This window comes from Citrobacter sp. Cu233 (genome assembly GCF_030332225.1).
Classification (GTDB): domain Bacteria; phylum Pseudomonadota; class Gammaproteobacteria; order Enterobacterales; family Enterobacteriaceae; genus Citrobacter.
The window spans coordinates 260,862-318,532 of the sequence record NZ_JAOWIF010000042.1 but is presented as its reverse complement, the minus strand read 5'-3'; the positions used below and the strand labels follow the sequence as shown (position 1 = coordinate 318,532).

The 57,671-nt window shown below is 51.5% G+C and carries 49 protein-coding genes, 2 pseudogenes and 1 other annotated feature (2 of these 52 cut by a window edge); of the genes and pseudogenes, 17 read left to right on the top strand and 34 right to left on the bottom strand.

The window, feature by feature from the left end; all coding sequences use genetic code 11:
* Together OGX95_RS20050 and OGX95_RS20045 are read right to left on the bottom strand one after the other, a co-directional pair.
* Positions 1–417, bottom strand: the 5' portion of a protein-coding gene (locus OGX95_RS20050; RefSeq protein ID WP_286630720.1) for an electron transfer flavoprotein subunit alpha/FixB family protein. 525 nt of this gene lie to the left of the window's left edge; the window shows 417 of its 942 coding nt (coding positions 1–417); its start codon is at positions 415–417; its stop codon lies beyond the left edge, outside the window.
* A gap of 15 nt (positions 418–432) precedes the next feature.
* Positions 433–1,203, bottom strand: a complete 771-nt coding sequence (locus OGX95_RS20045) for an electron transfer flavoprotein FixA (RefSeq protein WP_286630719.1) — start codon at positions 1,201–1,203, stop codon at positions 433–435.
* A 481-nt stretch (positions 1,204–1,684) separates the two neighbouring features.
* Between OGX95_RS20045 and caiT the strand changes: the two genes are divergently transcribed.
* From caiT to caiE, 6 genes and pseudogenes are all read left to right on the top strand, one after another.
* Positions 1,685–3,202, top strand: coding sequence for an L-carnitine/gamma-butyrobetaine antiporter (gene caiT / locus OGX95_RS20040; protein ID WP_286630718.1), 1,518 nt, complete (start codon positions 1,685–1,687; stop codon positions 3,200–3,202).
* Positions 3,203–3,236: 34 nt separating this feature from the next.
* Entirely contained in the window at positions 3,237–4,379 is a 1,143-nt protein-coding gene (gene caiA / locus OGX95_RS20035) for a crotonobetainyl-CoA dehydrogenase (RefSeq protein WP_137383761.1), read from the top strand.
* Positions 4,380–4,439: 60 nt separating this feature from the next.
* Positions 4,440–5,657, top strand: coding sequence for an L-carnitine CoA-transferase (caiB, locus tag OGX95_RS20030; protein WP_286630717.1), 1,218 nt, complete (start codon positions 4,440–4,442; stop codon positions 5,655–5,657).
* Between the two features lie 63 nt (positions 5,658–5,720).
* A pseudogene (gene caiC, locus OGX95_RS20025) lies at positions 5,721–7,273 on the top strand (crotonobetaine/carnitine-CoA ligase).
* 54 nt (positions 7,274–7,327) lie between these two features.
* Positions 7,328–8,113, top strand: a complete 786-nt coding sequence (gene caiD / locus OGX95_RS20020) for a crotonobetainyl-CoA hydratase (RefSeq protein ID WP_286630716.1) — start codon at positions 7,328–7,330, stop codon at positions 8,111–8,113.
* Positions 8,114–8,119: 6 nt separating this feature from the next.
* Positions 8,120–8,713: a carnitine operon protein CaiE gene (caiE, locus tag OGX95_RS20015; RefSeq protein WP_286630715.1), complete on the top strand. Its 594-nt coding sequence runs from the start codon at positions 8,120–8,122 to the stop codon at positions 8,711–8,713.
* Positions 8,714–8,792: 79 nt separating this feature from the next.
* Here the strand turns inward: caiE and caiF are convergent, their stop codons facing one another.
* The 11 genes and pseudogenes from caiF to OGX95_RS19960 all read right to left on the bottom strand — a co-directional run bounded on the left by caiF (position 8,793) and on the right by OGX95_RS19960 (position 22,283).
* Complete coding sequence (caiF, locus tag OGX95_RS20010) at positions 8,793–9,185, bottom strand: carnitine metabolism transcriptional regulator CaiF (RefSeq protein ID WP_286630714.1); 393 nt, start codon at positions 9,183–9,185, stop codon at positions 8,793–8,795.
* Positions 9,186–9,459: 274 nt separating this feature from the next.
* On the bottom strand, positions 9,460–12,687 hold the full coding sequence (gene carB, locus OGX95_RS20005; RefSeq protein WP_286630713.1) for a carbamoyl-phosphate synthase large subunit: 3,228 nt from the start codon (positions 12,685–12,687) through the stop codon (positions 9,460–9,462).
* Between the two features lie 17 nt (positions 12,688–12,704).
* Positions 12,705–13,853 carry a glutamine-hydrolyzing carbamoyl-phosphate synthase small subunit gene (carA, locus tag OGX95_RS20000; RefSeq protein ID WP_286630712.1) on the bottom strand — a complete coding sequence of 383 codons (1,149 nt, stop codon included), beginning with the start codon at positions 13,851–13,853 and terminating at the stop codon, positions 12,705–12,707.
* Between the two features lie 454 nt (positions 13,854–14,307).
* On the bottom strand, positions 14,308–15,129 hold the full coding sequence (dapB, locus tag OGX95_RS19995) for a 4-hydroxy-tetrahydrodipicolinate reductase (RefSeq protein WP_286630711.1): 822 nt from the start codon (positions 15,127–15,129) through the stop codon (positions 14,308–14,310).
* A gap of 173 nt (positions 15,130–15,302) precedes the next feature.
* Positions 15,303–16,217, bottom strand: coding sequence for a ribonucleoside hydrolase RihC (rihC, locus tag OGX95_RS19990; protein WP_286630710.1), 915 nt, complete (start codon positions 16,215–16,217; stop codon positions 15,303–15,305).
* Between the two features lie 64 nt (positions 16,218–16,281).
* Complete coding sequence (gene ispH / locus OGX95_RS19985) at positions 16,282–17,232, bottom strand: 4-hydroxy-3-methylbut-2-enyl diphosphate reductase (RefSeq protein WP_286630709.1); 951 nt, start codon at positions 17,230–17,232, stop codon at positions 16,282–16,284.
* Position 17,233: 1 nt separating this feature from the next.
* Complete coding sequence (gene fkpB / locus OGX95_RS19980; protein ID WP_003018929.1) at positions 17,234–17,683, bottom strand: FKBP-type peptidyl-prolyl cis-trans isomerase; 450 nt, start codon at positions 17,681–17,683, stop codon at positions 17,234–17,236.
* A gap of 87 nt (positions 17,684–17,770) precedes the next feature.
* Positions 17,771–18,268 (bottom strand): signal peptidase II, encoded by a 498-nt coding sequence (gene lspA, locus OGX95_RS19975; protein ID WP_045439619.1) that lies wholly within the window; start codon positions 18,266–18,268, stop codon positions 17,771–17,773.
* On the bottom strand, positions 18,268–21,084 hold the full coding sequence (ileS, locus tag OGX95_RS19970; RefSeq protein WP_286630708.1) for an isoleucine--tRNA ligase: 2,817 nt from the start codon (positions 21,082–21,084) through the stop codon (positions 18,268–18,270). Before ileS ends, lspA begins: the two co-directional genes overlap by 1 nt.
* 37 nt (positions 21,085–21,121) lie before the next feature.
* Positions 21,122–22,060 carry a bifunctional riboflavin kinase/FAD synthetase gene (gene ribF, locus OGX95_RS19965; protein WP_286630707.1) on the bottom strand — a complete coding sequence of 313 codons (939 nt, stop codon included), beginning with the start codon at positions 22,058–22,060 and terminating at the stop codon, positions 21,122–21,124.
* 7 nt (positions 22,061–22,067) lie between these two features.
* Positions 22,068–22,283: pseudogene (locus OGX95_RS19960) on the bottom strand (DUF2575 domain-containing protein).
* A gap of 105 nt (positions 22,284–22,388) precedes the next feature.
* On the opposite strand from OGX95_RS19960, the gene rpsT reads away from it, so the two are divergent.
* Entirely contained in the window at positions 22,389–22,652 is a 264-nt protein-coding gene (gene rpsT / locus OGX95_RS19955; RefSeq protein WP_003018940.1) for a 30S ribosomal protein S20, read from the top strand.
* A gap of 59 nt (positions 22,653–22,711) precedes the next feature.
* On the opposite strand, the gene nhaR is transcribed toward rpsT, so the two are convergent.
* Together nhaR and nhaA are read right to left on the bottom strand one after the other, a co-directional pair.
* Positions 22,712–23,611, bottom strand: coding sequence for a transcriptional activator NhaR (gene nhaR / locus OGX95_RS19950; RefSeq protein ID WP_137383775.1), 900 nt, complete (start codon positions 23,609–23,611; stop codon positions 22,712–22,714).
* A 38-nt stretch (positions 23,612–23,649) separates the two neighbouring features.
* Positions 23,650–24,816 (bottom strand): Na+/H+ antiporter NhaA, encoded by a 1,167-nt coding sequence (gene nhaA / locus OGX95_RS19945; RefSeq protein ID WP_286630706.1) that lies wholly within the window; start codon positions 24,814–24,816, stop codon positions 23,650–23,652.
* A gap of 249 nt (positions 24,817–25,065) precedes the next feature.
* Between nhaA and OGX95_RS19940 the strand changes: the two genes are divergently transcribed.
* Entirely contained in the window at positions 25,066–28,395 is a 3,330-nt protein-coding gene (locus OGX95_RS19940; protein ID WP_286630705.1) for a DEAD/DEAH box helicase, read from the top strand.
* Between the two features lie 68 nt (positions 28,396–28,463).
* On the opposite strand, the gene dnaJ is transcribed toward OGX95_RS19940, so the two are convergent.
* Both dnaJ and dnaK read right to left on the bottom strand, forming a co-directional pair.
* The gene (gene dnaJ, locus OGX95_RS19935) at positions 28,464–29,597 is read right to left on the bottom strand and encodes a molecular chaperone DnaJ (RefSeq protein WP_271457035.1); all 1,134 of its coding nucleotides are present in this window, start codon (positions 29,595–29,597) and stop codon (positions 28,464–28,466) included.
* 85 nt (positions 29,598–29,682) lie between these two features.
* Entirely contained in the window at positions 29,683–31,605 is a 1,923-nt protein-coding gene (gene dnaK / locus OGX95_RS19930; protein WP_286630704.1) for a molecular chaperone DnaK, read from the bottom strand.
* A gap of 383 nt (positions 31,606–31,988) precedes the next feature.
* Between dnaK and OGX95_RS19925 the strand changes: the two genes are divergently transcribed.
* The 3 genes from OGX95_RS19925 to satP all read left to right on the top strand — a co-directional run bounded on the left by OGX95_RS19925 (position 31,989) and on the right by satP (position 33,849).
* Positions 31,989–32,393 (top strand): DUF2541 family protein, encoded by a 405-nt coding sequence (locus OGX95_RS19925; protein ID WP_286630703.1) that lies wholly within the window; start codon positions 31,989–31,991, stop codon positions 32,391–32,393.
* A 26-nt stretch (positions 32,394–32,419) separates the two neighbouring features.
* Positions 32,420–33,133: an acidic protein MsyB gene (gene msyB, locus OGX95_RS19920; RefSeq protein WP_286630702.1), complete on the top strand. Its 714-nt coding sequence runs from the start codon at positions 32,420–32,422 to the stop codon at positions 33,131–33,133.
* 149 nt (positions 33,134–33,282) lie between these two features.
* Entirely contained in the window at positions 33,283–33,849 is a 567-nt protein-coding gene (satP, locus tag OGX95_RS19915) for an acetate uptake transporter (protein WP_286630701.1), read from the top strand.
* 33 nt (positions 33,850–33,882) lie between these two features.
* Here the strand turns inward: satP and OGX95_RS19910 are convergent, their stop codons facing one another.
* The 3 genes from OGX95_RS19910 to tal form a co-directional block, all read right to left on the bottom strand.
* A complete protein-coding gene (locus OGX95_RS19910) occupies positions 33,883–35,190 on the bottom strand; it encodes an MFS transporter (protein ID WP_286630700.1) in 1,308 nt (435 codons plus the stop codon).
* Positions 35,191–35,313: 123 nt separating this feature from the next.
* Entirely contained in the window at positions 35,314–35,901 is a 588-nt protein-coding gene (mog, locus tag OGX95_RS19905; RefSeq protein WP_286630699.1) for a molybdopterin adenylyltransferase, read from the bottom strand.
* A 110-nt stretch (positions 35,902–36,011) separates the two neighbouring features.
* The gene (gene tal / locus OGX95_RS19900; RefSeq protein ID WP_137383782.1) at positions 36,012–36,965 is read right to left on the bottom strand and encodes a transaldolase; all 954 of its coding nucleotides are present in this window, start codon (positions 36,963–36,965) and stop codon (positions 36,012–36,014) included.
* A 274-nt stretch (positions 36,966–37,239) separates the two neighbouring features.
* On the opposite strand from tal, the gene OGX95_RS19895 reads away from it, so the two are divergent.
* Positions 37,240–38,670 carry an alanine/glycine:cation symporter family protein gene (locus OGX95_RS19895; RefSeq protein WP_286630698.1) on the top strand — a complete coding sequence of 477 codons (1,431 nt, stop codon included), beginning with the start codon at positions 37,240–37,242 and terminating at the stop codon, positions 38,668–38,670.
* 77 nt (positions 38,671–38,747) lie between these two features.
* The gene (yaaA, locus tag OGX95_RS19890; protein WP_286630697.1) at positions 38,748–39,521 is read left to right on the top strand and encodes a peroxide stress protein YaaA; all 774 of its coding nucleotides are present in this window, start codon (positions 38,748–38,750) and stop codon (positions 39,519–39,521) included.
* 46 nt (positions 39,522–39,567) lie between these two features.
* Here the strand turns inward: yaaA and OGX95_RS19885 are convergent, their stop codons facing one another.
* From OGX95_RS19885 to yjjY, 7 genes are all read right to left on the bottom strand, one after another.
* Positions 39,568–39,885 carry a DUF2502 domain-containing protein gene (locus tag OGX95_RS19885; protein WP_286630696.1) on the bottom strand — a complete coding sequence of 106 codons (318 nt, stop codon included), beginning with the start codon at positions 39,883–39,885 and terminating at the stop codon, positions 39,568–39,570.
* Between the two features lie 267 nt (positions 39,886–40,152).
* Positions 40,153–41,439: a threonine synthase gene (thrC, locus tag OGX95_RS19880; RefSeq protein ID WP_286630695.1), complete on the bottom strand. Its 1,287-nt coding sequence runs from the start codon at positions 41,437–41,439 to the stop codon at positions 40,153–40,155.
* Between the two features lie 3 nt (positions 41,440–41,442).
* Complete coding sequence (thrB, locus tag OGX95_RS19875; protein WP_286630694.1) at positions 41,443–42,372, bottom strand: homoserine kinase; 930 nt, start codon at positions 42,370–42,372, stop codon at positions 41,443–41,445.
* Between the two features lies 1 nt (position 42,373).
* Complete coding sequence (gene thrA / locus OGX95_RS19870; RefSeq protein ID WP_286630693.1) at positions 42,374–44,836, bottom strand: bifunctional aspartate kinase/homoserine dehydrogenase I; 2,463 nt, start codon at positions 44,834–44,836, stop codon at positions 42,374–42,376.
* Positions 44,837–44,859: 23 nt separating this feature from the next.
* Positions 44,860–44,986, bottom strand: a sequence feature (Thr leader region).
* Positions 44,916–44,981 carry a thr operon leader peptide gene (gene thrL / locus OGX95_RS19865; protein WP_032337689.1) on the bottom strand — a complete coding sequence of 22 codons (66 nt, stop codon included), beginning with the start codon at positions 44,979–44,981 and terminating at the stop codon, positions 44,916–44,918. Its footprint overlaps the feature before it by 66 nt.
* A 277-nt stretch (positions 44,987–45,263) precedes the next feature.
* Positions 45,264–45,950: a tRNA/rRNA methyltransferase gene (locus OGX95_RS19860; RefSeq protein ID WP_286630691.1), complete on the bottom strand. Its 687-nt coding sequence runs from the start codon at positions 45,948–45,950 to the stop codon at positions 45,264–45,266.
* 399 nt (positions 45,951–46,349) lie between these two features.
* Complete coding sequence (yjjY, locus tag OGX95_RS19855) at positions 46,350–46,490, bottom strand: YjjY family protein (protein WP_001541509.1); 141 nt, start codon at positions 46,488–46,490, stop codon at positions 46,350–46,352.
* A 95-nt stretch (positions 46,491–46,585) separates the two neighbouring features.
* On the opposite strand from yjjY, the gene arcA reads away from it, so the two are divergent.
* Positions 46,586–47,302, top strand: a complete 717-nt coding sequence (gene arcA / locus OGX95_RS19850; protein ID WP_286630690.1) for a two-component system response regulator ArcA — start codon at positions 46,586–46,588, stop codon at positions 47,300–47,302.
* 60 nt (positions 47,303–47,362) lie between these two features.
* Here the strand turns inward: arcA and creD are convergent, their stop codons facing one another.
* The 4 genes from creD to creA are packed head-to-tail and all read right to left on the bottom strand — an operon-like array spanning position 47,363 to position 51,366.
* Positions 47,363–48,709: a cell envelope integrity protein CreD gene (gene creD / locus OGX95_RS19845; RefSeq protein ID WP_286630689.1), complete on the bottom strand. Its 1,347-nt coding sequence runs from the start codon at positions 48,707–48,709 to the stop codon at positions 47,363–47,365.
* Between the two features lie 57 nt (positions 48,710–48,766).
* Positions 48,767–50,191, bottom strand: a complete 1,425-nt coding sequence (creC, locus tag OGX95_RS19840; protein ID WP_286630688.1) for a two-component system sensor histidine kinase CreC — start codon at positions 50,189–50,191, stop codon at positions 48,767–48,769.
* The gene (gene creB / locus OGX95_RS19835; protein WP_286630687.1) at positions 50,191–50,880 is read right to left on the bottom strand and encodes a two-component system response regulator CreB; all 690 of its coding nucleotides are present in this window, start codon (positions 50,878–50,880) and stop codon (positions 50,191–50,193) included. Before creB ends, creC begins: the two co-directional genes overlap by 1 nt.
* A gap of 12 nt (positions 50,881–50,892) precedes the next feature.
* A complete protein-coding gene (gene creA / locus OGX95_RS19830; protein WP_137383793.1) occupies positions 50,893–51,366 on the bottom strand; it encodes a protein CreA in 474 nt (157 codons plus the stop codon).
* A 211-nt stretch (positions 51,367–51,577) separates the two neighbouring features.
* On the opposite strand from creA, the gene robA reads away from it, so the two are divergent.
* Positions 51,578–52,447, top strand: coding sequence for an MDR efflux pump AcrAB transcriptional activator RobA (gene robA / locus OGX95_RS19825; RefSeq protein WP_286630686.1), 870 nt, complete (start codon positions 51,578–51,580; stop codon positions 52,445–52,447).
* Here robA and gpmB read toward each other — a convergent pair.
* A complete protein-coding gene (gpmB, locus tag OGX95_RS19820; RefSeq protein ID WP_286630685.1) occupies positions 52,444–53,091 on the bottom strand; it encodes a 2,3-diphosphoglycerate-dependent phosphoglycerate mutase GpmB in 648 nt (215 codons plus the stop codon). The genes robA and gpmB overlap by 4 nt on opposite strands.
* Before the next feature lie 71 nt (positions 53,092–53,162).
* On the opposite strand from gpmB, the gene yjjX reads away from it, so the two are divergent.
* Positions 53,163–53,678 carry an inosine/xanthosine triphosphatase gene (gene yjjX, locus OGX95_RS19815; protein ID WP_271441701.1) on the top strand — a complete coding sequence of 172 codons (516 nt, stop codon included), beginning with the start codon at positions 53,163–53,165 and terminating at the stop codon, positions 53,676–53,678.
* Between the two features lie 100 nt (positions 53,679–53,778).
* Here yjjX and trpR read toward each other — a convergent pair whose 3' ends face one another.
* The gene (gene trpR, locus OGX95_RS19810) at positions 53,779–54,105 is read right to left on the bottom strand and encodes a trp operon repressor (protein WP_286630684.1); all 327 of its coding nucleotides are present in this window, start codon (positions 54,103–54,105) and stop codon (positions 53,779–53,781) included.
* A gap of 90 nt (positions 54,106–54,195) precedes the next feature.
* The gene (gene sltY, locus OGX95_RS19805) at positions 54,196–56,133 is read right to left on the bottom strand and encodes a murein transglycosylase (RefSeq protein WP_286630683.1); all 1,938 of its coding nucleotides are present in this window, start codon (positions 56,131–56,133) and stop codon (positions 54,196–54,198) included.
* Positions 56,134–56,341: 208 nt separating this feature from the next.
* On the opposite strand from sltY, the gene ettA reads away from it, so the two are divergent.
* Positions 56,342–57,671 carry the 5' portion of an energy-dependent translational throttle protein EttA gene (ettA, locus tag OGX95_RS19800; RefSeq protein ID WP_202039571.1) on the top strand. It continues 338 nt past the right edge of the window, so only the first 1,330 of its 1,668 coding nucleotides appear in the window; the start codon lies at positions 56,342–56,344; its stop codon lies off the right edge, out of view.

Below are 57,671 nucleotides of genomic sequence, written 5' to 3'. Positions count from 1 at the left end.
CGCGATGGTTTCCGCTCCCATTGCCAGGCCACCGTAGACCATATGTTTGACCGCTGCTTTCCCGTCCTGCAATGTCACTGCACTGGCATCGTTGGAAACTGCCGCTGACAACCGAAAACCCAGTTTTGCCGCTAACAGCTTGCCGCGACGCGTATTCGGCAGCAGTACCGCCCCCCCTTCGCTGTGCTGACGAATAGTCTCAGCCATTACCCCGGCGTAATCCTCCATCAGGCGATCTTCTGGCTTACCGCTGAGCAACCAGGCATGATCCGCACCCAGCTGGAATGCCATCGCGCTATCAGCGTCATTCAGTACGAATGTGTTAACTTTTTCACCTAAAGCCTGCGCACCACTCATCAGTTCCGGCAGACGAGAAGGGGTATCGCTGAATACCCAGACACTGGAAAACTTGTTCATAACATCCCCTGATAATTAAATGATTTTGCGAAGATTCTCGACAAATGCGGCAATCTGTTCTTCACCGTCGCCTTCAATCACAACGCGTTGACGCTCGCGTTGTTTCGGTGCGGCAACCTGTTGTACGGAATACGCCTGTGCGCCAGTAAACCCAATGTCCGCTGGCGACCAGACCTGAACCGGCTTTTTCGCTGCGCCGAGAATGGCTTTCATAGAAGGGATTTGTGGCGTGTTGATGTCAGTTGAGACTGCAATCACCGCCGGCAGCGGTATGCTCAGGGTCTCAATTTCATCTTCCAGCTCGCGTTCTACCGTAAGGATATTATCCGTTAGGGACAGGATCTTGCTTACACCGTTAATCGCCGGGATATTCAGCGCTTCACCCACCAGCAGACCAACCTGTTGTGCGTACAAATCGGAAGAACCATCACCACAGATAATCAGATCAAAGCCTGATTTTTGTGCGGCAGCGGCCAGCGCGCTCGCGGTATGTTGTGGCAGCGCCTGTTCAAACTGATCGTCAATCACCACGATCAGTTCATCAGGGCCACGGGAGAGCACATCTTTACGCCCTTTGGCGTTGGTCAGTGCTTTCCCCCCCACACTTATGGCGACAACCTGTGTCTCTCCTTGCTGCTGTTTTAACTGACAAGCAGCTTCAATTGCATTCAGATCATATTGGCTGATTTTGCCATCCGCTTTGCTGAAATCCAGTGAACCGTCAGCATTATTAATTGCAATATCCTGTTCATCAGGTACGCATTTGTAGCAAGTAATTATCTTCATTGCATCTCCAGAAATCATGAAGGAAACGTTATTTATATCGGCGGTGTTAAATACAAATATCACGCTCTTTAATTCGGAAATAAAACATTAATCACCAATATTGAAAATGTCACACATTGATATTCATAACTTTCAATAGTGTTATGCATCTCACCAATATTGAAAGAAGCGTGTCAAACAGGAAAATTTTCAATATTGTTTGCTGGTTCAAAAATATTGAAAGACAAACACTTAAAAAAGTTAAAAAACCAACACTAAGCAATTGAATAAAAAGAATTAATGTTGATATTTAAGTCAAAATTACCAGCATGAAAAAGTATGACACCCATCACAGAACCACCTGTTGCGAATACCCATTATGAGTTACTCACTGAGGCGCCCCAGAGGTTAAATAGTTATCAACAAATCATTAATAATAAATAAACAAAAGATTACAAACGGGAACGCTAAATAAATTTCGTTTTCACACTGGAATTCACTTATGAAAAATGAAAAGAGAAAGTCGGGAATTGAACCTAAGGTTTTCTTTCCGCCATTAATAATTGTCGGAATACTTTGTTGGCTAACAGTAAGAGATCTTGATGCCGCGAATGTGGTTATTAATGCGGTATTTAGTTATGTCACCAATGTCTGGGGTTGGGCATTTGAATGGTATATGGTCATCATGCTCTTCGGCTGGTTCTGGCTAGTTTTTGGTCCGTACGCCAAAAAGAAATTAGGCGATGAAAAACCAGAATTTAGCACCGCCAGCTGGATTTTTATGATGTTCGCTTCCTGTACATCCGCTGCCGTACTGTTCTGGGGCTCGATAGAGATCTACTACTATATCTCTACGCCCCCCTTTGCTCTCGCCCCTAACTCTACCGGAGCGAAAGAGATAGGCCTGGCATACAGCCTGTTCCACTGGGGGCCGCTGCCGTGGGCAACCTATAGCTTCCTCTCCGTTGCCTTCGCCTACTTCTTTTTTGTGCGCAAAATGGACGTCATCCGCCCCAGCTCTACGCTGGTGCCGCTAGTTGGCGAAAAGCATGCAAAGGGCTTGTTCGGAACGATCGTCGATAACTTCTATCTGGTGGCGCTGATCTTTGCGATGGGTACCAGTCTCGGTCTGGCGACACCGCTGGTAACCGAGTGTATGCAGTACCTGTTCGGCATTCCGCATACGCTGCAATTAGATGCCATCATCATTACCTGCTGGATCATCCTGAACGCTATTTGCGTAGCCTGTGGCCTGCAAAAAGGGGTCAAGATCGCCAGTGATGTGCGTAGCTACCTGAGTTTCCTGATGCTCGGTTGGGTGTTTATCGTCAGCGGTGCCAGCTTCATCATGAACTACTTCACCGACTCAGTCGGGATGCTGCTGATGTATTTGCCGCGCATGTTGTTCTATACCGATGCTATCGGCAAAGGCGGCTTCCCGCAGGGCTGGACCGTCTTCTACTGGGCATGGTGGGTCATTTACGCCATCCAGATGAGTATCTTCCTTGCACGTATTTCTCGTGGTCGTACCGTACGTGAACTGTGTTTCGGGATGGTTCTGGGCCTGACCGCTTCGACCTGGATCCTGTGGACTGTCCTTGGTAGTAACACACTGCTGCTGATGGATAAAAACATCCTCAATATCCCGCAGTTGATTGAACAACACGGTGTGGCGCGCGCCATTATCGAAACCTGGGCCGCCTTACCCTTTAGCACCGCCACGATGTGGGGATTCTTTATCCTCTGCTTCATTGCCACTGTCACTCTGATTAACGCCTGTTCCTATACCCTGGCGATGTCGACCTGTCGCGAAGTTCGCGACGGTGAAGAACCCCCGCTGCTGGTCCGTATCGGGTGGTCGGTACTGGTCGGTGTCATCGGTATTGTTCTGCTGGCACTGGGCGGATTGAAGCCCATCCAGACAGCGATTATTGCCGGAGGATGTCCGCTGTTCTTCGTCAACATCATGGTAACGCTGTCCTTTATTAAAGACGCCAAAGTGCACTGGAAAGACAAGTAATTCTCATTAACCCAATTGATCAAGAGGCTGAAAGATGGATTTCAACTTAAATGACGAACAGGAACTGTTTGTCGCCGGTATTCGTGAACTGATGGCCAGTGAGAACTGGGAAGCTTATTTTGCCGAGTGCGATCGCGACAGCGTCTATCCAGAGCGTTTTGTAAAAGCACTGGCGGATATGGGCATCGATAGCCTGCTGATCCCGGAAGAACACGGTGGTCTGGAAGCGGGTTTCGTCACCGTTGCCGCCGTCTGGATGGAACTGGGTCGTCTTGGCGCACCGACTTACGTGTTGTACCAATTGCCTGGAGGTTTTAACACTTTTCTGCGTGAAGGCACCCAGGAGCAAATTGATAAAATCATGGCATTCCAGGGCACCGGTAAGCAGATGTGGAACTCGGCGATCACCGAACCGGGAGCGGGATCGGATGTTGGTAGTCTGAAAACCACTTATACACGCAAAAATGGTAAGGTTTATCTTAATGGCAGTAAGTGTTTTATCACCAGTAGCGCCTATACCCCGTATATCGTGGTGATGGCGAGAGATGGTGCATCGCCGGATAAACCTGTTTATACCGAGTGGTTTGTTGACATGAGCAAAGCAGGTATCAAGGTCAACAAGCTGGAGAAACTTGGTCTGCGCATGGATAGCTGCTGTGAAATCACCTTTGATGACGTCGAACTGGATGAGAAAGACATGTTTGGTCGGGAAGGTAATGGTTTCAACCGCGTAAAAGAAGAGTTTGACCACGAACGTTTCCTCGTCGCTCTGACCAACTACGGTACGGCAATGTGCGCCTTTGAAGATGCAGCGCGCTACGCTAATCAGCGTGTACAGTTTGGCGAAACTATCGGCCGTTTCCAGCTGATTCAGGAGAAGTTTGCGCATATGGCGATCAAACTGAACTCCATGAAAAACATGCTACTGGAAGCCGCATGGAAAGCGGATAACGGCACCATTACCTCGGGTGATGCGGCAATGTGCAAATACTTCTGCGCCAATGCAGCGTTCGAAGTGGTAGACAGCGCTATGCAGGTACTGGGTGGCGTGGGCATCGCGGGCAATCATCGCATCACGCGCTTCTGGCGTGACCTGCGCGTTGACCGTGTTTCCGGTGGCTCTGATGAAATGCAGATCCTGACGTTGGGTCGTGCGGTACTCAAGCAATACCGCTAAGTGGGATGCCGGAAAGCGCTGTGCTTATCCGGCCTACAACTAACTGCCAGGAGCTAAATTATGGACCATTTACCAATGCCAACCTTTGGGCCACTTGCCGGGTTGCGGGTTGTCTTTTCAGGGATTGAAATTGCCGGGCCGTTCGCCGGGCAAATGTTTGCCGAATGGGGTGCGGAAGTTATCTGGATAGAGAACGTGGCATGGGCCGATACCATCCGCGTGCAACCCAACTACCCACAGCTTTCACGCCGTAACCTGCACGCACTCTCGCTCAATATTTTCAAAGATGAAGGCCGGGAAGCGTTTCTGAAGCTCATGGAAACCACCGACATTTTCATCGAAGCCAGTAAGGGCCCGGCCTTTGCCCGTCGCGGCATTACTGATGAGGTATTGTGGGAACATAACCCAAAACTGGTTATCGCCCACCTTTCCGGCTTCGGTCAGTTTGGCACCGAGGAGTACACCAATCTTCCGGCTTATAACACCATCGCTCAGGCATTCAGCGGCTATCTGATCCAAAACGGCGACGTTGACCAGCCAATGCCCGCCTTCCCATACACCGCCGATTACTTTTCTGGCATGACTGCAACCACCGCCGCGCTGGCTGCGCTGCACAAAGTGCGCGAAACAGGTAAAGGGGAAAGTATTGACGTCGCCATGTACGAAGTGATGCTGCGTATGGGTCAGTACTTCATGATGGATTACTTCAACGGCGGCGAAATTTGCCCGCGCATGACCAAAGGTAAAGACCCCTACTACGCCGGTTGTGGTCTGTATAAATGTGCTGATGGCTACATCGTTATGGAACTGGTGGGTATCACGCAAATCAACGAGTGCTTTAAAGATATTGGTCTGGCTCACATCCTCGGTACCCCTGAAGTACCTGAAGGCACCCAGCTTATCCATCGCGTTGAATGCCCATACGGCCCATTAGTCGAAGAAAAACTGGATGCCTGGCTGGCGCAACACACCATTGCTGAGGTCCAGGCTCGCTTTGCCGAGCTGAACATCGCTTGCGCGAAGGTACTGACTATTCCAGAACTGGAAGGCAACCCGCAGTACGTTGCCCGTGAATCCATTACTCAGTGGCAAACGATGGATGGTCGCACCTGCAAAGGGCCAAACATCATGCCGAAATTCAAAAATAATCCGGGGAAAATCTGGCGTGGCATGCCATCACACGGCATGGATACCGCCGCCATTCTGAAAAATATCGGTTATAGCGAAGCAGACATAAATGAGCTGGTCGGCAAAGGCCTGGCCAGGGTTGAGGAATAAACGCGACGCGCTAACCCACGGGTTTGGTTAGCGCTCACGCCTGTTTTCAGTGGATAAAGCAATATGGATATCGTTGGCGGACAAAACTTACGTCAGATGTGGGACGACCTGGCCGGGGCGTACGGAGATAAAACGGCGCTTATTTTCGAATCCTGCGAAGGAAACGTTCAGCGGTTTAGCTATGCCTCGCTTAATGAAGAAATTAACCGCACGGCGAATCTTTTCCATTCTTTGGGGATCCGCAAGGGCGATAAGGTCGCATTGCATCTGGATAACTGTCCGGAGTTTATTTTTTGCTGGTTTGGACTGGCAAAAATCGGTGCCATTATGGTCCCGATCAATGCCCGTCTGCTGGGTGAAGAAAGCGCCTGGATCCTGCGAAACAGTCAGGTGCGCCTGCTGGTCACCAGCGCCCGGTTTTATCCTATGTACCGCCAGATACGCCAGGAAAACGAAACACCACTGAATCACATCTGTCTGATTGGCGATCGGGTTCCGGCGGATGACGGCGTGAGCCACTTTTCCCCCTGAAAGACCGACAGTCGGCCACGCTATGCTATACCCCCGCGTTATCCACTGACGACACGGCAGAGATTCTGTTTACCTCAGGCACCACCTCACGCCCCAAAGGGGTGGTCATTACTCACTACAACCTGCGTTTTGCAGGTTACTACTCTGCCTGGCAGATCGCTCTGCGCGATGATGATGTGTACATGACGGTGATGCCCGCCTTCCATATCGACTGCCAGTGCACGGCTGCAATGCCGGCATTTTCATCTGGGAGCACCTTCGTGCTGATTGAGAAGTACAGCGCCCGGGGCTTCTGGGACCAGGTACGTAAATATCAAGCGACGGTGACGGAATGCATCCCGATGATGATCAGAACGCTGATGGTACAGCCCGCCTCGCCGACAGACAGGCAACATCATCTGCGTGAAGTGATGTTCTACCTCAACTTATCAGAGCAGGAGAAGGACGACTTTACCGGTCGCTTTGGTGTCAGGCTGCTGACCTCCTACGGTATGACAGAAACCATCGTCGGCATTATTGGCGACCGTCCAGGAGACAAACGGCGCTGGCCTTCAATCGGTCGTGTCGGCTTTAGCTATGAAGCAGAAATCCGCGACGACCAAAACCGCCCCCTGCCTGCCGGTGAAATTGGTGAAATATGCATTAAAGGCGTGCCTGGTAAAACGATCTTTAAAGAGTACTACGCTCAACCAGAAGCAACGGCCAAAGCGCTGGAGCCGGAGGGCTGGCTACATACCGGCGATTCGGGTTACCAGGATGAGGATGGCTTTTTTTATTTTGTCGACAGGCGCTGCAATATGATTAAACGCGGCGGAGAAAATGTCTCCTGCGTTGAGCTGGAAAATATCATTTCTGCACATCCGAAAATTCAGGACATCGTTGTTGTCGGTATCAAAGACACTATCCGTGATGAAGCGATTAAAGCATTTATTGTCCTGAATGAAGGTGAAACATTAAGCGAAGCCGAGTTTTTCAGCTTCTGCGAACACAATATGGCGAAATTTAAGGTTCCCTCTTTTATGGAGATCAGAACCGACCTGCCGCGAAATTGTTCAGGGAAAATAATTAAAAAAAATCTGAAATAACCTCTCTGGCAGGAATATCTCCTGCCTGAAAATCTATTTATCTGGAGATGAACCATGAGTGAATCATTACATCTGACCCGCAATGGCCCGATTCTGGAAATTACGCTGGACAGGCCCAAAGCAAATGCCATTGACGCCAAAACCAGCTTTAAAATGGGCGAAGCTTTTCTTCATTTCCGTGACGATCCTGAATTGCGCGTCGCCATCATCACCGGTGGCGGCGAGAAGTTTTTTTCCGCAGGTTGGGACTTAAAAGCGGCAGCGGAAGGTGAAGCACCTGATGCCGATTTTGGCCCAGGCGGCTTTGCCGGTTTAACCGAAATATTCGATCTCGATAAACCGGTCATCGCTGCGGTAAACGGCTATGCATTTGGTGGTGGTTTCGAACTGGCGCTGGCGGCCGATTTTATCGTCTGCGCAGAGAACGCCAGCTTCGCCCTGCCGGAAGCAAAACTCGGTATCGTGCCGGACAGTGGCGGCGTACTACGTCTGCCTAAACTGCTGCCGCCGGCTATCGTCAACGAAATGGTGATGACCGGCAGACGCATGAGCGCCGAAGAAGCGCTGCGTTGGGGGATTGTGAACCGTGTCGTTAGCCAGAGTGAATTGATGGACAGCGCCCGCGAACTGGCGCAACAACTGGTTAATAGCGCCCCGCTGGCTATCGCCGCGCTGAAAGAGATTTATCGTGCGACCAGCGAAATGCCGGTGGAAGAAGGTTACCGTTACATCCGTAGCGGCGTACTGAAACATTATCCTGCGGTCCTGCACTCTGAAGATGCGCTGGAAGGACCACAGGCATTTGCGGAAAAACGCGAGCCGGTGTGGAAAGGGCGCTGATATCTCATGAGCTATTACGCCTTTGAAGGCCTGATTCCGGTAGTGCATCCAGAGGCGTATGTCCATCCCAGCGCCGTACTGATTGGCGATGTCATTGTGGGGGCCGGTGTGTATATAGGCCCGCACGCGTCACTGCGTGGTGATTATGGTCGTCTGATCCTCAAAGCAGGTTCTAATCTGCAGGATGGCTGTATCATGCACGGCTATTGCGACACCGATACCATCGTGCATGAGAATGGACACATCGGTCATGGCGCTATTTTACATGGCTGCGTGGTAGGTCGGGATGCATTGATTGGCATGAATAGTGTCATTATGGACGGTGCCGTGATTGGCGAAGAGAGCATTGTTGCCGCCATGAGCTTTGTCAAAGCCGGATTTCAGGGTGAGGCAAGACAGATGCTGGTTGGCTCACCGGCTCGCGTACTGCGCGAAGTCACCGATCAGGAGCGACACTGGAAACGACTGAACACCAAAGAGTATCAGGATCTTGCAATCCGCTGTCAGACTGGTTTACACGAAACGCAGCCATTAACGCAGGCCGAAGAAAACCGACCGCGCCTGAAAGGCACGACGGATGTGAAGCCGAAATCAGCATAGTAATTGATGCCGGATGCGCTCACGCTTATCCGGCCTACGAGTCAATCACCGTTTATACCGCCATCAGGCAAACTGACAATTAGCGGCGCATACTCTTGGAGAGCATCATTTGCCATTTCTGCTCACGGTTAAGCTCTGTTGGAGGAACCGCCAGGCGCGGCGTTTTCGCCATGCTCACCTTTTTTTCCTGCAAATTGTGATTCAATCTGCTGTAAAGATGGGAATCAATACTCACAACTTTCACCAGTCGCTGGCACTGACAGCCCCGACCGGCAATCTGATTGGGGATCATCTTAACTTCACAAACGATTTCCCCCACTTCGGACAGAATATAGGAGAGCGTATTAATCGCTTTGCAGTGTTCAATATCAAAATGGCGGGAAATTTCCTTTGCGGTGATCCAACGATCCTCAGCCATCATCCAGTCAGCAATTAACAAATAAAGCGGTCTTTCAACATATTTTTCACACATAAGCACACCATTTCACAAATTAAAAATCTGGCTACGGCCTGTCCAAATTAATAAAAACTAAGCCATATTAAAATTGTGGATATAAAGGATAGTATGCGACTTGAATGTTGATTAGTGTGAGCTATATCGTGCTTATTACATTGAAAATGTGGTTATAGAACCCTATTTCCGCCAGGAATGACCTTACACGAATTTAAAAAAGGGTTTCTTTACAGAAACCCTTTCAAAATTATATTGCCGGTCCGGTTAACGCAATTATCACCGAACTTATTTTTTATGACTTTTTGATCTGCGCGTGCATTTCCTGGACAGAGGTCACCTTCTCTGTCGCATCTGCATTCAGCGCCATCGTCGTGGCAAAACCGCCGTTCAGCGTGGTGTCGTAATGCACCTTATACTGCAGCGCACTGCGGCGAATCAGCTTGGAGTCCTCAATCGCCTGACGACCTTCAGTGGTGTTGATGATGTAGGTGTATTCGCCATTCTTGATACGGTCCTGAATGTGCGGGCGGCCTTCATGCACCTTGTTTACCAAACGTGGATTAATACCCGCTTCACCCAGCACAATCGCCGTGCCGTGCGTGGCATCCAGCTCGAAACCAAACTTCAACAGTTTCGCCGCCAGGTCTACTACACGTTCTTTATCGCCTTCACGTACGGAGAGCAGCGCACGCCCCTGCTTTTTCATGGTAGAACTGCTGCCCAACTGTGCCTTAGCGAACGCTTCGGCAAAGGTACGCCCCACCCCCATGACTTCACCGGTAGAGCGCATTTCTGGCCCTAACAGTGGGTCGACGCCCGGGAATTTGTTGAACGGCAGCACCACTTCTTTCACGGAGTAGTACGGCGGGATAATTTCTTTGGTTACACCTTGCTGTGCCAATGTTTTACCTGCCATCACACGTGCCGCCACTTTCGCCAGCGGTACACCTGTGGCTTTAGAAACGAACGGTACAGTACGCGCCGCACGTGGGTTAACTTCAATCAGGTAAACTTCGTTGTTCTTCACGGCAAACTGGACGTTCATCAGGCCACGCACCTGCAGTTCGAAGGCCAGTTTCTGCACCTGCTGGCGCATGACGTCCTGAATTTCCTTACTCAGCGTATAAGCAGGGAGAGAACATGCGGAGTCACCGGAGTGCACGCCCGCCTGTTCGATGTGCTCCATAATGCCGCCAATCAGCACCATTTCACCGTCACAAATGGCATCCACGTCCACTTCTACCGCATCGTCGAGGAAGCGGTCCAGCAGCACTGGTGCATCGTTGGAAACGCTAACCGCTGTCTGGAAGTAGCGACGCAGGTCGGCTTCGTCGTAGACAATTTCCATCGCGCGGCCGCCAAGAACGTAGGACGGACGCACCACCAGCGGATAACCGATTTCTTTTGCTTTCTCAACAGCTTGCTCGATAGCGGTTACGGTGGCGTTGGCCGGTTGTTTCAGCTTCAGACGGTCAACCGCCTGCTGGAAACGTTCACGGTCTTCGGCACGGTCAATCGCATCCGGGCTGGTACCGATAACCGGAACACCCGCCGCTTCCAGCGCACGAGCCAGTTTCAGAGGAGTCTGGCCGCCGTACTGAACGATAACGCCTTTCGGCTTCTCGATACGCACGATTTCCAGTACGTCTTCCAGCGTCACCGGTTCGAAGTACAGACGGTCAGAGGTGTCGTAGTCGGTTGAAACGGTTTCCGGGTTACAGTTAACCATGATGGTCTCGTAACCGTCTTCACGCAGCGCCAATGAGGCGTGTACGCAGCAGTAGTCGAATTCAATACCCTGGCCGATACGGTTCGGACCGCCACCCAGAACCATAATTTTATCGCGGTCTACGGACGGATTCGCTTCACACTCTTCTTCATACGTGGAGTACATGTAAGCAGTATCAGTAGCAAATTCTGCGGCACAGGTGTCCACGCGCTTGTAAACCGGGTGCAGCTTATACTGTTCACGCAGTTTGCGAATTTCTGCTTCGCGCACGCCAGCCAGTTTAGCCAGACGCGCATCGGCGAAGCCTTTGCGTTTAAGCATACGCAGGAAGTCAGCGTCGAGGCCGTTAATGCCCACTTCAGTCACTTTCTCTTCCAGACGCACCAGCTCTTCAATCTGCACCAGGAACCAGCGGTCAATGTTAGTCAGGTTGAATACACCATCGACGGACAGGCCAGCGCGGAACGCATCAGCGATATACCAGATACGCTCAGCGCCTGCGTCTTTCAGCTCACGGCGGATTTTAGTCAGTGCTTCCGGGTCATCCAGACTTACTTTCGGGTCAAAACCGGTCGCGCCCACTTCCAGGCCACGCAGCGCTTTCTGCAGGGATTCCTGCTGCGTGCGGCCAATCGCCATCACTTCACCAACAGATTTCATCTGGGTGGTCAGACGGTCGTTTGCGCCGGCAAATTTCTCGAAGTTAAAACGTGGAATCTTCGTCACAACGTAGTCGATGGACGGTTCGAAGGAGGCCGGAGTACGACCACCGGTGATGTCGTTCATCAGCTCATCGAGGGTGTAACCCACCGCCAGCTTCGCCGCTACTTTAGCAATCGGGAAGCCCGTTGCTTTGGACGCCAGCGCTGAGGAACGGGATACACGCGGGTTCATTTCGATGACAATCAGGCGACCATTTTTCGGGTTCACCGCAAATTGCACGTTGGAACCACCGGTTTCCACACCAATTTCACGCAGTACCGCCATCGAGGCGTTACGCATGATTTGATATTCTTTGTCGGTCAGGGTCTGCGCCGGGGCAACCGTGATGGAGTCACCGGTATGGATACCCATTGCGTCGAAGTTTTCGATGGAGCAGACGATGATGCAATTGTCGTTTTTATCACGCACCACTTCCATCTCGTACTCTTTCCAGCCAATCAGCGATTCATCAATCAGCAGTTCGTTGGTTGGGGAGAGATCCAGGCCGCGTTCGCAGATTTCTTCAAACTCTTCACGGTTGTAAGCGATACCGCCACCGGTACCGCCCATGGTAAAGCTAGGTCGGATGATGCACGGGAAGCCAACATCAGCGGCAACCGCCAACGCTTCTTCCATGGTGTGGGCGATGCCTGAACGCGCGGTGTCGAGACCAATTTTTTTCATCGCAATGTCGAAGCGACGACGGTCTTCCGCTTTATCAATGGCATCCGCCGTCGCACCAATCATGGTCACGCCGAACTCAGCCAGTACGCCCTGACGTTCCAGTTCCAGCGCACAGTTCAGCGCCGTCTGGCCCCCCATGGTCGGTAGCACCGCATCCGGGCGCTCTTTTTCGATAATTTTGCGTACCACTTCCCAGTGAATCGGCTCGATATAGGTAGCATCGGCCATTTCCGGGTCGGTCATGATGGTGGCCGGGTTGGAGTTCACGAGAATGACGCGGTAACCCTCTTCACGCAGCGCTTTACACGCCTGGGCGCCGGAATAGTCAAACTCACACGCCTGACCGATTACAATCGGACCCGCGCCCAGAATCAGGATACTTTTTATGTCTGTACGTTTTGGCATGGCTCTTTTACTCCTGATTATTTCGCGGACTGACGGTATTGCTCAATAAGCTCGATAAAGTGGTCAAACAACGGCGCAGCGTCGTGCGGACCTGGGCTCGCCTCCGGGTGTCCCTGGAAACTGAACGCCGGTTTGTCGGTACGATGAATCCCCTGCAGGGTGCCATCAAACAGCGACTTATGCGTCACGCGTAGATTGGCAGGCATGGAGGCTTCATCCACTGCAAAACCGTGGTTCTGCGCGGTGATCATCACGGTATTGTTATCAATATCTTTCACCGGATGGTTGCCGCCGTGGTGGCCAAACTTCATCTTGATGGTTTTTGCGCCGCTCGCCAGCGCCAGCAGTTGATGGCCGAGGCAGATGCCAAATACCGGAATATCGGTTTCGAGGAATTTCTTAATTGCAGTAATCGCGTAATCGCACGGGGCCGGGTCGCCAGGGCCGTTGGACAGGAAAACACCGTCCGGATTCATCTTTAGGACCTCTTCTGCAGAGGTCTGCGCCGGTACTACCGTCAGGCGGCAGCCGCGATCCGCTAACATACGCAGAATGTTGCGCTTGGCACCAAAATCGTAAGCCACGACGTGGAACGGGAGTTCATCAGCAGATTTTGCTTCCGGTAAGTCACCTGCCAGCGTCCAGCTGCCCTGCGTCCAGCTATACGGCTCCGCAGTAGTCACTTCTTTCGCCAGATCCATACCGTTCAGGCCCGGAAATGCTTTGGCTTTTTCCAGCGCCAGTGCCGCATCCGGGTTGTCACCCGCAATAATGCAGCCGTTCTGTGCGCCCTTTTCACGCAACAGGCGCGTCAGCTTACGGGTATCGATATCGGCAATCGCCACGATGTTATGGCGCTTCAGGTAAGAAGAGAGGTCTTCGGTATCACGGAAGTTGCTGGCAATCAGCGGCAGGTCGCGGATGACCAGGCCTTGCGCGTGTACCTGGGAAGATTCTGCATCGGCTTCATTGGTACCGACATTACCGATATGAGGATAAGTAAGAGTGACGATTTGGCGGGAATAGGAAGGATCAGTGAGGATTTCTTGATAACCGGTCATTGAAGTATTGAAAACGACTTCCCCAACCGCCGAACCTGTTGCCCCTATGGCCCGACCGTGAAACTGGGTTCCGTCTTCCAGAACCAATAGCGCTGACTTAATCAAAACACCCTCCAGAGAATATTCACTCACTTTATTTGCATATTAATTCATTTTGACATTCTGAATCAATGCAAATTTGCTTACCTATGGATTTCTGGCAAACGGCGGCATTCTAGAGATAGCCCGGGCAAAAGTCTACCCGAAAGGGGAATTTTTATTATTATTTTGCGCCATTGATGAATTAACTCGCCTCCAGGCATCAAAAAGATCAACTAACTTTGAGTGGAAAACGCTTGCGGAGCAGGAAGAGTATCAAATTTCATAAGCAAGAGATAAAAAGTAGACCAAACGGTCAAAATTCACATTTCACTCACAAAAAATAACACGAAAACTTATAAAAATAAGGCATTCAGCTCGAAACAAACTTTAAATAGATAAAATAAAGGGCAATAAAATATTGCCCTATGTAATCAAATAATTACGACTACAATAACCACATCACGAAGGGTAGTAAACCTTATAAATTGCGTAAATCAAGCACATCTCGCATATCAAAAAGACCATTTGATTTAGATTTCAGCCAAACTGCCGATCTCACTGCACCGTTAGCGAATGTCATACGACTGGAGGCTTTATGCGTAATCTCGATACGCTCACCGATATCAGCAAACATCGCGGTATGTTCCCCAACGATATCTCCCGCACGCACCGTAGCAAAACCGATAGTGCCCGGCACACGTTCACCGGTATAACCTTCACGCGCATAGACGGCACAGTCTTTTAAATCTTTATCCAGTGCTCCGGCTATCGCCTCCCCCATCGCCAGCGCGGTACCAGACGGCGCATCCACTTTATGGCGGTGGTGAGCTTCAATAATTTCAATGTCGGTATAGTCACCCATCACTTTCGCGGCTTTCTCCAGCAGCTTCAGCATGACGTTAACGCCGACGCTAAAGTTAGCGGCGAAGACGATGCCAATATCTTGTGCCGCATCGTGAATAGCCTGTTTTCCCGCATCATCAAAACCAGTGGTACCAATTACCATGCCTTTGCCGTGCTGGCGACAAAACGCCAGATGTGTCAGCGTACCTTCCGGACGGGTAAAATCGATAAAAACGTCAAAATCATCTTTTATCGCTTCAAGGCTGCTTTGCACAGTCACGCCCGTCTTTGCTGCGCCCGCCAGTTCCCCGGCATCGCTACCCAGTAAGGAAGAGCCTTCACGCTCCAGCGCCGCACCAAGCTGTACGCCATCCATACCCAGCGTGGCCTGAATCAACTGACGCCCCATACGTCCTCCGGCTCCCGCGATGGCAATGCGGATTTGTGCATCATGCATAGCTATTCTCTTTTGTTAATTTTACGTAAATCGTTTTCAGATTAACCAGCGTATCGCTGCGCCGCCAGCCGAAAACGTCGATAATTAGAATTTAATGATAAACAGGGAAAGATATCAGTAAAAGGCATGACGCCACGGAATAAGCAGCGTCATATCGTTATATAACGTGGAAATCAGGGGGCCAGTGCCAAAACGTGCGCCACCCACTGCTGGAACCCCTCGACATCCAGCCCCAGCGCCACCTGGGCATTAACGGGTTGCCCCAGTCGCCCTTCGATATCTACTACCGTTGTACCAGAGGTATATTCCCCCTGCGTTTCAACGGCGACAAAACAGGGCTTGAGCGTAAAGAGATCCGGGCGCACCAGCCAGGCAATCGCACAGAGGTCATGCATACGGAGTCCCGTATTCATGCTACCGCTACGGTAATGACTGAACAGCGCATGCAGCATTTTTCCGGTCTGATTAAGTCCTGGTAACGTCGCCAGAAAATCCGGAGCGAGCATGGCCTGGTTGGTGACATCCAGCCCGCACATGACGATCTCCAGACCGCTCTGGAACACCTTCGCCGCCGCTTCGGGATCGATAGCAATATTAAACTCCGCATTTGGCGTGAAGTTCCCGCGCCCGGCAGAGCCGCCCATGATCACCAGGCGGCGAATATTGAACACACATTCCGGATAGTGCATCAACAGCAATGCAATGTTGGTTAACGGGCCAATGGCAACCAGGGTGAGTGGTTCCGGAGAGCTCATCAGTGCATCGCGGATCACCTGAAAAGCGGGTTTTGCCAGCGGCTGGCGATCGTGTTCAACAAAATCATACCCTGCCATACCGGACTCACCATGCACAGAAGCCGCGTCACGCAGCGGTCGCACCAGCGGCATGGAGGCTCCCTGCGCCAGCGGAATATCCGCATTCCAGAAGTGCAGCAACTGCAACGCATTGCGGGTGGTTTTTTCCACCGACACGTTGCCCGCTACCGTGGTCATCAGCTGCAGATCCAGCTCAGGGGCAAACAACGCAGCGGCTATAGCGGCGGCATCATCAATGCCGGGGTCGGTATCAAGAATGATCGGTAAGCGCATGGTTTCTCCAAAAAAATGCCAGACGTTCAGTCTGGCATCTTCGCATAATCGTGGCGTGAAAGACTTACTCTACTTCACGAACATCCACACGCAGCTCTTTCGGTACTTCGAACACGATATTCTCTTCACGGCCTTCAAGCGGGATAGCCTCTCCACCGCCCAACTCCTGCAGACGAGCAATCACATTCTGAACCAGAATATCGGGTGCCGAAGCGCCAGCCGTTACGCCCACACATTTCGCGGCTTTCACCCACTCTTCCTGGATATCAGTCGCATCATCAATCAGATACGCGGCTTTCCCCATCCGCTGCGCCAGTTCAGCCAGACGGTTGGAGTTAGACGAGTTTTTCGAGCCGACAACCAGCACAACATCCGCCTGTTCCGCCAGCGCACGTACCGCTTCCTGGCGGTTAGTGGTGGCATAGCAGATATCGTCTTTTCGCGGTCCGACGATTTTCGGGAAGCGGTTACGCAGTGCGTCAATGACATCAGAGGTATCGTCAACGGAGAGCGTGGTCTGGGTCATGAAGGAAAGTTTACCTTCATTTTTCACGTCCAGTTTCAGCACATCTTCCGGTGATTCAACCAGATACATCCCCCCTTGCGGGTTACTGTATTGGCCCATCGTGCCTTCAACTTCCGGGTGTCCGGCGTGGCCAATCAGGATCGACTCTTCGCCACGACGGCTGGCGCGCGCGACTTCCATATGCACTTTCGTCACCAACGGACAGGTCGCATCAAAAACCGTGAGATCGCGGCCTTTGGCTTCGTTTCGCACAGCCTGAGAGACGCCGTGGGCGGAGAAAATCAGAATTGAGCCGTCCGGCACTTCACTGATTTGCTCAATAAAAATCGCGCCGCGTTCGCGCAGGCTATCCACCACGTAGCGGTTATGCACTACTTCATGACGGACATAAATTGGCGCGCCGTAAATGGCCAGCGCGTTTTCCACAATGCTGATAGCGCGGTCTACGCCTGCGCAGAAACCGCGCGGGTTAGCCAACAGGATCTGCATTTTATGCCTCCAGTGCCGGTTCGACTTCCAGCACTTCAATATCAAAATGAACGGTATGCCCGGCCAGCGGATGGTTGAAATCAACCGTGATCGAATCACCGTTGATTTCGCGGATAACACCAGGCATCTCACTGCCGTCCATTGCGGTAAAGAGCATGATTGCGCCAATTTCTGGCTCACCCGCGTCCATAAACTCCCGACGCGAGAAATACTGAATGAGGTCCGGGCTTGATACGCCAAAAGCAGCGTCCGGCTCCAGAGCAAACGTGGTTTTATCGCCCTCTTTTAACCCCAGCAGGTGTTGTTCCAGTCCTTCAGACAGAGAACCATCGCCCAGGCGAAACAGCGCAGGCTTGCCGTTATTGCGGGTTGACTCTGCGGTGGAGCCATCGTCGAGCTTTAAGGTGAAGTGTACCAGCACCGCACTGTTACTCTGTACTGATTTAGACATGCAGGTTGCTCACATAGTGTGCCCGAAGGCGAAAAGGTCGATAACACTGTAGGCCGGATAAGGCGTAAGCGCCCCATCCGGCATTTTTTATGCGGCTTTTTTCTCTTTCGACGGTAAGAAGCCTTCAAGAACAATCAACGCCGCGCCGATACAAATCGCCGTATCGGCCAGGTTGAAGGTCGCGAAATGCCAGTCACCGACGTAAAAGTCAATCATATCAACCACGAAGCCGTGCCATAGTCGGTCAAACAGGTTGCCCAATGCACCGCCAATGATTAACGCATACGCGATATTATTCAGCTTCTGCGTCGCCTTCGAGCGATACATCATCACCGCCAGAATGACGCAGATACCGATGGCGATACCAGCAAAGAACCAACGTTGCCAGCCACCGCTATCGGCTAAGAAGCTAAACGCCGCGCCATAGTTTCGCGCGTAGTGCAGATTAAGCGACGGGAACAGCGATACCGTATCCCCCAGAGCAAAATTCTGGAGGATCAGGTACTTGCTGCCTAAATCGATAATCAGCACGACTACCACCAGCCACAGCCAGCGTAGCCCTGTTGAACAAAGAGGCTTACTCATCAGGCAAACTTACGTTGTTCGCCATCACCGGCGATGTTGCTGACACAGCGTCCGCAGATATCTGCATGTTCCGCCACCTGGCCGACGTCAGTGGTGTAATGCCAGCAGCGCGGGCACTTCTCACCTTCGGCTTTACTCAGTACGATCTTCAGCCCTTTAAGCAATTCGCTCTGCTGAGCATCAGCAGGTGCTGATGCATAATTCGCAACAGTCGCACCGGAGGTCAACAGGACAAAGCGTAATTCTTCGCCTAGTGCGGTCAATTTCGCCGCCAGTTCAGGTTCAGCATACAGAGTCACTGCCGCTTCCAGAGAACCGCCGACTTTCTTATCTGCACGAGCCTGCTCGATAACCTTGTTCACTTCGCCACGTACTTTCAGCAGCTCGTCCCAGAATGCGTCGTTCATGGCTTCGGCTTCGCCTAAGCCAAACAGGCCATCGTACCATTCACCAGTGAAGACGTATTTCTCACGATCGCCCGGCAGGTAACCCCAGATTTCATCTGCGGTGAAGGACATGATCGGTGCCATCCAACGCACCAGCGCTTCCGCAATATGGAACAGTGCAGTCTGGCAGCTACGACGCGCCACACTATCCGCTTTCGCGGTGTACTGGCGATCTTTGATGATATCAAGGTAGAACGACCCCATTTCTACGGAGCAGAAGCGCATCAGGCGCTGTACCACTTCGTGGAAGTCATAGGCTTCGTAAGCTTTCAGGATCTCTTCCTGAGCCGCTTGCGCACAGCCTACAGCCCACCTGTCCAGTACCACCATATCTTCCGGTTTCACCATGTCTTTAACCGGATCGAACCCGTTCAGGTTCGCCAGCAGGAAGCGCGCGGTGTTACGGATACGACGATAGCTGTCAGCGGCACGTTTCAGAATTTCATCGGAAACCGCCATTTCACCGGTATAGTCGGTCGATGCCACCCACAGGCGCAGAATATCCGCGCCCAGTTTGTTCATCACATCCTGCGGAGAAACGGTGTTACCGATAGATTTGGACATCTTGCGGCCCTGACCATCGACGGTGAAACCATGGGTCAGTACCTGGCGGTAAGGCGCTTTGCCTTTCATGGCGGTGGAGATCATCAAAGAAGACATGAACCAACCACGGTGCTGGTCAGAGCCTTCCAGATACATATCTGCCGCATGCCCTGCAAACTCAGGACGCACGTCGACGACAGATGAATGGGTTGAACCGGAGTCAAACCACACGTCCAGCGTATCCGGTACTTTGACGTACTGATCGGCTTCATCGCCGAGGATATCTTTCGGGTCGAGATCCCACCACGCCTGGATACCGTCAACTTCAACGCGTTTGGCCACTTCTTCCATCAGTTCGATAGCGCGCGGGTGCAGTTCTTCTGTGTCTTTGTGGACAAACAGAGACATCGGCACGCCCCACGTACGCTGACGGGAGATACACCAGTCGGGACGGTTAGCAACCATCGATTCAATACGCGCCTGGCCCCAGTCAGGGATCCACTGTACGCCTTTGATCTCTTTAAGCGACTGCGCACGCAAGCCTTTCTGATCCATGCTGACGAACCACTGCGGAGTCGCACGGAAGATGATCGGAGACTTGTGACGCCAGCAGCATGGATAGCTGTGCTGCATCTTCTCAACGTGCAGCAGTGCGCCTTTTTCTGTCAGCAGCGCAACGATTTTATCGTTCGCTTTAAAGACGTTCACACCGTCGAGCTCCGGGTAAGTGCCCGCCAGGTATGCGCCGTCCGGGCCAACCGGGTTAGCGATTTCCAGACCGTATTTCTGGCTGATGACGTAGTCATCCGGGCCGTGGCCGCCGGCGGTATGCACCGCACCGGTACCCGCATCAAGCGTCACGTGATCGCCAAGGATAGCCGGCACGTCAAAGCCCATAAACGGATGGGTAAAGCGCAGCAGTTCCAGCTCAGCGCCTTTTACGGTGCCAAGGATAGTGTATTCAGCCACGCCAATACGTTGCATTACGCTTTCAACCAGATCTTTTGCCAGAATTACCGCCTGGCCGTCCATCTGTACCAGCGCATAGTCAAAGTCAGGGGCCAGAGAGATCGCACGGTTAGCCGGTAACGTCCACGGGGTGGTGGTCCAGATAACCAGAGAGATCGGGCCGTTGACATCAGAAACGCCAAATTTTGCTTTTACTGCGTCCGGGTCGGCCGCATGGAACGCAACGTCGATAGATGGAGACGTTTTGTCATAATACTCAACTTCCGCTTCCGCCAGCGCAGAACGACAGTCAACGCACCAGTGCACGGGTTTCGCGCCTTTATGCAGGTGGCCGTTACCGATGATTTTGCCCAACGCACGAATGATGTTGGCTTCAGTTTTGAAGTCCATGGTCAGATACGGATGCGACCAGTCGCCCAGCACGCCAAGACGAATAAAGTCTTTACGCTGACCGTCAACCTGCGTTGCAGCATATTCGCGGCACTTAGCACGGAACTCCGCAGCGGTGAACTTCTCACCGGGTTTACCGTATTCCTGCTCTACTTTCAGCTCGATAGGCAGACCGTGGCAGTCCCAGCCCGGAACGTAAGGCGAGTCATAACCCGTGAGTCCTTTGGACTTCACGATAATGTCTTTCAGAATCTTGTTAACCGAGTGACCAATATGAATGCTGCCATTCGCATAAGGAGGGCCATCATGCAGAATGAAGGTTTTTTTGCCTTTTTTGGCCGCACGAATGATGCCGTACAGGTCATCATCAGTCCAACGCGCCAGCATTCCCGGTTCACGCTTGGCGAGATCGCCGCGCATCGGGAACCCTGTTTCCGGCAAATTCAGGGTTGATTTATAGTCACTCATCAGATTCTCGGTTCCGTATTTAAAACTCGTATAGGCATTAAGCCGGTTTTGTTAGCCCAAAAAAATCGCGGGCAGTCAACTCATCACGCGCAATCTGCGCTTTTAGTTCATCCAGCGAAGCAAATCGCTGTTCGTTGCGTATCTTTTTACGCAGTACTACATCTATATGGCGACCGTAGAGGTCCATTGCAACATCCAGTAGATGCACTTCCAACTGCTGGCGCACACCGGCGACCGTCGGGCGGGTACCAATGTTAGCGACGCCGGGAAAAGACTTTTCCCCCAATCCCATCACTTCAACCGCATATACCCCTTTCACTGGGGAAACCTGGCGACGCAGCGGTAAATTTGCCGTCGGGAAACCGATAGTTCGTCCCAGTTCATCGCCGTGTACGACGCGTCCTGAAATGGTAAAAGGGTGTCCAAGCAAACTTTCGGCCAGTTGCAGGTTATCGTCAGCCAGCGCCTGACGCACCGCGGTGCTACTGATCCGCACACCACCTTCACAGAAGGTTTGGGTACTGGTGATATCAAAACCATACTCAGCGCCGGCTTCCTGTAATAACAAGAAATCGCCCGCGCGGCTAGCGCCAAAGCGGAAATCATCGCCAACAGCAAGAAATTGTACACCAAGGCGCTTCACCAGCAGGTCGCTGATAAAGGTCTGTGCCGTTAATGCGGCGAAACGCCTGTCAAAACGCACGCATAGCACGTAATCCACGCCGCACTCCGCCAGATAACGCAGTTTTTCCCGCAGGCGGGTAAGTCGCGCAGGTGACTTATCCGTCGCAAACAGTTCCAGCGGCTGTGGCTCGAAAATCATCACCATCACTGGCAGACCGCGTTTGCGCCCTTCTTCCTGCAAGCCCTGCAACAAGGCACGGTGGCCACGGTGCACGCCGTCGAAATTACCAATAGTCAGCACACACCCATGCGGGGCCTGACTGAGATTATGTATGCCTCGTATCAGCTTCATGTCTGGCTCAAAACAGTGAAAATCGTGAAAGTATACCCTGTACAGCGGTCAAGGTTAACCGGCGATTGTTTCCTCGAAACAGAAAGAAGATTGTTTTCATTGTTATGAAACAAATTGATGCCCTTCACAGGTAAACCAATTCAATTTTTCTCGTCGAAAAGCTGTATTCACAGCACGCAAGCTGGTAGAATCCTGCGCCATCACTACGCAACGAGTGCTGCAATTTAAACGGCGCTTATTTGCACAAATCCATTGACAAAAGAAGGCTAAAAGGGCATATTCCTCGGCCTTTGAATTGTCCATATAGAACACATTTGGGAGTTGGACCTTGGCTAATATCAAATCAGCTAAGAAGCGTGCCGTTCAGTCTGAAAAGGCCCGCAAGCACAACGCTAGCCGTCGCTCTATGATGCGTACTTTCATCAAGAAAGTATACGCAGCTATCGAAGCTGGCGACAAAGCTACTGCACTGAAAGCATTTAACGAAATGCAACCAATCGTGGACCGTCAGGCTGCTAAAGGTCTGATCCACAAAAACAAAGCTGCACGTCATAAAGCAAACCTGACTGCACAGATCAACAAACTGGCTTAATCGCCTGCTTGTTGTCGCTTTGTGAAAAAACCCGCGCAAGCGGGTTTTTTTATGTCTGCTTATTTGCTTACTGGCGTAAAAAGCGCGGAATAGTCCGCATTACAAATACGCTGCACCGCCGGGTGCTGGATCATTCTCTCCGCAAAAATGGCATGGTATTCCTCCATCACATTCTCCACACGTCCAATCTCCACAATCGAATCATCGGCATAGAAATTGTTCGAATAGAGCGTTGGTGCAACGAAAATGGCATTGTGCGTGGCACCGAAGGCTTTCATCAATGCGGCATCATCAAACTCCCCGAGGATTTCAACATTCAGTCCCTGAGAATTAATCCAGTTCAGCAGCTTACGCCCCAGCATTGAACGACGGCCTGGAATCAGCAATCGCCGCTCTTCAAGACAGGCCGGAAATGGCTTCTCAGGCAATGGGTTCGTGCACCAAAAACTGACACAGCACTCGCCTATTTTCACCGAGAACAGACCTTCCTGCTGCGTCGAATCAATCGGACAATCTGAGATAATCATATCCAGTTTGTGCTGACTGAGCTGTTCCAGCAGCATCTCGTGCGTAGATTCAAAGCAGCGCAGATGGATTTGTTCATCTTCAACCACAGCGGCATCCAACACACTGCTGACCAGCTGTTTAGACAACGCATCCGCCACACCGACATCGAACAATAAATTAGACTCTTTGCGATAGTTCACGATATCCAGCATCTCCTGGCTTAACGTGAACATTTTATCCGCATAGCGAAAGACTAATTCGCCCAGTTCACTGGGCTCCAGTCCGCGCCCCTTACGCTTGAACAATTTTCCCTGTAAGCGTTCCTCAAGCGCTTTAATCTGCCCGGTAATGGTCTGTGGCGTCAGATAAAGCGCTTCCGCTGCACCAACCACCGAACCTTCCTTATATACATGCCAGAAGTAATACAGGTGGTTGTAATTGATATGAGACATACTCTCTCCCTGAAAATTGTCACAAAAGTGTCAGCCGATCAGGCTGACACGTTCAATCGAGTGCGTAACCAGCAATAACCGATCACTGCCGACAATAAAGAACCGATCAGGATCCCCAGTTTTGCCCAGTTAATCATCTCAGGATCGACGTTCCCAAACGCCAGGCTGGCAATGAAAATTGACATGGTGAAACCAATGCCGCACAGAATGCCAACCGCCATGATCTGCTGGAAATTCGTGCCTTCGGGCAACTGCGCCACCTTGAGACGTAATGCGAGCCAGCAGAACAGGCTGATCCCCAGCGGCTTACCGATAAGCAGGCCGGCAATAATCCCCAGCGGCAGGATGGAGGTCAGCCCGTCCAGCGTAACGCCCTGCAGCGAAACACCTGCATTAGCAAAAGCGAACAGTGGCAGAATCAGGTAAGCCACCCACGGATGCAGGACGTGCTCCAGACGTTTCGCCGGTGAACGGCCATGCTTTTCCTTTAACGGAATGAAGAAACCAACAATTACCCCGGCCAGCGTCGCATGCACGCCTGACTTCAGCACTGCTGTCCACAACACCACGCCAACCAGGATATAAATACCGGTACGTCTGACACCGCACATATTCAACGCCGCCAAAATGACAATAGCGAACGCGGCAACTCCCAGCGAAAGCAGTGACAAGTCGCTGGTATAGAACAGCGCGATAATCACGATAGCGCCAAGATCGTCGATAATCGCCAGCGCCATCAGGAAGACTTTCAGTGCCAGCGGAACGCGACTACCCAGCAGCGCCAGCACGCCTAACGCAAAAGCGATGTCCGTTGCCGCCGGGATCGCCCACCCTTCACGGGTGATGGGATCGGCATAGTTGAACGCCAGGTACAGCAATGCCGGGACAATCATGCCTCCGATAGCAGCAATGATCGGGAACGCCGCCTGCCGCAGACTGGCCAGCGATCCCTGCATCAGTTCACGCTTCACTTCCAGACCGATCAGCAGGAAAAACACCGCCATTAAGGCGTCGTTGATCCACAGCAGCATATTTTTGTTGATCTCAAGCGCACCAACCCGCAGTTGAACCGGCGTCTCCAGAAAGTCGTGGTACCATCCACTGCTTATGCCGATATTGGCCATCAACATTGCTACTACCGCAGCGATAATCAGAATAATGCCTCCCGAGGCATCGCTACTAAAAAAACGATGTAGATGTTTCACTTTTATTCTCTCTATTGGGTGAATACTTCGTAATTACTATCTTACTCCGCACAATTCATCGTTAATATTAGATTATTCATGATGAAAAGATCGGTTTTTCCGAGCAGAAATCTCAGCAGTCATCAAGATGGTCTGCAGGGGCTATTCCCGCCAGAGAGAATGATATCCTCCACTCAGGCCTACTAAAATTCCTGGATCAGAGTATTCTCGTATTCATTGATATATTGGGATAATAATCAAAGAGCTAAGATGGACTCGACACCTCGCCCGCAAGAAATATTGAGAACCTGGCAACGTATAGAATTTTTTCAGCCTTATACGCTTGAAAGAAAAGATAAAAGCCTGCTTATTCCGCTAAAAAAACTCATTACATTAGGTAATGCTTCGCTTCCGTGGCATTCAGAGAAATTACGCCAGCAATATGACATTCCACTTAAGGCATCATTTATTGTTCACGTGGGGCTATTCGAGAAAAGTATCGTCAGCAATCTCAGTGAGGAGGTTCTTGGACCAAATGAGGATAATGACGACGAATGCGAACAGCGCCTGGATCAGGAAGGGACAACCTGTTTTGCTAAGATGCAGTTGAACGGAGAAGGGGTTCCCGCGAGAGATAAACTGTCGGTAAGTTCGCTACCCTGGGCGTTGGGCCATCTAAAAAAACGTCAATTCCACAAACTCGACTCATCAGTCTTCGCAGTTGATTGTAGGCATCTTTCCGATACCTTCAATGATTTTTGCGTTACGTTAGAGCCCGTCAGGGAAAAAGGCCCAGGCGTATTGCGCGCGAGCGATATTCTCACGCTGCTCGACACTCATTTAACATCATGGGCAGACTTTGCACCTGAATGGCAATATGCCGTACAAATTGACTGGTTTAATGGCAACAGCGAGAGCCAGGACACAGAACAAGAAGAAACTAGCGAAACGGAAGACCTCATAAGCGACAATGAAAAGGCACTAGTACTTCCCATCTTAAATAGCTTCTTTTTTGAGGATATTGAAGATGCAATGTCATCACTGGAAGACACTCGATGTCGAACACTCAATACTTACCTCACTCACCGAGTTCACAGAAACCCGGATCTCTATTCCCAGGAAGGACTAACAGCCATTATCGATAAGCTGCATCCGACCAAAATGCCTCTGGGACGTTGGCCTTCAGAGCCAGAGCACGCGATGTCATTAATGCAGCAGTTTGCAATTAATACGGCGGTAGAAGAGCTTGCCGAAGGTGGATTACTATCCGTAAATGGGCCTCCGGGAACGGGGAAAACGACGTTGCTGCGTGATTTAATTGCGCATAATGTCGTTGAACGAGCGAGAGTCCTTGCGGGCTTCAGCAATGTGGAAGATACGCTTACCCATGAAGGCTTTATCGTCCCGGAACTGACCGGTTTCGAAATGATTGTGGCCTCATCCAATAATGCAGCCGTAGAAAATATCTCTCACGAATTACCGCAAAAGAAATCGCTGGCCGAAGAATTTCGTTCTCTTGACTATTTGTCGCCGACCGCAAATCAAGTTGCAGCAAAATCCCTGCCCAAGTCTGCACATAAAAGAGATAAAGATGGAAAAGGAACTGAGCGTAATTACCATCTCTTTCGTCCTCTTGAGACAGAAAAACAGTGTTGGGGATTAATTTCATCAGCTCTTGGAAGAAAAGTAAATCGTACAAAATTCGCCCAGAGACTGCTGTTTGATGAGCATTTTTTACGCGATACATCAGTCGAAATGGCCAGACCGGACAACGAAAACTTTCTCAGCCTTTGGCGCTGGAAGTCTTGCCACAATAAACTCTCTTTCACCGCAGCAAAGCTGCATTTCATTCACTGCCTGAAAACAACAGAAGAACTGCAAAAACAGTTAGCAGAATTTGCCGAACTGCTGGCAAAAAAACCTGACTGTTCATCTGATGTTTTGTCTTCGGACATGGCAAAAGCGGCAGTGCGATGTGAAGAGCGGCTTAGCGCACTTAAGGAACTTGAAGCTGAGCGGGACGTAATTGAAAAACAGGTTCAGCATGCCAGGCAACAGCAAAAAATAGAGGAAGCCGATGCTCCAGGCCTGCTGACTCGTTTGCTCAATCGTAAAAAGGTACAGACTTACCAGACGTCATTACGTAACACACAACAGCATCTTTTAACGCTTAGCGCATCATTGATACAAAAAACACAGCACGTTGCTGAACTGCGTAAACAACTGAATGAGGCAGACGCCCAAAAACGCCGCTTACAGCAAGAAATAGACAGGATTGCCCAGCAGCACGAGGAAATAGAACAAAAATTGCAGGGCCTGAAGGATAAGTTTTCAGGAATAGCTCTACCTGATAGCCATAAATCCATCGATAATGCTGGCTTACAGCGCACTGCATTCTGGCAAAACGCTCAGATCAACCGCCAACGCTCACTGTTGTTTATAGCTGCGATGGATCTTCATCAAGCCTGGCTTTACGAGGCAATGGGGAGCGTTGATCGCTTTAGAGAAATGTTCCTTCTCCGCCTGAGGAACTTTTTAAATTCCCCTCATCTTGAGCCCAGGCCACTCCCCTGGTGGCAAACGTTATGCATGTTTGTCCCGGTACTCTCGACCACCTTTGCCTCAGTGGGACGTATGCTGCATGGAGTAAAAGGCGGCGAGCTTGGCTGGGTAATGATCGATGAAGCTGGTCAGGCATCACCTCAACAGGCCGTCGGCGCTATCTGGCGCGCCAGACGCGTACTCGTTGTGGGCGATCCGTTACAGATTGAGCCTGTATTCACCACCTCTCCATCACTGGTTAGGCACCTTTGTCAGGACCTCTTACACGAGCATGCTGAAAAGTGGAATCCAGAAAAGCTCTCAGTCCAACAGGTTGCCGATCGCGTCAATCATTGGGGCTGCAAATTAGAGATGATGAACAATAACATCTGGATTGGTATCCCTTTATGGGTACATCGCCGTTGTATCGAACCCATGTTCAGTATTGCTAATAAACTGGCATACAATAACCGGATGATTCACGGACTTGATACAGACAAAATCTGCAGTCGCCTCGTCAATGGCGAACTTGAAAACCACTGGTTGGTTTCAAGAGGGGGTTTGGGAGACAAGCAGTACCGAGATAGTCACGGTCAAAGCCTGATTACCCTGCTGGACCGTCTACTCGTGGAAAATATAGAACTGGGGTCTATTTACGTTATTACCCCATTCAAGGCTGTTAAATATGCGTTGTTGGAACTGATTGAACAAAGAGAGCTGGCCAGCTGGCAACAATACTCACCGCGACTAAAACATAAAGAAATTAAAGAGTGGCAAAAAAGCTGCGTTGGTACAGTCCATACATTTCAGGGGAAAGAAAACGACATCGTTATTTTTGTTCTCGGATGTGATGTACACAATCGCGGCGGCGCAGAATGGGCTTCGAGCAAACCTAATCTTCTGAATGTTGCCCTTACCCGGGCCAAAAAACACATTTTTGTTATTGGCGATCCTTTGGTATGGAAGACATTACCCGGATTTGAAAGTGTCGCACATACCTTACCGGAGAAAGCAGAGACAAATATCATTGTTGAACAGGTAAGCCTGGAGTGGCAGTGAGAGCCAAACCAAAAATAAAAGCCTGAGATTTTCCAATCTCAGGCTTTTTATCATATACGGCAGTTAAATTAGCGCGTCAAATCGTCAAAGAATTTCTTCACGCCATCGAAGAAACTTTTTGAACGCGGGCTGTTTTGTTCACCCGTTGGACCACCAAAGCTGTCCTGCAGATCTTTCAGCAGCTGTTTCTGCTTGTCGTTGAGGCCCACCGGGGTTTCAACAACCACACGACACAGCAGATCGCCCTGTGCACCACCGCGAACAGATTTAACGCCTTTACCACGCATACGGAACAGTTTGCCGGTCTGTGTTTCACCCGGAATTTTTAACTTCACGCGGCCGTCCAGCGTCGGGACTTCGATCTCACCGCCCAGGGCTGCCATCGCAAAGTTAATTGGCACTTCACAGTACAGGTTATTGCCTTCACGTTCGAAGATGGGGTGCTGTTTCACCTGCACCTGAACATACAAATCACCTGCCGGCGCGCCATGCTCACCCGCTTCACCTTCACCCGCTAAGCGGATGCGGTCACCGGTATCAACACCTGCCGGGATCTTAACGGACAGCGTTTTGCTTTTCTCTACGCGACCATGACCGTGGCATTTGTTGCACGGATCTTTGATCAGCGTACCACGGCCCTGACAGTGTGGACAGGTCTGCTGTACGGCGAAAAAGCCCTGACGCATCTGCACCTGACCAGAACCATGACAGGTTGGACAAGTCTGCGGCTGAGTGCCTGACTTCGCACCGCTACCGTGGCAAACGTCACACTCTTCCAGCGTAGGAATACGGATCTCTTTGGTGACGCCACGCACGGCTTCTTCCAGAGTGAGATCCATGTTGTAACGTAAATCAGCACCACGTGAGGCGCGCTGACGACCACGACCGCCGCCAAAAATATCGCCAAACACGTCACCAAAGATATCGCTGAAGTCAGCCCCGCCGCCAAAACCGCCGCCGCCGCCCATACCGCCTTGCTCAAATGCAGCATGGCCGTACTGATCGTAAGCCGCACGTTTTTGCGCATCAGTCAGGATCTCATAGGCTTCTTTGATCTCTTTGAATTTTGCTTCGGCCTCTTTATCACCCTGGTTGCGGTCCGGGTGAAATTTCATGGCCAGGCGCTTGTAGGCCTTTTTGATTTCACGCTCTTCCGCTGTTTTGGAAACGCCCAAAATCTCGTAATAGTCTTGCTTAGCCATCTCTTTTTATCTGCCCTTAACATGCATGAACGGGCGGAGAGGAAACCTCTTCGCCCGTGTCAGTAATTACCCAATCAAAGGGCGATTATTTTTTGTCTTTCACTTCTTCAAACTCAGCGTCGACAACGTCGTCATCTTTCGCGTTGTTTGCAGAAGCATCAGCGCCTGCTGCACCCGCTTGCTGCTGTGCGTGCTGCTGCTGAGCGATTTCCATCAGCTTCTGGGAAACCTGCGCCAGTGCCTGCATTTTCGCTTCGATATCCGCTTTGTCTTCGCCTTTCAGAGAAGCTTCCAGCGCGGTCAATGCAGACTCGATGGCAGTTTTGTCGTCAGCTGGCAGTTTATCGCCGGCTTCTTCAACCTGCTTACGCGTGCTGTGCAGCAGATGGTCGCCCTGGTTGCGAGTCTGAACCAGTTCTTCGAACTTACGGTCAGATTCCGCGTTCGCTTCTGCTTCGCGAACCATTTTCTGAATTTCTTCTTCGTTCAGACCAGAAGAAGCCTTGATGGTGATCTTCTGCTCTTTACCGCTGTTTTTATCTTTCGCGGAAACGTGCAGGATACCGTCGGCATCGATGTCGAAGGTCACTTCGATCTGCGGCATACCGCGCGGTGCCGGGCTGATACCATCCAGGTTAAACTGACCCAGATCTTTGTTATCAGCAGCACGTTTACGTTCACCCTGCAGCACGTGGATGGTTACCGCAGACTGGTTGTCTTCAGCGGTAGAGAACACCTGGCTGTGCTTGGTCGGAATAGTGGTGTTTTTCGCGATCAGTGCGGTCATCACACCGCCCATGGTTTCGATACCCAGAGACAGCGGGGTAACGTCCAGCAGCAGTACGTCTTTCACATCACCGGTCAATACACCACCCTGAACAGCAGCACCGATTGCCACAGCTTCGTCCGGGTTAACGTCTTTACGTGGTTCTTTACCGAAGAACTCAGCAACTTTCTTCTGAACCATTGGCATACGAGTCTGACCACCAACCAGGATTACATCCTGAACGTCAGAAACAGACAGACCAGCATCCTGCAGAGCAACTTTCAGCGGCTCGATAGAACGGTTCACCAGGTCTTCTACCAGGCTTTCCAGTTTCGCACGGGTCACTTTGATGTTCATGTGTTTCGGACCGGTCGCGTCTGCAGTAATGTACGGCAGGTTCACGTCGGTCTGCTGAGCGGAAGACAACTCAATCTTCGCTTTCTCAGCGGCTTCTTTCAGGCGCTGCATCGCCAGCGGATCATTACGCAGGTCAATGCCCTGATCTTTCTTAAATTCGTCAACCAGATAGTTGATCATACGGCTGTCGAAGTCTTCGCCACCCAGGTGGGTATCACCGTTGGTTGCCAGAACTTCGAAGGTTTTTTCGCCGTCAACTTCATCGATTTCGATAATAGAGATATCGAAAGTACCACCACCGAGGTCATAGACCGCGATAGTACGGTTGCCGACTTCTTTATCCAGACCGTAGGCCAGTGCTGCTGCGGTTGGTTCGTTAATGATACGTTTTACTTCCAGACCTGCAATACGGCCGGCGTCTTTGGTTGCCTGACGCTGAGCATCATTAAAGTATGCAGGAACGGTGATAACAGCTTCAGTTACCGGTTCACCCAGGTAATCTTCAGCGGTTTTTTTCATTTTTTTCAGCACTTCAGCAGAAATCTGCGGCGGTGCCATTTTCTGACCTTTTACATCAATCCATGCATCACCGTTGTCAGCACCGATGATTTTGTACGGCATGATAGCTTCATCACGCTGTACTTCTTCGTCCTGGAAGCGGCGGCCAATCAGGCGTTTAATCGCAAACAGGGTGTTTTGCGGGTTTGTCACTGCCTGACGTTTAGCCGGCTGACCAACCAGAGTTTCACCATCCTGGGTATAAGCAATGATAGAAGGCGTGGTGCGATCGCCCTCGGCGTTCTCCAGCACACGTGCAGTAGTGCCATCCATAATCGCTACACAAGAGTTGGTAGTACCCAGGTCGATACCAATAATTTTACCCATCTAAACGTCTCCACTAAAAATTCGGTCATCATGTGGTTGTGAATCTGTAATAAGGGCGAAACGTGCGGTTTCAACTACCCTGAATCGTTTTTTTTCAGACTCACCACTGCGGTTGTCTACAAGATGGGGTCGTAACCCACGTCATCAAGGGGGGCATGAAAATTTTTTTTAGCGTCGTGGCAATAAAATGAGGGAAAAACGGATGAAAAGTACAATTGCGAATAATCACCACCAAAAACCAATTCATAAAACCAATAATAAAAAATCCATTATTCACAAAAAAATTGTAATAAAAAGAAAAGATTACAAGAATGAATCGTTTTTCTGGCAGCGTTAAGATGACGGCAACGAACACATTTTTGAATCCGTCAAAGAGAAACACCATGAAAGCCACATTAACGCTTCCCGCCAGCCTGTTGGCGGGTCTTCTACTGAGCAGCGCCGCGCACGCTAACGATCATAAAGTTCTCGGTATGATTGCGATGCCCAGAAATGAAACCAACGATCTGGCACTAAAAATCCCCGTTTGTCGCGTAGTGAAGCGCATCCAGCTTACCGCTGACCGTGGCGATATTCACCTGAACGGCGCATCTGTTTATTTCAAAGCTGCACGCATGTCCAGTCAAAGCCTGAATGTCCCTTCATCTATTAAAGAGGGGCAGACCACCAATTGGATCAATATTAATAGCGACAACGACAACAAACGCTGTGTCTCCAAAATGACCTTCTCTGGTCAGTCGGTAAACTCGTCTGATATGGCGACGTTGAAAATCATTGGCGACGACTAATCCCTTCTGCATAAGTAGAGCTCAGCATGAATGTCACGTATTTGAATGACGACGATCTCGCTTTTCTCCAGCATTGTAGTGAGGAGCAACTCGCCGACATTACCCGCTTACTTACCCACAACGAAAAAGGGAAAGCCCGTCTGTCGAGCGTTCTGAGTCATAACGAATTGTTTAAATCGATGGAAGGGCACCCGGAACAGCACCGTCGCAACTGGCAATTAATCGCTGGCGAGCTTCAACATTACGGCGGTGACAGTATTGCCAACAAATTGCGCGGACACGGGAAATTATACCGGGCGATTTTGTTGGATGTCTCAAAGCGGCTAAAGCTCAAAGCTGATAAAGAGATGTCTACGTTCGAAATTGAACAATATCTGCTGGAACATTTTTTGCGAAATACCTGGCAAAAAATGGATGCTGAGCACAAACAAGAATTTCTGCAGGCGGTCGATGCCAAAGTCTCCGGGCTGGAAGAACTGTTGCCGCTATTAATGAAAGACCGCAATCTGGCGAAAGGAGTATCTCACCTGCTCTCCGGCCAGTTATCCCGGATTCTGCGTACGCACGCTGCTGTTAGCGTCATCGGACACGGACTTCTGCGCGGCGCAGGGCCTGGAGGCCCGGTGGGTGCAGCCTTAAACGGAGTAAAAGCCGTGAGTGGAAGTGCCTATCGGGTCACCATTCCGGCCGTGCTGCAAATCGCCTGCCTGCGCCGAATAATCAACATCTCACAAGCGTGATGCTCGTCACAGGGGAAAATAATTCATTTTCCCCTTATTAGATCATAGACAGTCCTCTCTCCCCTGATTATCATGCCGCGCCCCGAAGGCTGTGATCGTTATTCGGGGAAACTATTTCACCATTCAATCAATGATGATTTTGAGGAATTATGGGCAACACTAAGTTGGCTAATCCGGCACCGCTGGGCCTGATGGGCTTTGGCATGACCACCATTCTGCTTAACCTGCACAACGCGGGTTTCTTCGCCTTGGATGTTATTATTCTGGCGATGGGAATTTTCTACGGCGGTATCGCGCAAATTTTTGCCGGCCTGCTGGAATATAAAAAAGGCAATACCTTTGGTTTAACCGCCTTTACCTCCTACGGCTCTTTCTGGCTGACGCTGGTTGCGATCCTGATCATGCCGAAAATGGGCCTGGCAGATGCGACAAATGGTCAGTTCCTGGGCGTATACCTGGGTCTGTGGGGGGTGTTCACTCTGTTCATGTTCTTCGGAACATTGAAAGCCGCCCGTGCATTACAGTTTGTTTTCCTGAGCCTGACGGTGCTGTTCGCGCTGCTGGCTGTTGGCAACATAGTCGGTAACGAAGCCATTATCCACGTTGCAGGTTGGATTGGCTTGGTGTGTGGCGCAAGCGCCATTTACCTGGCGATGGGTGAAGTACTGAACGAACAGTTTGGTCGTACCATCCTGCCGATTGGTGAAGCACACTAATCGACGTTATCCCCCCTTTCGGGGGGATATTCCTTACAAGCGCTGTAGCTCCCCCTGCACGCTCGCATCACAATGATAAATATCCTGTCGCAGCCAAATCCCCAGACCTAATCCCACCAGCGATAACGCCAGCACGTACCAGGCCGGAGCCATTGGCGACACGCTCATTAACATTGTTACCGCAATCGGCGTAAGACCACCAAAAATGGCATAGGAAACGTTGTAGGAAAAGGAGATGCCGGTAAAACGGACTTCCGCCGGAAATGCCCGTACCATCACGTAAGGCACAGCGCCGACCACACCAACACACAACCCCACCAGCCCGTACAACAGGAAGAGATACTCAGGGTGGCTGCCGGTCAGGTGATAGAAGAACCAGCTGGAACAGGCCAACAGCAGGCTACCGATAATAAAGGTTTTGCTGGCACCAACCCTGTCGACAATAAATCCGGCCAGCAGACACCCGATACACAGCATAATGGTGGCGACACTGTTCGCCTGTAACGTCAGCGCGGGGGCAAACCCATACTGTTTTTGCAACCAGACAGGCGACATCAGAATGACCACCACAATCCCGGCCGATAACAACCAGGTCAGCAGCATTGAAATGACCACGGCCTTTTTATGTTTACGGACTACCGACTTCACCGGCAGTTCCTGCGCCAACGCCTTACGTTGCTGCATTTCAAGGAAGACCGGTGTTTCCTGCAGCCAACGACGCAAATACATCGCCACCAGCCCAAACGCCCCGCCCAACAGGAAAGGGATACGCCAGCCGTAGTCATGCACTGCCTGCTGCGTCAGCGTGGTATTCACCAGCGTCGCAACCACCGAACCTAACAAAATCCCCACTGTCAGCCCGGCAGTCAGCGTTCCGCACGCGATGCCGATACGACGTTCCGGTACATGTTCAGCCACAAATACCCACGCGCCCGGAACTTCGCCACCAATGGCTGCCCCCTGCAAAATACGCATCAGGAGCAGCAACAGCGGCGCCAGGATCCCCATTGAGGCGTAAGTGGGTAGCAAACCAATTGCCAGTGTCGGTATTGCCATCAGCAAGATGCTCAGGGTAAACATTTTCTTACGCCCGACCAGATCGCCAAAGTGCGCCATGATGATGCCGCCCAGCGGACGCGCCAGATAGCCCGCGGCAAAAATACCGAAGGTTTGCACCTGACGTAGCCATTCCGGGATGTCTGTGGGGAAAAAGAGTTCGCCAACGACGGCGGCAAAGAAGACAAAAATAATAAAATCATAAAACTCCAACGCCCCACCGAGGGCAGCAAGCGTTAGGGTTTTATAATCCTGGCGATTCAGCGGTCGAGAATGTTGTGACATAGCAAACCATGAGTCAGTGGAGTCATTGAACGTTTTGGCGATACGTGTAAATCAAAAATTACTATATCGTAAACAATTCAATACTCCACCGTGTTTGCCATTTATATCACGAATAGACTACTTTCAGCCGTTTGTATCGCGCATTGCGCTTTTAGGGCGAAAAGATGCTACAACAGCGGGCGCAGTTTCCACATACGGTCCATCCAGCAACTGTATACAATACGGTACACTCGCAAAGATACCCGGCACGATAACCTTACCGTCAGCATCTTTTACGCCTTCGAGCGTTTCTTTGATCGATTTCGGCTGCCCTGGCAGATTCAGGATCAGCGCCTGCTTGCGAATGACCCCAACCTGACGGGAAAGGATCGCCGTCGGTACAAAGTGCAAACTAATCTGGCGCATTTGCTCACCAAACCCAGGCATTTGGCGGTCGGCAACAGCCAGCGTTGCATCAGGCGTCACATCGCGGCGTGCCGGGCCGGTACCGCCGGTGGTCAGCACCAGATGGCAGCTCATTTCATCAACCAGTTCGCATAACGTTTGCTCGATGATCGCCTGCTCATCCGGGATTAACCGCGTTTGCAGTTCAAAAGGGGTAGTCAGAGCCGATGCCAGCCACTCTTCAAGCGCAGGGATACCCTTATCCTGGTAAACGCCACTGGAGGCGCGATCGGAAATGGAAACCAGGCCAATGCGTAAAGTGTTCATGATTATTCCGTTTAAACAGTCTCGTTAAACAGAATGATACACTGCGAAGGGAAGGACAGACAGGTTTCAGAAGAGGTAGCGTGACCCATATCAGGGCCACGCCTTAATGATTACAGCAGATCGCCGATCATTTTTTCCAGTTTACCCTGGTCTACAGCAAACTTACGGATACCGTCCGCCAGTTTGTCTACAGCCATCGGATCCTGGTTGTGCTGCCACAGGAACTCCGCTTCAGTGATGCGTGCAGGACGCGCTTTCACTTCGCCAGAGAAGGACAGTTTACGTTCGATAGCGCCTTCGCTTTCCGCCAGCTCTTTCAGCAGCGCCGGAGCAATCGTCAGACGATCGCAGCCCGCCAGCTCAATGATTTCGCCGATATTACGGAAGCTTGCGCCCATGACTACGGTTTCGTAACCGTGTTGTTTGTAGTACTCGTAAATTTCCGTTACGGAAACCACACCCGGATCTTCTGCCGGTGCGTACTCTTTCTTGTCAGTATTGGCTTTGTACCAGTCAAGAATACGGCCAACGAACGGAGAAATCAGGTATACGCCAGCTTCAGCACATGCACGCGCCTGCGCGAAGGAGAACAACAGAGTCAGGTTACAGTTGATACCTTCTTTTTCCAGCTGCTCAGCGGCACGGATACCCTGCCAGGTAGAAGCCAGTTTGATCAGAATGCGATCGTTGCTGATGCCAGCATCGTTGTACAGTTTGATCAGACGTTTTGCTTTCGCGATAGACGCGTCGGTGTCGTAGGACAGGCGAGCATCAACTTCAGTAGAGATACGACCCGGGACCAGTTTCAGGATCTCCAGACCGATATTTACCGCCAGTTTGTCTGTCGCATCGACGATCTGCTGAGCACGATCGTCGCTCTGCTGCTTAGCCCATGCCACAGCGTCATCGATCAGCTTGCGGTATTCCGGGATCTGCGCTGCGTTAAGAATGAGAGAAGGGTTAGTTGTGGCATCCTGAGGCTGATACAGCTTCATTGCCGCGATGTCTCCGGTGTCGGCCACTACTGTGGTGAACTGACGAAGGGAGGTCAATTTGTCCGTCATGATAGCGATTCTCTTTAAACAGCTTGTTAGGGGGATGTAACCGATCTTCCCTGATGATAGCACGACGCACTCTCAGCGCAACCGCCGGGATTGTCCAACTCACTGCGCATTCCCGATTACGCATCTTAAAGCTCATGATGCGCAATTAAGGGTTATACCCATTGTTATGGTAAACTCCCGCAATCAATCTCCTGACAAGGTATATACTGTTCGATAATTGGTAGCGCTTACATGGGAATATTAGCGCGTACCGGCATCAACAAGAGGGATGTTAATGCCTGATTTTTTCTCGTTTATTAATGAAATACTCTGGGGATCGGTGATGATCTACCTCCTGCTTGGCGCAGGATGTTGGTTCACCTGGCGTACCGGGTTTGTTCAGTTTCGCTACATTCGCCATTTTGGCAAAAGTCTTAAAAACAGCCTCAGCCCGCAACCGGGTGGCTTAACCTCGTTTCAAGCATTGTGTACCAGCCTCGCTGCTCGTATTGGCAGCGGAAACCTCGCCGGTGTTGCCCTGGCGATCGCCGCGGGTGGCGCAGGGGCCGTCTTCTGGATGTGGGTCTCAGCGGTCATTGGCATGGCGACCTCCTTTGCCGAGTGCTCACTCGCGCAACTGTATAAAGAACGCGATAGTAAGGGGCAGTACCGCGGCGGACCAGCATGGTATATGGCGCGCGGTCTGGGTATGCGCTGGATGGGCGTACTCTTTGCCCTCTTTTTGCTCATCGCATACGGCCTGATTTTTAACAGCGTACAGGCAAACTCTGTCTCCCGCGCATTGGCATTTGCGTTCGACATCCCTCCCCTCGCATCCGGCATCGCTTTGGCAATACTGTCATTCCTGGCGATCATTGGCGGTATTAAAGGTGTTGCCCGTCTGATGCAATGGTTTGTGCCGATCATGGCGCTGCTGTGGGTCGCTTGCAGCATGACTATCTGTCTTTGGCATATCGGGCAGATCCCCGAGATTATCGTCAGCATAGTAAAAAGTGCTTTAGGGTGGCAGGAAGCTGCTGCCGGAGCGGCCGGTTATACGCTGAGTCAGGCCATTGCCAGCGGTTTTCAACGCGGTATGTTCTCTAATGAAGCGGGAATGGGCTCAGCACCTAACGCAGCAGCTTCAGCCGCCTCCTGGCCACCGCATCCCGCGGCGCAAGGCATTGTGCAAATGATCGGTGTATTAGTCGATACGCTGATTATCTGCACAGCCAGTGCAATGATTATTCTTTTGGCGGGAAATGGCACGACCTATATTCCAATGGAAGGCATCCAGTTGATGCAGAAGGCCATGGTCTCACTGACCGGCGAATGGGGGGCTGGGTTTGTCGCATTTATTGTGATTCTGTTTGCTTTCAGCTCTATCGTGGCCAACTACATTTATGCGGAAAACAACCTGGTCTTTTTGCGTCTGGACAATATCCGGGTTATCTGGCTGTTGCGCATTGCTACCGTCAGTACCGTTATCGCAGGCACCTTAGTCAGCTTCCCGCTGGTCTGGCAGCTCGCCGACATCATCATGGCCTGCATGGCGATAACTAACCTGACGGCGATTTTACTGCTCTCCCCGGTTGTTCATACCCTTGCCAGCGACTATCTGCGTCAGCGCAAACTCGGTGTGCGCCCGGAATTTGATCCGCGCCGTTATCCTGAGCTCAGACAACAGCTTGCACCGGATACCTGGGATGAAACGCCGCGCAGCTAGCGCGGCAATCACAACCATCGATCAATTCTGTCGTTTTTTTTGCTAAAGTCGCAGTAAATCTCCTGCAAGGACTGGATATGCTGATTCTGATTTCACCTGCAAAAACGCTCGACTACCAAAGCCCGCTGGCTACCACACGCCATACGCTGCCTGAACTGCTGGACCACTCCCAGCAGTTAATCCACGTGGCGCGTCAACTCTCTGCGCCGCAGATCGGCAAGCTGATGGGAATTAGCGATAAGCTGGCGGATCTGAACGCGACTCGTTTCCATGACTGGCAGCCAGACTTCACACCGGACAATGCGCGTCAGGCCATTCTGGCGTTCAAAGGTGACGTGTACACCGGATTACAGGCAGAAACCTTCAGCGAAGCGGATTTCGATTTCGCCCAGCAGCACTTACGCATGCTGTCCGGGCTGTATGGTGTTCTGCGCCCACTGGATTTGATGCAACCCTACCGTCTGGAGATGGGCATTCGTCTGGCCAATGCGAAGGGTAAAGACCTCTATCAGTTCTGGGGAGATACTATCACCGATAAGCTTAACGAAGCGCTGGAAGCACAAGGTGATAGCGTGGTGATTAACCTCGCCTCAGACGAGTATTTTAAATCCGTGAAGCCGAAAAAGCTGAACGCAGAACTGATCAAACCGGTATTCCTTGATGAGAAGAACGGCAAATTCAAAGTCATCAGCTTCTATGCCAAAAAAGCCCGCGGCCTGATGAGTCGCTACATTATTCAACATCGTCTGACGAAGCCTGAGCAATTGACTGAGTTTAACAGCGACGGCTATTTCTTTGATGAAGAGGCATCAGGAAATGGAGAACTGGTGTTTAAGCGTCACGAGCAATAATGCAGCACATGCCGGATAAGGATGCACCTTATCCGACAGCACAAACTTAATGGTGTCCGTTCGGTCCCGGACGGTGGTCGTCGCGGCGATCGTCATGTCGATCGTTATGATGATCATCATAACGATTGTTGTGCGACTGTGGACGTGGTCCGTGAGGTTGCCAGCGATGCTCCCGCCACTCATAGTGTTTACCCCACCAATCGTGATCGCGCCAGTTCCCGCCATCCCAGTAGTTCCCCCGGCTGTCACGATCGCCAATCTGTAATTTGACCGCCGGTACCAGGGTAATTTCAGCCGCCTGCACGGCAAGGGGAGCAACCAGCATCATAGAAAGCGCAAGAAGCACAGGTTTGAATTTTTTCATTGATGACTCCTTTTTATCATTGCCCTTATCGGGTCGATAAAAGGAGATTACGTGAAGGGAATAAACATTATTATTCTCCGCAATCCTAATCTCTAAGTTAGCGCATTTATTGGGAATTTCTCCTTTTTCGCTACCTATTTTCTCCTTATTTTCTCCATAAAAAAAGCCGGGTAAAACCCGACTCAGATTGTCAGCAAGCATCGCCTACCCGTTACCGGATAACAGGTGTCGTCGGCCCGGTAAGCAGAGCATCACCGGGCACAACAATTAACTGCGGGTCATCATTAACTGACGCAGCGCCGCAAAATCAGCAGGCAGATGGTGAGAGAGCAGCGGTAAATCTGCACGTTCAGCCAGCTCTTTTGGTAGGTCCAGCGTGACATTCAGAATCTGTTCAACGCTTTCTTTAAATTTCGCCGGATGTGCGGTGCCAAGGAACAGGCCATATTCGCCCGGATTCAACTGATCACGCAGTGCACGATACGCCACCGCAGCATGCGGCTCTGACGTGTAACCGATCTTCTGCAGCTCACGCATGGTGGCCTGCGTTGTTGCATCATCCACAGCGGCATAACCCAACTCATTCAATCGCCATATTTTACGGCGGAACAGTTCCTCCACACGCGGCCAGTTGTTTGGCTGGCTAACGTCCATGGCATTCGATAAGGTCGCCTGAGTCGCTTTCGGTGCCCACTCGCCTTCGGCAAGAAAACGTGGAACCGTATCGTTGACGTTGGTAGCCGCAATAAAACGCTTCACTGGCAAACCAAGTGATTTAGCCAGCAAACCCGCGGTCAGATCGCCAAAGTTACCGCTGGGAACAGAAATAACCAGTTGGTTACGCGCTTCCTGCGGCAGTTGAGCCACGGCTTCAAAGTAGTAGCAAATTTGCGCCAGCAGGCGGCTGATGTTGATGGAGTTAGCGGAATTCAGCCCCAAAGCCGCCTTCAGCTCTTCATCATCAAACGCTTGTTTCACCAGTGCCTGGCAGGCATCAAAGTCACCATCAATCGCGACGGTTTCAATATTGCCGCCCAGCGTACAGAACAGTTTTTCCTGCAATGGGCTGATCTTGCCATTTGGGTAGAGGATCACCACACGCACATTTTTCAGGCCATAAAAGGCATGTGCAACCGCCGCCCCGGTGTCTCCGGATGTCGCGGTCAGGATAGTCACCGGTTTGTCACCGCTGATGTGCGTTAGCATTTGCGCCATAAAGCGCCCGCCAAAGTCTTTAAACGCCAGTGTCGGACCATGGAACAGCTCCAGACAGCCGACATCACCTTCGACCTGAGCGACCGGTGCCGGGAAGGCAAATGCAGCACGCACACGTTCTTCCAGGATCTCTTGTGGGATCTCTGTGCCAATAAATGCGGAAAGGATCTTAGCGCTGCGGCTAACGAAATCCTGATTCAGCATCTCATCCACTTCTGTCAGATTAAATTCCGGCAGATCGTGCGGAAAAAACAATCCCTGATTCTTGCCAAGCCCTTGCGTGACGGCCTGCGCAAAGCTGACCTGTTCGTTGTGATCTTTCAGATTATAGAGTTTCATTGATTATCCCAGTACCCGTGCGCCCGCCGTATCCAACCGGCAAATATGAACAAAGCCTTCCTGATTTTGCAGGTAATTTTTACCCAGCCAGTCTGCTACGCGCTGTGCCGTATCCGGCTTATCGCATAAGGCGAACAGCGTCGGCCCTGACCCGGAAATGCCGCTAGCCAGCGCGCCGATTTCCGCTACCGCCTGACGCGCCTGGCTAAAGCCGGGCAGCAAGCGGGTACGGTATGGCTCAGCAATCACATCTTTCATCAGCTTCGCGGCAAGCCCCGGCTGACGGGAATAGCAGGCATGAATAAACCCAGCCAGATGCCGCCCGTGGGCAATACAGTCCTGACGACGGTACTGTGCAGGTAAAATCGCCCGCGCTTCCGCCGTGGAAACTTTAATGCCTGGATACGCCAGTACCCACAGCCACTCATCAAAGCCTGGCACCTGCTGGCTGATAATGCCGTTTTCTTCGATCATTAACTGCATGCCGCCCAAAAAGCACGGAGCGACATTATCGTAGTGAATGCTGCCGGAGATACGCCCTTCCAGTTCGCCCATAATCGCCAACAGCCGCGTATCGTTGAGCGGTTTACCACAATATTCGTTCATCGCCACCAGTGCGGCCACAACGGAACAGGCACTGGAGCCTAACCCGGAACCAATCGGCATATTTTTTTCCAGCGTCATCGCCACCGGAACGGTTTTACCCAGTTCCTGACAGAAGCGCTCCCAGCACTGGTAGACAATATTTTCCCGCGGCTCTGGTGGCAGCTTATTCGCAAAGCGCCCCAGGTTATTCAGGCTGAACTGGTCAGCCGCCTCAACCGAGACCACGTCACCCAACAGTGAACCATCCACGGGCGTGACCGCCGCGCCAAGCACATCAAACCCGACGCTCATATTGGCACTGGAAGCCGGGGCGTAAACTCTCACCATATTAAACTCCTAACTTCCATGAAAGGGTGCGAAGAAGATCGGCAAATACACCTGCCGCCGTGACATCGTTACCCGCACCATACCCACGCAACACCAGCGGTAATGGCTGATAATAATGACTGTAGAATGCCAGCGCGTTTTCGCCGTTTTTCACTTTAAACAGTGGATCGTTGCCATCCACTTCGGCGATTTTCACCCGACACACACCGTCTTCTTCGATATTGCCAACATAGCGCAATACCTTACCCTCATCACGGGCTTTCGCGACGCGAGCGGCAAACTCATCGTCCAGTTGCGACAAATTCGTCATAAACGCGGAAACATCACCAGAATCATCAAATGCTTCTGGCAGGACCGGCTCAATGACAATGTCAGAAAGCTCCAGTTCGCGACCCGTTTCACGGGCCAAAATCAGGAGTTTACGCGCCACATCCGTACCAGAGAGATCATCACGCGGATCGGGTTCGGTGTAACCCAACTCCCGTGCCAGCGTGGTGGCCTGCGAGAAGCTCATCCCTTCATCCAGTTTACCGAAAATAAACGACAGCGAACCGGAGAGGATACCGGAGAAACGCTGTAGCTCATCACCTGCGCTAAGCAGGTTTTGCAGGTTCTCAATAACCGGTAATCCTGCGCCAACGTTGGTGTCGTACAGGAATTTACGCCGGGATTTCGCGGCAGCGAAACGTAGCTGATGGTAGTAATCCATCGACGAGGTATTGGCTTTTTTGTTCGGGGTGACCACGTGGAAACCTTCACGCAGGAAATCGGCATATTGGTCTGCCACCGCCTGGCTTGACGTACAGTCGACGATCACCGGGTTAAGCAGATGGTATTCTTTTACCAGACGGATCAGACGGCCGAGGTTGAAAGGCTCTTTCGCGCACTCCAGTTCCGATTGCCAGTTTTCCAGATTCAGACCGTGAACATTCGTCAGTAAGGCCTTCGAATTCGCCACACCGCACACACGCAGATCGATATGTTTGCCCTTCAACCAGCTTTGCTGACGCTTGAGCTGCTCAAGCAGTGCGGAACCTACACCGCCAACGCCAATGACAAAGACTTCGATCACCTGGTCCGTATTGAACAGCATCTGATGGGTCACACGCACACCCGTGGTTGCGTCGTCGTTATTGACGACCACCGAAATAGAGCGTTCAGACGATCCTTGCGCGATGGCCACGATATTGATGTTGGCGCGGGCCAGCGCGGCGAAGAATTTCGCCGAGATACCGCGCAGCGTGCGCATGCCGTCACCAACCACTGAGATAATCGCCAGGCGTTCAGTCACCGCCAGTGGCTCCAGCAGCCCTTCTTTCAGCTCGAGGTAGAATTCATCCTGCATCGCCCGCTGCGCCCGTATGCAGTCGCCTTGTGGTACGCAGAAGCTGATGCTGTATTCTGAAGAAGACTGCGTGATCAGCACCACCGAGATACCGGCACGAGACATCGCCGCGAAAACGCGAGCCGCCATGCCTACCATGCCTTTCATCCCGGGTCCCGACACGCTGAACATCGCCATATTATTGAGGTTAGAAATACCTTTTACCGGCAAATCGTCCTCATCGCTGCTGGCACCGATCAGTGTACCTGGCGCTTGTGGGTTTCCGGTGTTTTTAATCAGGCAAGGGATTTGGAACTGGGCAATCGGGGTAATGGTTCGCGGGTGTAATACTTTAGCGCCAAAGTAAGAAAGCTCCATCGCTTCCTGATAAGACATCGACTTCAACAGCCTGGCATCAGGAACCTGGCGTGGGTCACAGGTATATACGCCGTCAACATCGGTCCAGATCTCACAACAGTCCGCGCGTAAACAGGCAGCCAGCACAGCGGCAGAGTAGTCAGAGCCATTGCGCCCCAACACCACCAGCTCACCTTTTTCATTCCCGGCAGTAAAGCCTGCCATCAAAATCATATGGTCTGCTGGAATACGGCTGGCTGCGATGCGACGCGTAGATTCGGTGATATCAACGGTAGATTCGAGGTAATGACCTACCGCCAGTAGTTTCTCAACCGGATCGATAACGGTAACGTGATGCCCGCGCGCTTCCAGCAGGCCTGCCATGATAGCGATCGACATTTTTTCGCCACGACAAATAAGCGCAGCGTTAATGCTGTCCGGGCACTGTCCCAGCAGGCTGATACCGTGCAGGACATGTTTAATTTGGGCAAATTCTTGTTCAACGAAGGCTTTAAGCTGTGTCAGCGGGAAGCCCGGCTGCGCGGCGGCAAGACCAACCAAAAGCTCTGAGAAAATACGTTCGGCGTCACTGATATTGGCTAAAGCGTCCTGACCACCGATGGTCTTCTCAATCATCGCCACCAGATGGTTGGTAATTTTTGCAGGGGCAGAAAGAACCGTCGCGACCTGCCCCTGCCTGGCATTGCTTTCCAGAATATCGGCAACTCGCAGAAAGCGCTCTGCATTTGCCACTGATGTACCGCCGAACTTCAACACTCGCATGGTTTACCTCGTTGCCTTTGGTCGAAAAAAAAGCCCGCACTGTTTAGGTGCGGGCTTTTTCTTGTGTTTCCTGTACGCGTCAGCCCGCACCGTTACCTGTGGTAATGGTGATGGTTGTTGTAATGGTGATGCTGATGCGTTTCATGATGTTGTGTGCTCTGTAATTATGTACCCAAAATAATTCGCGTTGCCGGTAAGCAAATGCAGCTAACGTACATGCAACTCGAAGTATGACGGGTTATCTGTCTGTGCTGTATTCTTTTAGGGTTAAAGTATCTGCTGACCTAAGTCAATAAATTTTTAAATTGATCACATTCCGAAACTTGTTCACGAGCGACTGCTTGCCCTTTTATTTTCAACCAATACAGTATGCACACCCCACTTGAAGTCAGAATCAAACACTAAAAAACAAACAAAATAAGACATTTTATTTTGTAATGTTTTTTTCGATATCATGTAAAAAACGGTGCAACATTGCAGTATCTCGCTGTCCTAACAACCCCATCCGCTGCTGTAGCCAATCCGTGAGCTTGATATCATCCGCAACGTCCAGCGTGGCTAATAATTGCAAAACCCGGGCACGTAACGCCTGCAACTGAAGCTCATCCGTCACCTTAATGTTTTTTGCCGGTTGTTGTATTAAACCTGCTAATTGATAGCAATACACCATCACCGCCTGCCCCAAATTCAGTGAAGGATAGTCAGCCACCATCGGTACGCCAGTTAGCACATCCGCTAGCGCTAATTCTTCGTTTGTCAGCCCCGAATCTTCACGACCGAACACCAACGCGGCGTGATCCATCCACGTTGATTTTTCCTGCAACAGGGGAACCAGCTCGACCGGAGTGGCGTAATAATGGAACTTCGCGCGGCTACGAGCCGTGGTGGCGATGGTAAAATCAACGTCGTGCAACGCATCGGCTAACGTTGGAAAAACGTTAATATTATCAATAATGTCGCCTGAACCATGTGCCACCCATCGCGTCGCAGGCTCCAGATGAGCCTCGCTATCAACGATCCGCAATTGTGTGAATCCCATGGTTTTCATAGCACGAGCTGCCGCGCCAATATTTTCGGCTCTGGCTGGAGCAACCAGAATAATTGTTAAATGCATTTTGATACTCTTTTTGACCGGTCTGCAGATAATTATGTGATGTGCATCAACATATTACGCAGCGCGAATTTACATATTTTTAACAGAAATCACTGAAAAAGCATTTCACAATCAGTAAAAAATGCTAAACTATTTCCTGTCTGTACTATTGCTTTTTATGTTAACAGAAGTTGCATATCCTTCTGTTTATCCATGATAATTTAATTTAGAATGGTTCTCATAAATTGGATTCATTACATTTATTAATTAGCGCGTGCAACTAGTTGTAATATTGCAATTTTGTGATGAAAGCTATCATTTAGATACGTTGATTTCATCAAACTGTTAACGTGCTACAATTGAACTTGATATATGTCAACGAAGCGTAGTTTTATTGGGTGTCCGGTACGTCTTAGCCTGTTATGTTGCTGTTAAAATGGTTAGGATGACAGCCGTTTTTGACACTGTCGGGTCCAGAGGGAAAGTGCCCACGACCAAGCTAATGATGTTGTTGACGTTGATGGAAAGTGCATCAAGAACGCAATTACGTACTTTAGTCATGTTACGCCGATCATGTTAATTTACGACATGCATCAGGCAGGTCAGGGACTTTTGTACTTCCTGTTTCGATTTAGTTGGCAATTTAGGTAGCAAACATGCAGACCCCGCACATTCTTATCGTTGAAGACGAGTTAGTAACACGTAACACGTTGAAAAGCATTTTCGAAGCGGAAGGCTATGATGTATTCGAGGCGACAGATGGCGCGGAAATGCATCAGATCCTCTCTGAATATGACATCAACCTTGTGATTATGGATATCAATCTGCCAGGTAAAAATGGTCTTCTGTTAGCGCGTGAACTCCGCGAACAAGCTAACGTTGCACTGATGTTCCTGACGGGCCGTGATAACGAAGTCGATAAAATTCTCGGCCTCGAAATCGGCGCTGACGATTACATCACCAAGCCGTTTAACCCACGCGAACTGACTATCCGTGCTCGTAACCTGCTGTCCCGTACCATGAATCTGGGCACAGTGAGCGAAGAGCGTCGTAGCGTCGAAAGCTACAAGTTCAATGGCTGGAAGCTGGACATCAACAGCCGCTCTCTGATTGGTCCTGACGGCGAGCAGTATAAACTGCCACGTAGCGAATTCCGTGCCATGCTTCACTTCTGTGAGAATCCGGGCAAGATCCAGTCTCGCGCAGAACTGTTGAAAAAAATGACCGGTCGCGAACTGAAGCCGCATGACCGTACCGTTGACGTAACAATCCGCCGTATTCGTAAGCACTTCGAATCCACGCCGGATACACCAGAAATCATCGCTACCATTCACGGTGAAGGCTACCGTTTTTGCGGCGACCTGCAGGATTAATGTCATCCTGACTGGTATAAAAACGGCGCTTTATGCGCCGTTTTTCATTTCACAACGTCCCTATTTCCACAACCGTAATTCATCGTCCTCAGGTGCGTTCTCCTTTTTGGGCTTTGGCTGTGCAAGCGCGTGCCAGTCAAGATGACGCGTCAGGAACATGACCCCACAAAGCGCCAGTAACAGTACACCCGAGCCCAGCAGTAAAGCGCTGTCCTGCGAACGCAACAGTGCCCACATCACGCCATCCAGTCCCAGCAATGCTGCGGTAAAAAACAGACTGTTACGCCATCCCTGTAGTATCGCCTGTAAATACACGCCGTTCATCAGCGCGCCAACCAGGCTGGCGACAATCCACGCGGCAGTAAAGCCAACATGCTCCGACAGCGCCAACAACAGCAAATAGAACATCACCAGTGATAATCCCACCAGCAGATATTGCATCGGGTGCAGTCGAAGGCTGGTCATACTCTCGAGCACAAAGAAAGACATAAAAGTTAGTGCAATCAATAAAATGGCATACTTTATTGCTCTATCTGTCAGTTGATACTGATCCGCAGGCGTAGCCACAGCGACGCTAAATGCGGGCATACCCTGCCAGCCAATCTTCTCATCACCAAAGCGCTCTCCCAGATTATTCGCGAACCAGCTACTTTGCCATTGCGCCTTAAATCCTGACTCACTGACTTCACGCTTAGGCGGAAGAAAATCACCGAGGAAGTTAGGATGTGGCCAGTTGCTGGTCACGGTCATTTCGCTATTACGACCAACCGGGACAACAGAAAAATCACCTGTTCCACTTAGATTAAGCGACAACACAACACTGAGATTTTTTTCCGCCCAGCCGGCGTCCGGTAGCGGAATGTGGATCCCCTGAGCACGACTATCCAATCCTGTACCAGGTTCGACCGCCAACGATGTTCCATTGATCTGCGAAGCCTTCACGACGCCAATACCGCGCGCATCGCCCACCCCAACCACCACAAAAGGTTTGCCGATGGTGATATTGGGACGGTTCAGTTCACTGAGGCGTTCAGCATTAAACTCGGCCTTCACCGATAAATCGTTGTGCCAGACCTGTCCTTCATAAATACCTATCTTACGCGCTTCAACGTTCTGGTTACCCTCAACGACCAGCGATTCCGGCAACCAGAAGTGGATGTAGCTACGTTTTCGCTGGATCTGTTTGTCACCTTCCAGCTCGATATACAGTTCAGTCACCGGGACGGCAATCAGCGGGCCTACCACCTTTTGCGGTCCGCTGGTGCTCTGTCGGATAGCATCTTCTACCTCACTACGATAGTCCGACCGCTCAACAATTATCTGCCTGACCATCGTCAGGGGAATTAACAGCAACAGCATAGCGCCACCTAAGGTGACTATTTTCCAAAACAGGGGTGATTTAAACATAGCGTTCTCCTTTGCGATATCAGCAAGATAGAACAGCTATGTGCGGGGAATTTGAAGTTATGTGAAGTGACGATGAAGTGTAAACGAGGCCTGCACCCCGCCTTCTGGGCGGTTGCATAACGTCACGTCACCTCGATGCAATCGCGCAACCTCACTGACAAACGCCAGCCCCAGCCCACTGCTTTTATGCCCATTCTCACGGGGCAGCGAATAGAAGCGCTCAAAAATACGCGGCAACGCAAAGTCTGGTATGCCACTGCCGTTATCACTGACCTGTATTGTGACGCGGTCCTCCTGCGGATGCGCACTCAATACAATTGTCCCGTTCTCCGGCGTAAAATCGATGGCGTTATCCAGCAGATTACCCAACGCCTGCTCCAGCAGTGCAGCATCGGCGGCAACCGTCAGCGATGAAGGTACAACGGTAAGCGTGATGTTTTTTGCGGCCAGTTGCACGCTACGGGCTTCACGAAGCTGAGTAAACAGCGCGTCTGTTGCGACAGATGTGAGCCTAATATCCTGCCGGTTCTCCAGCCTGGCCTGGCGCAACAAGGTTTCGACCAGCACCTGCATGCGCGCATTCTGCGTCAAAATATTATCGGTAAATCGCGCGACCACATCGGGCGGCGGGCCTTCGCGCAAAATTTCTGCCGCGCCGCGAATAGCCGCCAGCGGGCTTTTTAGCTCATGCGTCAACGCATAGACGTACTGCTCAATGTAATTCTTGCCCTCCAGCTTCAGGCGCATACTTTCCAGTGCCTGCGCCAGCTTGCGTAGCTCACTGCTACCAAGATCAGGAAGCGCAACGGGGCGATTCTCAGTGACAGAATCAGCATAGCGTGCCAGCCGCGCGATAGACCGGTTTATCCACCATACCATTCCTGCGCCAATCAGTAAGGCGATCCCCAGTAACACGGCACTGGCCCACAGTATTCGCCGCTCGCTACGCTGAATAACAGGTGCCATTGCCGCATTGGGTTTGCCGACACTGAGCACCCCGATAATACGCCCGCCGTCAACGATCGGAGCGGCAACATACATCACCGAACTTTCCGGATCGGCCGGGTTCTGCGGCGTGCTACGAGCGCCGTATTGCCCGCGTAGCGTTAACCATACGTCGTTCCAGCGAGAATAATCTTCGCCGACGGCTTTGTTGGCGGAATCAAACACCACTTTGCCCTGCGCGTCCGTCATGTAGACGTGATACTCATTGCGCACTTTGTTAATGCCACTGATATTGGCGCGAAAAGGACGATCGTGCAGTTGCGAAAATGCCTGCGCCAGCCTGCCGTGGGAAGGTGAGCCAGAAAGCAAATCATCACGCGCCAGCGCGGCCAACAGCGTAGCGGTATCAATCAACGTACCTTCCGTCGCACGACGTACGCCGGGCTTAATCTCCTGTACAAAGATGGACAGAACGAACCAGGCGGCAACGGCGACAATCAGAAAGTAGCCCAGCAGCAAACGCATGCCAATGCGCATCAGATGCTCCTCAGGCTGTATCCCATACCACGATGAGTATTAATCGGCGAGAGCTCCGGGTTAACGGCCCGCAGTTTGGCACGCAGCGTTTTAATATGCGTGTCTACCGTTCGCTCAAAAGTATCCTGGGCATCGGCCCAGATTAAATCCATTAACTGTTGGCGTGAGTAAACGCGTCCCGGCGACAGCAGTAATGTTTTCAGCAACAAGAATTCATAGCGCGTCAGATTTAGCGGCATCCCAAACCAGGTAATCTGTGCGGCAAGCTCATTGAGTTCAAAATCACCGCACCGCGTCGCCGGTGAAGGCGTAGAGAATTTTTTAACCCGACGTAGCAATGTACGCACGCGGGCGCACACCTCACGCGGAGAGAAAGGTTTCGCCACATAATCATCCGCACCAATTTCCAGCCCCAGCAGGCGATCGACTTCATCGCTACGCGCAGTCAGAAAGAGAATTGGCAATGCCGGGTGACGTTCCAGTAGTCGCCGACACAGTTCAAAGCCGCTGATATCCGGGAGCCCGACATCCAGAATGATCGCATCCGGACATCTCTGGCGTGACTTTTCCAGCACGGGCAATCCACGCTCAAAGGCTTCAACGCTAAAACCTTCCTGCTGCAGCATGTAGATAAGCGTATCTGCAATCCCCTGCTCGTCCTCAACCAACCAGATCAGCGCCTGTTGCATTTTACCTACCTGTTATCGCTGCCACGGCATGATGGGTACCGCGCTGATAGCATTTTTGGGCGATCCATCAACCACCTTATCCGAATAGGCCAGATAGGCCAGCGTGTTGCGTTTCGCATCATAAAAACGCACGACCTGTAAGGATTTAAACACCAGAGACGTACGTTTCTTAAAGACCACCTCGCCCTGGGCTTTGCCGTTTTTAATTCTGTCGCTCAGTTCCACCGGCCCCACCTGCTGGCAGGAGATAGCAGCGTCGGAAGTATCTTCAGCCAAACCCAGCCCACCTTTAATGCCACCCGTTTTGGCGCGGCTAACGTAGCAGGTCACATTGGTGACATCAGGATCATCAAATGCCTCGACCACAATTTTATGATCCGGTCCAAACATTTTGAACACGGTATCGACAGATCCAATCTGCTCCGCATGGGCAACCTGCGCCATCATCAGCAAAATTGAGGAAATGACTAAGCTCTTATATTTCATATTGTTACCATTCTTAAATGTTACTCTGTGTAATTATTAGACATTCTAAGATAAAACGTATACAGATCACAGGATTACAATAATCACGCTTTCGTATGTGCGAAAAAAGCACTTATGAGCAAAAAAAACACTGAATGCTAAAACAGCAAAAAATGCTATTATCCTCATACCTGACGTCAGGTACTCGTTGTTGAAAGGATGAGGATATTTTATGGATCAGGCTGGCATTATTCGCGACCTCTTAATCTGGCTGGAAGGCCATCTGGATCAGCCTTTGTCGCTTGACAATGTGGCGGCAAAAGCAGGCTATTCCAAGTGGCATCTGCAGAGAATGTTCAAGGACGTGACGGGCCACGCTATTGGCGCCTATATCCGCGCTCGTCGTTTATCGAAGTCCGCAGTGGCGCTACGCCTGACTGCGCGTCCAATACTGGACATCGCCCTGCAGTATCGCTTCGATTCTCAACAGACGTTTACCCGCGCGTTCAAAAAGCAATTTTCCCAGACGCCTGCGCTGTATCGTCGTTCACCGGAATGGAGTGCTTTCGGCATTCGCCCGCCAATGCGCCTCGGGGAATTTGCCATGCCAGCACATGAGTTTGTAACGCTGGAAGATACACCACTGCTGGGTACCACGCAGAGTTATTCCTGCTCGCTTGAGCAGATTTCAGATTTCCGTCATGAAATGCGGATCCAATTCTGGAGCGACTTCCTCAGCCAGGCTCCTGCGATCCCGCAGGTTCTGTACGGACTCAACGAAACGCGCCCCAGTATTGAGAAAGATGACGAACAGGAAGTGTTTTATACCACCGCGCTCACACCAGACCAGGCCAACGGATACGTGCAGTCGGCGCAACCCATCCTGTTACAGGGCGGCGAGTATGTGATGTTTACCTATGAGGGCCTGGGGACGGGCGTGCAGGAGTTTATCCTGACGGTGTACGGCACCTGCATGCCGATGCTGAACCTGACTCGCCGTAAAGGGCAGGATATAGAGCGATACTACCCGGCAGAAGATGCCAAAGCGGGAGATCGCCCTATTAATCTGCGCTGCGAATTCCTGATTCCTATCCGCCGTTAACGCTGTAGCTCGTCCAACGCAGGGGCGTCCAGATGTGAGATGTCCCCTGCCGTTTCAACCACCCAGCCCGGTGCCAGCCATAAACTTTCCTGGTAATCGACACGAGAAATAGAGCAGTTGCGCAGACGCAAACGACGCTCAGCCCATGCAGGCAATCCCAGAATAGTACTCACCAGGCAGCCCAGCGCAATACCATGGCTCACCAGCAATGGACGACTCCCCGGCGGCAGTTCCAGGCAGGATGCCAGCGCCGCGTTGACGCGATCGCTCAGTTCCTGCATCGATTCCCCTTCCGGAATACGACCATCCACCGTACCGTTCACCAACTGACGACGCCAGCTCTCTTCTTCCGGGGTCAGCGTATCGATATGGCGTTTTTCCAGCACGCCCATATTGAGTTCACGCAGTCGCGCATCATAAGTGATCTCACAGCCACACGCCTGAGCGATAATTTCTGCAGTGCGTCGTGTACGACCTAAATCGCTACTGATAACGTGCGTAATGCCAAACGAGCGGGCGCGTTCACCAACCTGCATGGCTTGCTGCTCACCTTTAGCGGTCAGTGGGCTGTCTGACTGGCCTTGAATACGTCGCTCGGCGTTCCACTGCGTTTCACCATGGCGAACAAGGTATACCTGTAACATGCTTTTTTTCCGTTATATACTCGTCGTACTTTGAGTAGACTCTGCGATGAATTTTCAAACTGAGCTTAATTATGCACAAGGTTATCTCTGCGACCACCAATCCTGCCAAAATTCAGGCAATTCTGCGGGCATTTGAAGAGATTTTCGGGGAAGGATCCTGCCATATTGAACCCATCGCCGTCGAGAGTGGCGTGCCGGAACAGCCTTTTGGAAACCAGGAAACGCGCACTGGCGCACGAAATCGCGTTGATAACGCGCGCCGCCTGCACCCGCAGGCTGATTTCTGGGTCGCTATTGAAGCGGGAATTGACGATGACGCCACCTTCAGTTGGGTGGTCATTGATAACGGCATCCAGCGTGGCGAAGCCCGTTCTGCCACGCTGCCATTGCCTGCCGTCATTCTCGACAGAGTACGCCTGGGTGAAGCGCTTGGTCCGGTGATGTCGGATTATACGGGTATTGATGAAATTGGCCGTAAAGAGGGCGCAATTGGCGTCTTTACCGCGGGCAAACTGACACGTTCGAGCGTCTATCACCAGGCGGTAATTCTGGCGTTAAGCCCATTTCATAACGCGGTGTATCGGTAATTATTTGCGCGATGTTGTAGGCCTGATAAGCACAGCGCCATCCCGCGTTTCGCGGCAATGTTGCCGGATGGCGGCTTCGCCTTATCCGGCCTACGATGAATCAGCCATTTTTGAGCAACACCTGCTCCAGCCACTGGCGCAACTCAACGGGTGCCGACTTGAGGCTGTTAGAACCACGCGTAATGGTGGCAATCCCGGCCCCGAGTTCGTTTTTTAGCTCGCGCTGACTCATCTCACCACGCAACAACTCTTCAATGATGCGCACGCGCGTTCCCAGCGCTTCGCGCTCATCCGGCGTTAACATCAAATTGAGCAGTGACTGATGTAAATCTTGCTCGTAAGCCTGTTTAAGCAGGTCGACAAAACGTAACCACTCCTGGTGACGCTGTTCTGCCATCGCTGCTGAATAGGGTGATTGCTGGGTCATAAAATGTCGCCATCGTTGCGGGGGGAAGCGTGCTTGCTTCCCCCTTTTGTACTCTTTAACGAGTACGATAGCATAACACACTCAACGCGATCAGTAACGACGTTGCCATTCTGCGTCGCTCATCAACGTCGGTTTATCCCCGAGGAAATAACGGTAGTAAGCATCGTATGCCAGCACGTTCTTCACATATCCTCGTGTTTCCGAGAACGGAATACTTTCGACAAACGCCACGGCATCAATACGACCTGCGCTATTGCCAAGCCAGGTACGAACGCGTCCCGGGCCAGCGTTATACGCCGCAGAAGCAAAGATACGGTTGTTGCCAAATTGCTGGTACACGTACTGCAAATAGCTGGTACCGATGTTGATATTGGTATCAGGATCCAACAGCTGATTTGGGCTGCTGTAACCTGGAATCGAGAACATTTTCACCGTATGTGTCGCAGTGCCCGGCATAATCTGCATCAGCCCACTGGCACCTACCGGCGATTTTACTTTCGGGTTCCAGGCACTTTCCTGACGTGCAATGGCCATCGCATAACTCTGCGGAATATCTTTGCCGCGGGTATAACGGGTAAACAGATCCTGGTAAGCCAGCGGGAAACGCTCTTCCAGATGATCCCAAAGCTTACCAGCGATCGTGGCCTGAACGCTCAGATCCCACCAGTGGTTATTAAACGCATAACGCGCCAATTGTGCCTGTTCAGATTTCGTGCGACTGGTAACCAGATTCGCCCACTCACTGCGGGCGGTATTGTCCAGGTTCCAGTACATCAGTTCACGAACTCGCGCCATTTCCGGCCCCTGAGTCAGAGCAGAGTCAACATTCGCTGGCGCTTTATCCACTTTCAGCGCGTACTCTTCTCCCAGCCTTTGCGCGGCCACCATCGGGTAGAAACCGCGCTGCTGCATGAGCTGATGCAGAATCTCTTTCGCTTCATCATTGCGTCCCCGCTCCAGCAGCAGATCCGCCTGCCAGTAGCGCCATTCGTCTTTTTCTTTTGCTTCCATCGGCAGACGCGCCAGCCAGGTATTCAGGCCGCGACGATCGCCGGTTCCCAGCGCCATGCGTACACGGCGTTCCACAAGCGTAGTGGAATTTGAGCGCATAATCGCATCATCGCGCCATTTCGCCTGCTCGTCAGTGACGTCGTTGCCCATCAGGCGCCAGGCAACGATATCACGCAGCTCCTGAATTTGATCGTCATTAAGCTGTTGTGCTTGCGCCAGTGAAGGGATCATCAAACGTGCATTTTCCGCATCCTGACGGGCTACGCTGGCAAAAGCCACCGCCGCCATCTGGCGCGTAAAATCTGTTGCACCGGTTGTGCGCGCAAAGGTCATCACCGAATTAGGATCGTTCGCCAGCGCGATGATTGCCTGCGCAATTGTCTGATATTGTGCTGGCATCTGTCCGGCCAGCGCGGTCACCAGCCCGGTATTCCCCGCCTTCATTGCCAGACGGATACGTTCCAGATACGCCAGCGGGTCCTGAGTGCCGGAAGCGCGCCATACGCCGAATAATTTGTCACACGCATTCGGCTGGCTTTTACCGGTTAACCACAGCTCTTTTGCGCCCTGCCAGGCCTCTTCGGTTTGTCCGGTGCTCCATTTCGCATAGTAGTAGTTACATTGCGCCTCGGTGGTGCCGGGCTTATCCGGGCTAAATGCCAGCAGCCCGCGCCAGTCTTCCCGACGCGCCAGTTCATTCACAAAACGCGATTGCAGAGTACGTGCCGGCGGGAGCGTCGGGTTAGCACGCACAAAGTTCGTTACGGTGATGGTGGGCTGATTCATCAAATCGTCAGTGATCTGGCGATATTCCAGATAGGGGTACAGAGGATAGTTCTTCAGGCCGGGCATCATCTGCTCTACGACGTCCATTTGTCGGTTATCCCAGGCCTGCTTAATTTGCGCATAGCGATTACGCTGCTCATCCAGGGAATCGGCTCGCGCCACTTGACTGACCGTCAGCAGACATACGCTGGCAGCCAGCAGGCGCCAGGTAAATTGTTTGGCTTTGTCCACAAGCTCTTCCTCTTGTCGTTTACGTCTGTGCAGCATCATGCCGCTTAATTAGTTCATGCTAACCAGACATTGCAGAATGTGCCACGTCACGGACACTTTTTTACTTTTGTTGCGAGTGAGATCTGCTGGCTGGGATTGGGCAATGAAAAAGGCTACACTTCGCCTTTGATAACTATTCATCATTAATTAGATGAGAGGCGAGTCCAACGTGGCCCAATTCGTTTATACCATGCATCGTGTCGGCAAAGTCGTTCCGCCGAAACGTCATATTCTTAAAAACATCTCTCTGAGCTTCTTCCCAGGCGCCAAAATCGGGGTGCTCGGTCTGAACGGTGCGGGTAAATCTACCCTGCTGCGTATCATGGCCGGCATTGACACCGATATCGAGGGTGAAGCACGTCCGCAGCCGGGTATCAAGATCGGTTACCTGCCACAGGAACCGAAGCTGAACCCGGAACACACTGTTCGTGAATCCGTTGAAGAAGCGGTTGCCGAAGTGGTAAATGCCCTGAAAGGCCTGGATGAAGTATATGCGAAGTACGCCGAGCCGGATGCCGATTTCGATAAACTCGCCGCGCAACAGGGCAAGTTTGAAGAGATTATTCAGGCGCACGACGGTCACAACCTGAATGTACAACTCGAACGTGCCGCCGATGCCCTGCGTCTGCCGGACTGGGATGCCAAAATTGAGAAGCTCTCCGGTGGTGAACGTCGCCGCGTCGCACTATGCCGCCTGCTGCTGGAAAAACCAGACATGCTGCTGCTCGACGAACCGACGAACCACCTGGATGCCGAATCCGTCGCGTGGCTGGAACGCTTCCTGCACGACTTTGAAGGGACCGTTGTGGCGATTACCCACGACCGTTACTTCCTTGATAATGTTGCCGGATGGATTCTGGAGCTTGACCGTGGTGAAGGTATTCCATGGGAAGGTAACTACTCCTCATGGCTGGAACAGAAAGATCAGCGTCTGGCTCAGGAAGCCTCTCAGGAAGCCGCTCGTCGTAAATCCATTGAGAAAGAGCTGGAGTGGGTACGTCAGGGTGCGAAAGGCCGTCAGTCTAAGGGCAAAGCTCGTCTGGCACGCTTTGAAGAACTCAACAATACCGAATACCAGAAACGTAACGAAACCAACGAACTGTTTATTCCACCAGGACCGCGTCTGGGCGATAAAGTCGTTGAAGTGACCAATCTGCGTAAATCCTACGGCGATCGCGTACTGATTGACGATTTGAGCTTCTCAGTACCAAAAGGGGCAATTGTCGGTATCATCGGCCCGAACGGTGCAGGTAAATCCACCCTGTTCCGCATGATGTCCGGTCAGGAACAGCCTGACAGCGGCACCATTGAACTGGGTGAAACCGTGAAACTGGCGTCTGTTGACCAGTTCCGTGATGCCATGGACAACAGCAAAACCGTGTGGGAAGAAGTCTCCGGCGGGCTGGATATTATGCGTATCGGCAACACCGAAATGCCAAGCCGTGCCTACGTAGGCCGCTTCAACTTTAAAGGTGTTGATCAGGGTAAACGCGTAGGCG

What these genes read in the sequence shown, in the direction of transcription:
- trpR (WP_286630684.1), bottom strand. Translation starts at nt 54,105, where the DNA reads ATGACCCAGCAATCACCCTATTCAGCAGCGATGGCAGAACAGCGTCAC.
- caiE (WP_286630715.1), top strand. Translation starts at nt 8,120, where the DNA reads ATGAGCTATTACGCCTTTGAAGGCCTGATTCCGGTAGTGCATCCAGAG.
- rihC (WP_286630710.1), bottom strand. Translation starts at nt 16,217, where the DNA reads ATGCGCTTACCGATCATTCTTGATACCGACCCCGGCATTGATGATGCC.
- msyB (WP_286630702.1), top strand. Translation starts at nt 32,420, where the DNA reads ATGAATGTCACGTATTTGAATGACGACGATCTCGCTTTTCTCCAGCAT.
- caiD (WP_286630716.1), top strand. Translation starts at nt 7,328, where the DNA reads ATGAGTGAATCATTACATCTGACCCGCAATGGCCCGATTCTGGAAATT.
- mog (WP_286630699.1), bottom strand. Translation starts at nt 35,901, where the DNA reads ATGAACACTTTACGCATTGGCCTGGTTTCCATTTCCGATCGCGCCTCC.
- OGX95_RS19895 (WP_286630698.1), top strand. Translation starts at nt 37,240, where the DNA reads ATGCCTGATTTTTTCTCGTTTATTAATGAAATACTCTGGGGATCGGTG.
- OGX95_RS19860 (WP_286630691.1), bottom strand. Translation starts at nt 45,950, where the DNA reads ATGCATTTAACAATTATTCTGGTTGCTCCAGCCAGAGCCGAAAATATT.
- thrC (WP_286630695.1), bottom strand. Translation starts at nt 41,439, where the DNA reads ATGAAACTCTATAATCTGAAAGATCACAACGAACAGGTCAGCTTTGCG.
- ileS (WP_286630708.1), bottom strand. Translation starts at nt 21,084, where the DNA reads ATGAGTGACTATAAATCAACCCTGAATTTGCCGGAAACAGGGTTCCCG.
- creD (WP_286630689.1), bottom strand. Translation starts at nt 48,709, where the DNA reads ATGTTTAAATCACCCCTGTTTTGGAAAATAGTCACCTTAGGTGGCGCT.
- carB (WP_286630713.1), bottom strand. Translation starts at nt 12,687, where the DNA reads ATGCCAAAACGTACAGACATAAAAAGTATCCTGATTCTGGGCGCGGGT.
- arcA (WP_286630690.1), top strand. Translation starts at nt 46,586, where the DNA reads ATGCAGACCCCGCACATTCTTATCGTTGAAGACGAGTTAGTAACACGT.
- OGX95_RS19925 (WP_286630703.1), top strand. Translation starts at nt 31,989, where the DNA reads ATGAAAGCCACATTAACGCTTCCCGCCAGCCTGTTGGCGGGTCTTCTA.
- thrA (WP_286630693.1), bottom strand. Translation starts at nt 44,836, where the DNA reads ATGCGAGTGTTGAAGTTCGGCGGTACATCAGTGGCAAATGCAGAGCGC.
- dapB (WP_286630711.1), bottom strand. Translation starts at nt 15,129, where the DNA reads ATGCATGATGCACAAATCCGCATTGCCATCGCGGGAGCCGGAGGACGT.
- creB (WP_286630687.1), bottom strand. Translation starts at nt 50,880, where the DNA reads ATGCAACAGGCGCTGATCTGGTTGGTTGAGGACGAGCAGGGGATTGCA.
- ispH (WP_286630709.1), bottom strand. Translation starts at nt 17,232, where the DNA reads ATGCAGATCCTGTTGGCTAACCCGCGCGGTTTCTGCGCAGGCGTAGAC.
- dnaJ (WP_271457035.1), bottom strand. Translation starts at nt 29,597, where the DNA reads ATGGCTAAGCAAGACTATTACGAGATTTTGGGCGTTTCCAAAACAGCG.
- thrB (WP_286630694.1), bottom strand. Translation starts at nt 42,372, where the DNA reads ATGGTGAGAGTTTACGCCCCGGCTTCCAGTGCCAATATGAGCGTCGGG.
- OGX95_RS19885 (WP_286630696.1), bottom strand. Translation starts at nt 39,885, where the DNA reads ATGAAAAAATTCAAACCTGTGCTTCTTGCGCTTTCTATGATGCTGGTT.
- dnaK (WP_286630704.1), bottom strand. Translation starts at nt 31,605, where the DNA reads ATGGGTAAAATTATTGGTATCGACCTGGGTACTACCAACTCTTGTGTA.
- OGX95_RS19910 (WP_286630700.1), bottom strand. Translation starts at nt 35,190, where the DNA reads ATGTCACAACATTCTCGACCGCTGAATCGCCAGGATTATAAAACCCTA.
- creC (WP_286630688.1), bottom strand. Translation starts at nt 50,191, where the DNA reads ATGCGCATTGGCATGCGTTTGCTGCTGGGCTACTTTCTGATTGTCGCC.
- OGX95_RS20045 (WP_286630719.1), bottom strand. Translation starts at nt 1,203, where the DNA reads ATGAAGATAATTACTTGCTACAAATGCGTACCTGATGAACAGGATATT.
- robA (WP_286630686.1), top strand. Translation starts at nt 51,578, where the DNA reads ATGGATCAGGCTGGCATTATTCGCGACCTCTTAATCTGGCTGGAAGGC.
- gpmB (WP_286630685.1), bottom strand. Translation starts at nt 53,091, where the DNA reads ATGTTACAGGTATACCTTGTTCGCCATGGTGAAACGCAGTGGAACGCC.
- OGX95_RS19940 (WP_286630705.1), top strand. Translation starts at nt 25,066, where the DNA reads ATGGACTCGACACCTCGCCCGCAAGAAATATTGAGAACCTGGCAACGT.
- caiT (WP_286630718.1), top strand. Translation starts at nt 1,685, where the DNA reads ATGAAAAATGAAAAGAGAAAGTCGGGAATTGAACCTAAGGTTTTCTTT.
- yjjX (WP_271441701.1), top strand. Translation starts at nt 53,163, where the DNA reads ATGCACAAGGTTATCTCTGCGACCACCAATCCTGCCAAAATTCAGGCA.
- nhaR (WP_137383775.1), bottom strand. Translation starts at nt 23,611, where the DNA reads ATGTCTCATATCAATTACAACCACCTGTATTACTTCTGGCATGTATAT.
- yaaA (WP_286630697.1), top strand. Translation starts at nt 38,748, where the DNA reads ATGCTGATTCTGATTTCACCTGCAAAAACGCTCGACTACCAAAGCCCG.
- ribF (WP_286630707.1), bottom strand. Translation starts at nt 22,060, where the DNA reads ATGAAGCTGATACGAGGCATACATAATCTCAGTCAGGCCCCGCATGGG.
- yjjY (WP_001541509.1), bottom strand. Translation starts at nt 46,490, where the DNA reads ATGACTAAAGTACGTAATTGCGTTCTTGATGCACTTTCCATCAACGTC.
- tal (WP_137383782.1), bottom strand. Translation starts at nt 36,965, where the DNA reads ATGACGGACAAATTGACCTCCCTTCGTCAGTTCACCACAGTAGTGGCC.
- creA (WP_137383793.1), bottom strand. Translation starts at nt 51,366, where the DNA reads ATGAAATATAAGAGCTTAGTCATTTCCTCAATTTTGCTGATGATGGCG.
- satP (WP_286630701.1), top strand. Translation starts at nt 33,283, where the DNA reads ATGGGCAACACTAAGTTGGCTAATCCGGCACCGCTGGGCCTGATGGGC.
- caiA (WP_137383761.1), top strand. Translation starts at nt 3,237, where the DNA reads ATGGATTTCAACTTAAATGACGAACAGGAACTGTTTGTCGCCGGTATT.
- lspA (WP_045439619.1), bottom strand. Translation starts at nt 18,268, where the DNA reads ATGAGTAAGCCTCTTTGTTCAACAGGGCTACGCTGGCTGTGGCTGGTG.
- caiB (WP_286630717.1), top strand. Translation starts at nt 4,440, where the DNA reads ATGGACCATTTACCAATGCCAACCTTTGGGCCACTTGCCGGGTTGCGG.
- fkpB (WP_003018929.1), bottom strand. Translation starts at nt 17,683, where the DNA reads ATGTCTAAATCAGTACAGAGTAACAGTGCGGTGCTGGTACACTTCACC.
- caiF (WP_286630714.1), bottom strand. Translation starts at nt 9,185, where the DNA reads ATGTGTGAAAAATATGTTGAAAGACCGCTTTATTTGTTAATTGCTGAC.